The sequence below is a fragment of the Bacillus sp. JHAA genome (assembly GCF_036961585.1).
In the GTDB taxonomy this organism is placed as follows: domain Bacteria; phylum Bacillota; class Bacilli; order Bacillales; family Bacillaceae; genus Bacillus; species Bacillus velezensis.
Genome location: NZ_JBAMDE010000004.1, coordinates 1 through 57,671 on the forward strand (window position 1 = coordinate 1; position 57,671 = coordinate 57,671).

Genomic DNA, 57,671 nt, shown 5'->3' on the forward strand with positions numbered 1-57,671 from the left:
TATCTTAACCCAGTTCATGATGAACTGGGTTTTTTATATGAAAGATCACATAGATATATAAAGCTAATGCCTTTCAAAGGCATTAGCTTTTTTGTTTACATTGATTTTGCTTTGCTGTTGTGATGTTGAAGATTGTTTGACTTTATTGTCTCGAGCATTCTTAAACTGAACACAATCAGCAGCATAAGGAGCATCAGTGCAGTAAACAGCCAGAACGCAGTTTGTACGGGATATTCATCTAAGCTCCAGCCGACGGCGATCGGAAGGAGTGAACCTCCTAATCCGTTTGAAGCGAGCAGAATACTGGTAGTTGTTTCTGTCTTTCCGGGATAAAAATGATTCGTGATGATTAGGGCTATTGCAAACATGCCTGCCATGAATAGCCCTAAAAAGAAGCAAAGGGCAAAACCGAACCATACGTTTTTGCTTAATGCTAATACGGTAAGTGCAGCCAGACCGCCAATGCTTATGAGACGGAGATAACGGTGATATGTCAGCTTTTCTGATACCGGGCCTGTTAATAACCTACCGATAATCATCCCCGTCCAATACACTGTAACTGTTATCGTTGCCAAAGAGTTGGGGATATCCCATTTCTCAGCGAAGATGGAGGGGATAAAATGTACAATGGAAACTTCACTGCCGCCGTAAAAGAAGAAATAAGCACCCGCCAAGGCAATAAACAGCAATCCGTGTGACCGATAACCGGTGCTTTCTTTTTTAGTGTCATCGGAAGAGACCTCTTTGCGGATGAGAAGCTGATCAATACTGCCGAAACTCATCTGCTTCCATGCGATTAAGAGTGCAAAACTGGATAACCCTAATACTAAAAAAGCAATTGTCCACATGTGGTTGTTGATAAGAAAGCCTGAGAGCAGAGGCATGAACAGCGCACCTAATCCGTAGGCGACTTCCATCTTGCTCATGGCCACAGCCTGTCTTTCTTTAATAGCGGTGAGGATGATCGTGCCTACACAGGATTCCACCAATCCGGCGCCAAGCCCCGCGATGCTGACGAGAAGAAATAGCAGCGGCCAGGGCGGCAGGAAGGTGATGAACATTTCACAGCTGATGAGTGCCAGGCCAAAGATAACGACGTTTTTGCGCCCAAGCTTTTTCACCATGTATGGCATGCCAATAACTCCGATGAGAAAGCCCATGAACTGAGAGAATACTAATACACCGCCATTACTGTAGCTTTGTGAATAATGTGTGAGTAACTCAGGCAGTACGGCTCCCAGAATAACAAGTGTAAAAGCAATCGATCCATAAGAAAAACAGCTTATCCACAGCAGACGAGTTTTCATCATTTTATCTCCTTATTGGTAAAATCATATTTCTCTCTACTCGTATGACATGATGTTTTTACAAAAAATCCAAGTATTGTTACTATATCACATAACTTTTTCTCGTACATCCATTATGGTAACGTTAACAAATTGTTAACATTTTTTACAAGAAAGATCGTTGACATTATTTTCAATAATTTATACGATAAAAAGCGAAATTCTAATAATTTCATAGGGGTGGTATTTGTGGGAACGAAGGAAATCACGAATCCAGACAGCTTGTATTACAGTGTTGACGATGTAGTAATGGAGCGCGGAGAAGGGATTTACCTGTACGATCAAGAGGGAAATGAGTACATTGATTGCGCCTCTGCCACGTTTAACTTGAATTTAGGATACGGTAACAAAGAGGTCATTGATACGGTTAAAGAACAAGCCGATAAGCTCATCCATGTAACATCATCTTTTCAAACAGACGCCGTAAATAAACTGGCAGAAAAACTAGTAGAAATCGCCCCCGATAATCTCACAAAAGTACACCCTAAAGTCAGCAGCGGTTCCGGTGCAAATGAAGGAGCTATTAAAATGGCTCAGTATTACTCCGGAAAAACCGATGTCATCTCCTTATTTCGAAGCCACCTCGGACAAACGTATATGACTTCCGCTTTGTCCGGCAACTCATTCAGAAAAGAACCTTTCCCGCCGCAAATTTCTTTTGGCCTGCAAGTCCCCGATCCCTATTGCAGCCGCTGTTTTTATAATCAGAAACCTGATTCATGCGGTATGCTGTGCGTAGAAAGAATTAATGATTTTATTGAGTATGCGAGCAATGGAAAAATTGCCGCCATGATTATTGAACCGATATCCGGAAACGGTGGAAACGTCGTTCCGCCTAAAGAGTATTTTAAACAGTTGAGAAAGCTTTGTGATGAACATGATATCGCTCTGATTTTTGATGAAATTCAGACCGGGTTCGGACGGACGGGTAAAATGTTTGCCGCGGACCACTTCGATGTGAAACCTAATATGATGACGGTAGCAAAGGGGCTCGGGGGCACAGGCTTTCAAGTCGCCGCCACTCTGACGGAGGACAAGTATACCGGGCTTCCGGGGTATACGCACTCCTTCACATACGGCTCAAATGTGATGGCCGCCGCTGCCGCTTGTAAAACCATAGATATCATGCAGCGACCGGGATTTTTGGAAAATGTAACGACGGTCGGTCATTATATTATGGATCGCTTAGAAACGATGAAAGAGGATTTCGCTTTTATTTCTGAGGTAAGAGGCGTCGGTCTTATGATCGGTGTGGAGATTGTTAAAGAGAACAATGAACCGGATGTGGAGCTGACCAATTATATTGCTAAACGGGCAATGGATTACGGGCTGATTCTCCGGACATCCCGTTACGGATTCGGAAATGTATTTAAAATCCGTCCGCCTTTAACCATAACACTTAGTGAAGCCGAAGTGCTCTGCTACAGACTTCGCAAGCTATTGGAGGAAATCAAGTGAGAGACTATATCATTGAGCTTGGACAATTTGTTTATCAAAAGGTGAAAAATCAAAAAGGCACGCTGAAAAACCGGCTCGTAAACGGCTATTCTCCGGGAGGCGACGCCCAATTTAACATAGACGCCGCTGCTGAGGAGGCGGTGCTGGATTATATTCAAGAAAAGGGCCATCCGGTTGCTTTTTACACGGAGGATGGCGGCCTGAAGCTGATTGGAGAAGATCCGCAATATATTTTAATTGTAGATCCGATAGACGGAACGCGCCCGGCCGCCGCGGGACTTGAAATGTCGTGTATTTCGATTGCGCTTGCTTCGTATAAGCCAAACGCAAAGATTAAGGATATCGAGTTTGCTTTTTTACTTGAATTGAAATCAGGCGCTTATATGTACGGTGATGTATACAGCGATGCCATTCATTTTGAAGGGTATCATGGAGAATTGCCGAATTTGAGCGAAGTGCGGGATATTAAAAATATGTTTTGGAGCCTTGAATTTAACGGGCATCCGGCGCAGCTGATGACGGACGCATACGGCCATCTGATTGACCAGTCGGCCAATAATGGCGGGGTTTTTGTTTTCAACAGCGCTTCTTATTCGATTTCACGAATTATCACGGGGCAGATGGATGCTTATGTGGATATCGGCAATCGTCTGCTGAAAGATGATCCGAAGCTGCTTTCAGATTTTCAGCAGGTCGGGAACGGACAGGTGCTGCATTTGTTTCCTTATGATATTGCCGCAAGCGTCTTTTTGGCGAAGAAGGCGGGAGTGGTCATTACGGATGCGTACGGCCGGTCTTTGGACGAAACGCTTCTGACAGATTTAAGTTATCAGAATCAGCAATCATGTATTGCGGCATCAACGAAGGAGCTTCATCAAACATTGTTAGACCAAATCCGCTGGGGCAGAAAGGAAGAGAAATATGAAGGCGTTGGTCTGGACTCCTAATGATAAGCTTGAATACCAAGAGGTGGACGAGCCTCAAATTCGGAAATCCAATGATGTGAAAGTGAAAATTTTCGGCACCGGTATCTGCGGAACGGACTTAAATGTGCTGAAAGGAAAAATGAATGCAACCCATCATATGATTATGGGGCATGAATCGGTGGGAGCGGTCGTGGAAATCGGACCGGACGTGACAAATGTAAAAGTCGGAGACCGCGTCGTGATAGATCCTACGCAGTTTTGCGGGAAATGTCATTATTGCCGGAGAGGGCTGACGTGTTATTGCGAAACCTTCGAGGATTGGCAGCTCGGAATCGGGGCGCACGGAACGTTTGCGGAATATTACGTGGGGGAAGACAGGTTCATGTACAGAATTCCGGATTCAATGGAATGGGAGCGGGCCACATTGGTTGAGCCTCTCTCCTGTGTGCTGAATGTTGTGGACAAGGCTTCGATTCAGCCGGAGGACTCGGTCTTGGTTTTGGGATCCGGACCGATCGGACTGCTTGTGCAAATGATGGTGAAAAAAATGGCGCGATTGACGGTTGCGACTGAAATAGGCAGTTTCCGAAGCGAGGCGGCAAGCCGGATATCTGATTATGTCTACCACCCTGAAGCATTAACTGTGGATGAAGTGAAACGGATTAATCAAGGAAGAAAATTTGATGTGATTTTTGACGCGATCGGCAACCAGCTTGATTGGGCTTATCCTTTTATTGAAAAGGGAGGCAGAATCGTGCCGATGGGCTTTGATGATACGTATGAGATGACGGTCAGGCCGTACCAGCTGCTGTCAAACGGCGTAACGATTGTGGGCACAGGTGAAGCCCGCCAGATCATGGAAGCCGCGTTAGCATGCGCGTCCGACCTTCCGCAGCTCTATGATTTTATTACGGAAAAGACGGAACTGAAGAATTATGAAGAAGCCGTTGATCATCTCATGGGCATCGACCCGGTGACAAAAGAAAGAAAGGATATCAGCGCAATAAAAACGATTCTTGTGTCTGATCCGGAACTTTTATAAAAGCGGAAACGGCTCCAGTGAGAGCCGTTTTCTTTTCTTATTTATACGGCTTGCACATTTCTTTAAAGTTTAATATGATACTCTTTGTTAACAATTCCTTTCCTCAACGGCATTATACTCTGAGCGTGTCCTCTTTTTCCCCGTAAGCTTGCCTCATATTCCCCAGATGAAAATCAATGTTTCCAACTGATAGGGTGCGGATTTTTATAGTGAAAAGGAGTCGTTATCATTTGAAAGATTATACGTTACAGCAGCAATGGTTCGGGAATGTCCGTAAAGACATTCTGGCCGGTATTCTGGTTGCCCTCGCTCTGATCCCTGAGGCGATCGGATTTTCAATTATTGCAGGTGTCGATCCGATGGTCGGCCTTTATGCATCATTTTGTATCGCGATTATTATTTCTATCTTCGGCGGCAGACCGGGAATGATTTCAGCCGCTACGGGTTCAATGGCGGTTGTCATGGTGACATTGGTGGCTGATTACGGGCTGCAGTATTTGTTTGCGGCAACCATTTTGACAGGTATTATTCAATTTATTCTTGGTGTCAGTAAGATAGCGAAATTGATGAAATTTATTCCGCGTTCGGTCATGATCGGATTTGTGAATGCTTTGGCGATCTTGATTTTTTCTGCGCAGCTGCCCCAGTTCAAAGGAGCTTCATGGGTCATGTACGCCATGCTTGCCGGATCACTGGCTATCATATATCTATTGCCGAAGGTTACGACGGCTGTGCCGTCTCCGCTGGTGGCGATTTTTGTCATGACGATCATTGCGGTGGTCTTCCATGCGGATGTCCGCACGGTCGGTGATATGGGCGGGATCACAAGTTCACTTCCGCATTTCTTGATACCGGATGTTCCGTGGACGTTTGAGACATTGCGGATTATTTTCCCGTATTCTCTGGCGCTTGCATTCGTCGGATTGCTTGAGTCATTGCTGACAGCCCAGATCATTGATGAAATGACGGATACGGATAGTGATAAGAACAAAGAAAGCCGCGGACAAGGCATCGCCAATATTGTGAACGGATTTTTCGGAGGCATGGCCGGATGCGCCATGATCGGCCAGTCTGTCATTAATACGAAAGCCGGCGGACGCGGCCGATTATCGGCTTTTACGGCCGGCGCGTTTTTAATGTTTTTAATTGCCGTATTAAGCGGTATCGTCGTGAAAATTCCGATGGCTGCGCTGGTGGCCGTGATGGTTATGGTGTCCATCGGCACGTTCGACTGGTCATCGATTAAAGGTTTGCGGAAAGCGCCCCTTACTGATTCGATCGTTATGGTTATTACCGTCGTGACGGTCGTCCTGACAAATGATTTATCAAAGGGTGTCTTCGCGGGTGTGCTATTAAGCGCGATCTTCTTTACGGCTAAAATTTCTAAGCTGAAGATTGTGTCACATTCCGAACAGAAAGATGTCAGAACTTATAAGGTAACGGGACAGATCTTTTTTGCTTCCGTGTCTGAGCTCATGAATGCCATCGTTTATGATGAAGACGTGAAACGGATTGTCATTGATTTGACCGACGCCCACGTGTGGGATGATTCAGGAGCGGCGGCTCTTGAGAAAATTGTCGCCAAATGTAAAGAATACGGAATTGAGGCTGAATTAAAGGGATTAAATCAGAAAAGCCGAGATTTAATGAAACAAATGGCATAGAATTTGTGAAGTCCGGATGAATATATCCGGGCTTTTTTTCGGTTAAATTTGCCGGGGTGCATTGTTATAATGAATGAGACTTGAAAACCGTATATAGGAGACTTGCATATGATGTGGCTTCAGAAGTTGAACCAAGTGTTGGGGAGAATCATGCCGCTTTTGACTCCGTCAAGTGTGGCGGCGGGTGTGCTGTTATCTCAGCATATCAGCTGGATGGCCGGCGCTGTGCCGTGGATATTTGCATTTATTACATTTACGGGCAGTCTGAGTGCCAATTTTCAATCGCTGAAGCGCAGTATCGAGAAGCCGCTCCCGATGATCATGGCATTGTTTGTTCTGCATATTTTCATGCCTGTTTTTGCATGGGGAAGCGGCCATCTGATTTTCAGCGGTGACCCTTTAACTGTGACGGGGCTGATTATGGGTGTGGTGATTCCGACCGGAATTACGAGTTTGATTTGGGCTGCGATGTATAAGGGGAATGTCGGATTGACGCTGTCTATTATCCTGGTTGATACCGTGCTTTCTCCTTTTATCGTACCGTTAAGCCTGTCTGTCCTGGCGGGGGCGAATGTTCAGATGGATGTGTGGGGAATGATGAAAGGGCTGGCGGAGATGGTGGTGATTCCATCCATCGCAGGGATGATAGTCAACCAGTTTTCCCCGCCGGTAAGGACTCAGGCAATAAGCCGGTCGCTGTCTCCTTTTTCAAAAATCTGTCTGATGATTGTCATTGCCATTAACAGTTCGGAAATCGCGCCGTATGTCACGCACGTGGATATCAAATTTGCGGGCATCGCAGGCATGGTATTTTTTATTGCCATGACGGGTTATGCCGTGGCATGGCTGATCGGAAGGCTGATGAAGCGGAGCCAGGATGAAATTGTGTCTCTGATTTATACGGGGGGCATGCGCAATATCAGCGCTGGAGCCGTTCTCGCCGTGTCTTTTTTTCCGTCTCAAGTGGCGGTTCCGGTCGTCATCGGGATGCTTTTTCAGCAAATCCTTGCAGCTTTGTTCGGCTATTTGCTGAGACGCTTTGAACTTAAGCCGGTCGTGATGAAGTATGAAAAAAACCGCTCAGCTACGTGAGCGGTTTTTTCCGTACAGCCAGCTTAGTGCTGCATTGAATTGTCGTTTGAATGCTTCTTGATGGTGCACGGCGCCTTCTTCAACAGTGAAAGAGAGCTGAGATTGAGAAAAGCCTTTTTGCTTGAGGCTTTCGTACACGTCTTTATTTAGTCGGATCATGGTGTTTTGGATGTTGTTTTTATGCTCAGCTTCGCGGCTGCCGACAGACATATAGATACGCCGCCGTGCCGGACGCAAAGATGCGGAGCGGACATAATCTGCTGATTTTTCATACCAGAAGGAACCGGAAATACAACCGATTCTGCCGAATATTTCAGGCTTTTGGAGCATCGCGTATATCGAAAACAGTCCGCCTAATGACGCGCCGATCAGTCCTCTCGTTTCCGGATGTGCAGAAATGTGATGCATATCTTCTACAGTTGGAATGATGACATTTGTCAGCTCCTCGAGAAAGAGCCTCCCTTTGCCGCCGAAATCATGAAACGCAGGGCTCAGGGAAGGCGCGGGCCACGGCGTGTACTCATCGAGCCTGTCAGCCGGTTTGATGCCGATGAAAATCAATTCGGGAAGTGTTCCGTTCGCAAATTGGGATTCAAGCTTATCCATCTGTTCTAAAAACAAAGAACCCCCGTCCAGTACGTACACACAGGGTAAAGCCCCTGTTTGAACCGAATAGGAGGGAGGAAGATACACAGTGCATTCCTTTCCGTTTATCCGGTGTTCTGTAAGGGTGCCTCTCATGCATCCAGCCCCTTCTTTTGCTTAAACAGAAGAAAAAAGAAATAAGGAACGCCGAGAATCGCAAGAATAATTCCCGCCGGCACTTCTGAAGGCTGAAAGAACAATTTGCCCGCAAAGTCGGCGGATGTGACGAGGAGCATACCGACCAATCCGCTGACCGGTAATGAGTATCTGTGCTCAATCCCGGCGAGCCTGCGGGAAATATGGGGCGCGATCAGTCCGACAAATGCCATGCTGCCCGCTGCGGTTACACATGCGCTGATCAAAGCGATGCAGGCAATGAGTAAAATCGTTTTTTCTTTATTGGTTGAAACACCGAGGCTTTTCACCGTGTCCTCATCGAAACGAATGGTATCCAGCAATGACGTTTTCGCCATAAGCAGAGGAATGAACACGATCAGCCACGGAAGGATCGCCGTAATGGTCATCCAGTTTGCCGACCAGATGCTGCCGTTTTTCCAAACCATCGCCATCTCATAATCCTGCGGGTCCATTTTTAATGAAAGAAATAAAGACAGCGCGCTGAATCCGGAATTCATAGCGATCCCGACGAGAATAATTCTGCCCGATTCCAGATGCCCCCGGTGCCAGGCGAAAATATAGATCAGCACGGCCGCCATCAATCCTCCGATGAGGCCGAAGACAGGCATACCCATCGCAGAGGCAAGTGCCGTCGCTTCAGATTGTCCCTGAAACAGAAGCATAAACGTGACGATTCCGGCTCCGGCTCCTGCATTAATGCCCAAAATACCGGGATCGGCAAGACCGTTTTTGGTAATGGCCTGAATAACGGCTCCGGCTATCCCCAATCCGAGCCCGATGGCAGCAGCCATGACAATGCGCGGCAGCCTCAGCTGAAACAGCAAAATGTCATATTGCGGATTCGGATGGATGCGGAAAAGGGTACTGAGCAGTTCACCCGGCTTTGCGGAAAAAGAACCGCTTGTCATGCTGAAATAGCTTACGAGCAATATGAGAGCAATCAGAATGATATAAATTCCGGCCATTTTACGCACCACGCTGATCCCCTCCTTTTCTTTTAATCAAATAAAGAAAGAAAGGAACACCGATGATAGAAGTGACAACTTCAATAGGCGTCTCAAACGGATAATTGATGAATCGGCTGGCAAGATCGCAAAGGGTCAGGAAGACGCCGCCGATGATGCACGCGCATGGGATCAGCCTGCTGTAGTCCGATCCGACGAGAAAACGTGTGATGTGCGGAACGACCAAACCGACAAATGCAATTTTTCCGGCGAGTGCCACCGAGCTTCCGGTCAATATGACAACGGCCGCCATCGCCATGAGTTTGATGGTTCTTTTCTGCTGTCCCAGACTTTTTGAAATGTCGTCTCCTAATGATACGGCAGTGACCTTTTTGCTGAGAATCATGGCCGTGATGATTCCGATCGCAAAAAACGGGACGGCCAGTTTCAAAAAATCAGGGTTCATTTGATGCAGTCTCGCACTGTACCAAAAACTGAGATCCTGCGAAATTTGAAAATAAATCGAAAGCGCAGCCGACAGACTGCTGAGAAGCATACTGGTCACCGTTCCGATGATGGCAAGCTGCACCGGGGTAAAACCGCCGGGAAGAATGGAGGCCAGCCCGAAAACAAGAGCGGCGCCGAATGCGGAACCGATAAACGAATATATGATCATTTCAATGGATGTCGATTGAGGGAGCAATACCATGCAAAGGGTGATGATAAAAGCGGAGCCGTCCGACACACCCATGATCGAAGGCGAGGCCAGATAGTTCCGTGTGATTCCCTGCATGAGCGCTCCGGAAACAGCAAGGGCGGCGCCGATAAACATAGCGCCGGCAGCCCTCGGGATTCTTGAATGCCATATGATCTGATGGTCGGTATTCTCCGGATTAAAGTGCAGCAATGCGGAGAACACGGTATGGATGTCAAGCTGCTTTGCGCCGTATAAAACGGAAAGCAGCAGTGACAGAACAATGGCAATCGGTGAAGCAATGATAATCATGTGTGTCCGCCGTTTTGCATACATGTGAAAAACCTACTCTTTATTAGTCTTGAGTCAACTTGTCAGCCGCAACCTGTAAGAAGCTGATTTTACTCCACGCGGTTCCGCCTTGGGCTAATGGATCAATCGTATTGACGTATACATGGTCTTTTTTGACTGCCTTCAGGCTCTTCCAGATCGGATTTTTCTCTAAGTCTTTCAAAGCGCCCGGCTTATCTGCGTTTTCGTCATCAGAGAATTGTACGAAGATATGGTCAGGGTTCATTTCGCTTAATTTTTCAAGAGAAATCAGTTCCTGCGCTTTCGCCGCTTTGACTTCGTCCGGCGCCTTCAGGCCTAAATCACCGTAAAGCGTGGAGTTGAAATATACTTGTTCAGGATAAATATAAATATTGCCTTGTCTGATTCTGATGACCAGCGCGTTTGACTGTTTCGCTTTGCTGTTGATCTTTGTTTTTGTCTTTTTCAGGTCCTGTTCGTAATCTGCGATGATTTTTTTCGCTTTTTTCTCTTTATCTGTAAGCTGGGCGAGCAGCATCATGTTTTCTTTCCAGTTTGATGAGATATGAGAGACAGGGATCGTTTCAGCGGTGCCGCTCAATTTTTTCAACGTTTTTTCCGGGAATTTGGTTGATGCCAGAATGACGTCCGGCTGCAGCTCAAGAATTTTTTCCATATTCGGCTGCATTTTTTCTCCCGTAGATACGGATTTATCTGTAATATCTTTAAACAGTTCCGGGAATTTGCCGGAGAAAGAAATTGCTCCTGCCGGATGAACGTCAAGCAATTTGGCGTCTTCCATTGATTCTACGCTGCCTGTAATGGCGATTTTGTCAGTCGGCGCTTTGACTTCATATGTTTTTCCGAGATATTCGATTTTCTTTTTATCTGAAGAAGCGTCCTTTCCTTTACTTGCTGTATCAGATGTTTCTGAGCTTCCGCAAGCCGCGGCCGTGAAAGCCAAAAGCAAAATCATGAAAGCGAATGCCAATTTCTTCATCTATTGTTCCTCCTGTTCAATTGATAACTATTATCAATTGGAATTATAGAGAATGAACAGGGATAAGACCATGGATAATTTCCGGCATTACCATGGACGATCTTCGGATAAAATGGAAATGCTTTGCTCGATCATCCGCTGATGTCCGCTTGGAGAATATTCAATCCACGGGTCAGATGATATGGGAAACACGCGTTTATCGCTGACGGCTCTAAGGTTCTGCCATATCCCGGTCTGCTGAATCCGCTGAAAATAACGAAGCGTTTCCGGTTCTTTACAAGTGAAAAGCATGATGCAGTCAGCCTGGCAATCAGCCAGCATGTCCAAGGAAATCTTTTCGTCAGGAGCAAAAGATTCCGGTTTTGCGGAGGCAAAGCCTAAATCACCGAAGAAGACATCCTCAATACTGTTGTTATGGGCGATGTACATATTTTCTTTATATACACGGACAAATAAGAACCGCTGATGCCGCACGTGTTTCAGAGCATCTTTCGCTGAATGGGCGAGACTTTGATAAGCTTTAAGCCAGTGCCGCGCTTCCTGCTCTTCATTCAAATATGCGGCGGTGCGAAGAAACTGGTCTCTCCAATTCTCTTGAGCCGGAAGGTAAAAAACTTCAGTGATGTCATTCAGGCGCTGTTTTTCTTCTTCACTGACAGAATCAAGACTGAAAATGATGTCCGGGGCAGCTTGGGAAAGCGTGTGCAGGTTCTCTTCCCAATTTGCATTATAGCGGTAAGCACTCAGGTGAACCGGAATATCGGAAGAGAATTGTTTGTAATAATAGGCCGTCCATTTCGGGTGCAGCGCCGCAGCATAAGGCACGTGATGCAGAGGAATCAGATGCCCCATCGTTTCTTTTCCGTACGCGGCCATTTTTGTGCGCCTTTTTTTCATATAGCTTGTAGGTGAGCTGCCGGTATGTTTTTTAAAGATGCGGCTGAAATAAAATTCGTCTTGGTAGCCGATTTGATGAGCGATTTCCCGCAGTTTGCAGTTTGCCTTGGCCATCAGTTTTTTCGCATTGGTTATGCGGATGTCTGTGATATATTCAGTTACGCTCTGCCCGTATAGTTTTTTAAAGGTTTCACTGTAATGCTTGGGACTGATTCCCGCCATATGAGCGAGCTGGGTGAGCGTGATTTTTGTGTCGGACTGAGCATGTATGAATTGTTTTGTCTGTTCGATCGCCGCTTTCGTATTATTTTGATGGCATACTTTTGCAGCATAAAGGTCATACATCAGCTGCTGAAAGTCGGCTGTATATTTCATTTTCTGCAATGCATCCGCCGATCGCACGTTTTCAGAAAGTGACTGAAGCCGGCTTGTCAAATGATCAACCGTTTGTAAATTCATTTGCTGAAGTCCGTGGAAGATGTCTTCCCCGTTATCCGGAAGCATCGCTTCATCATCTGATGAATAGGAGAAAACACGGAGTCTGACGATATATAAATGGATGCCGCCTGACGGTATAGGGGCAATATTGAATGTCTCATCACAAGGACAGATGTAGAGCGTTTCCTTCTGCAGCGGAAAGCTGTCTGTTCCGATATCAATTTGTCCCTCGCCTTTCACATGAAAGATCAATACGGGGGAATCAGTGAGCTGATGCTCTGACAGAAGGTCGGCTGTTTTTTTTACGGAGATGATATCAATGGGCTGAAAGAATAATATGTTTTTCATGAGAAACCACCTTTTAGGAAACATTCATTTAAATGATAACTGTTATCATTTAAATTGTACCAAATAAATGAATGTTTTCCTATAAAAAGCGGAAATGTGAAATGCGTCAAAATGTTACACGTGTAACACGAATGTTGTCAGTATATGAGGTATTGTTTTCTTATAGTTTTGAATTGGTCCAGCCGGCGTTGATATGTGCCGGTGATGTCTTCAATGGAAGCGCCTTTTTCTATTTTTTTGCGTACCCAGCCGTTACCGATCAGCTTGTCAAATGAGCCTGTCGGCAAGAATAAAAAGTCATTCGGATATAAGTCATGCATGGTTTTCAGAATGGAGAGCCCTGTTTTTGCCGCTTCAAATGTGTTTCTGTTTGTTACGTAGACTTGTACGCCGTGGCACAGCTTGCTCTGGTGCTTGGAGAAGCTGGGGATAAATGATGCGGCTCTGAAGGTGACGCCCGGAAGCTTGAGACTGTTCAGGCGTTCTTCGAGCTCGGTGCTTTTCATATAAGGCGCGCCGATCAGTTCAAACGACTTTGTCGTGCCCCTTCCTTCGGATACGTTTGTGCCTTCGATTAGTCCTGTCGCCGAATATGCGAATATGCTGTCCGGGGTCGGGATATTAGGCGAAGGGAGGACGAACGGCAGACCGGTATCTTCAATCGTCATCGTCCGCTTCCAGCGCTTCATTTTTACGACGGTGAGGTCGGCGCCAATATGAAACTCTTTATTGAATAAAAGAGCAAGCTCACCGATCGTCATGCCGTGCTTCAGCGGGATCGGATACAGTCCGACAAATGAAGCGTAATCCGGTTCAAGAACCGGGCCGTCCGGATTTCGTCCGCCTTGCGGATTCGGCCGGTCCAATACATAAAAAGGTATGCCTTTTTCTTTTGCCGCTTCCATGGCATAGGCCATTGTATAAATGTAGGTGTAGTATCGCGTTCCGACATCCTGAATATCGAAAATCAGCACATCTGTATCTTTCAGCATGTCAGGCGTCGGTTTCCTCGTTTCCCCGTACAGGCTGTAGACGGGAAGCCCTGTTTTTTCGTCTATATAGGATGTGACTTTGTCTCCGGCCTGAGCATCGCCGCGGACACCGTGCTCCGGTCCGAATAATGCCGTCAAGTGGATGTCTGGTGCCTCATACAGCACGTCAACGCTGCTTTTTAATGAATTGTTCACACCGGTCGGGTTGGTGATCAGCCCGACCCTTTTTCCCTTCAGTTCCTGTTTATAATCTTTCAGCAGGCGGTCGATGCCTGTTTGGATGCTTGGTTTCTTGGCGGTATGAAGGTTTCTGTCAGAAGCCGCCGAGACTGCCGTCATAGCACTGATGACGACTAATCCGGCAATAAGCGCAGCCGTTTGTGTTTTCATGATCAGTCCTCCTGTTTAAAGCGGTTTTCCGGTCTTCAGATTGATACCGAAACCATAAGGATACAGTGTCGTTCCCGGATGCGTGACGGAAGGAATGTCAGCGGGCAGCCTGCCTTGCGGTTTTGTCTGTCCGAATATCGCTTCAATACCTGCCGGAATGTTTGGCTGGAGAAATTGTCCGTCTGTATATCCTTTAAAGCCGTAGACTGCGATAAGGGCTTCAGCTTCTTCAAAGTTCGCAGCGTCATATGGATTACGCAGGCTCATCAGCACAAAGGGTTTTTGGTTCGATTGTGCGGCTTTCATGACGGCCCGCGGAAATGCAGTCGTCCACTTGCCGGGATCTGTGACGGTATCGTCGATCACGCCGTCGTTTACGACAGGATCATTTTTCACAACATATGAGCCTGTAATCACGTAATCAGCGTCAGATATCTGCTTTTTGTGTTCATCATGAAATGTGCGCTCGGCGAAGTTCATTTTACTGATGGTTACCGGCCGGATTTTTTTCTTCTTGATGAGCTGCCGAATGGTTTGTTCCATTGACGCTGTTTGATCTTCATATGGAGCGGCAATGAGAACGCGGCTGTTCTTTTTCGGTTTGAATGGGAGCGTGCGGTTTTTGTTTTGTAAGACGGTGACGGACCTTTCCGCGATTTGTTTTTCCGCTTTCAGGTGATTTTTGCTGCCGACGGTTTTCTTTGCTTTTGCAATCTTCTTTTTCAGATTTTTCTCTTTCGGGGAGGGATATATCCCTCGTTTTATTTTCAGGGAAATGATGCGTTCCGCTGATTTGTTAATTTGCTGCAGCGGAATTTCCCCTTTTTGTACCGCCTTTTTTAAAGCGGAATGAACCCGGGCAAAGCGGTTTTCCGTTTGCAGCGATGTCACTTGGGCCGGCATCAGGGCAATATCGACTCCTGCTTTTACGGCCATGACGACCGCCTCTTCCTGGCCGAAATGATCGGCAATGGCTTTCATATTTAATGCATCCGTGACGATGACGCCGTTAAAGCCCATTTCCTCACGGAGAAGATGAGTCATCACTTTTTTCGAGAGTGTGGCGGGTACGAGGATGTCTGAACCGTCCAGCTTGCTTTTATAGGTTGTATCGTCAAACGCGGGAAATTGCACATGGGCTGTCATGATCATATCAGCTCCGGCCTGAATGGCCTTCCGGAACGGATAAAGTTCAATCTGACGCAGCCTTTCTTGATTGTGGGTGACAAGCGGAAGGCCGTAGTGGCTGTCGACATCCGTGTCGCCGTGTCCCGGGAAATGTTTGACGGCGGCAGCGACATCCTGCTTTTGCTGAGCCTTCATTGAGGCAAGGCCGAGTGAAGCTGTCAGATCTCGGTCTGAACTGAACGACCTGACGCCGATGACAGGGTTTCCGGGATTATTATTGATATCGAGAACGGGTGCGAAATTCGTATTAATGCCCAGTGCTTTCAGTTCTTTCCCGATAATGGCGCCGGTCTGGGACGCGTAGGCTGTTTTTCTAGCGGCTCCGAGCGCCATATTGCCTGGGAAATGAGTGCCCTCACCAAGTCTAGTTACGATGCCGCCCTCCTGATCAATGCTTAATAATAGCGGAATGTCAGGGCTCGCCTTTTGAAAGGCATCTGTCAGGCGTACCGTTTGTTCAGTGTTTTTTACATTTTCTGAAAATAAGATAACTCCGCCGAACCGGTACTTTTGAATAAGCCCTGCGACTTCGTCATTCATTTGGGTAAGAGCCTCAGGTGATGACTGCCCCTTTTTTTGCCAATTGCGAAAATCAGGCATGAGCATCTGCCCTAATTTTTCATCTAATGTCATACGGGATACCGCTTGTTCCGCCTGTGACGGAATGTCCGGTTTTGTCGATACATGATGCGTGCCGAAAACAATGAACAACAGTAATACAGCTGAGATGACAAGTTTCATGATGGTGCCCTCCTGCCTTCATAGTTTGGACAAAAGACATGGGTTGTCATTCAATGGCTTCATAAATCGTTTTTATGACGCTGCCGTAGCTTCCGGTCGGAAAAAGATCCCCTTCAAAAACATTCGGGTTTTCACCGGGACTGACGACGGGGGAATGCTTTTTATTGGTTAAAAGCGCGATCCCCAGCTTATAAGCGGGATCAATAATCGTGACGGTGCCGGTCCATCCCGTATGGCCATATGCCTGCCTGCTTGCATAAGGGCCGAACATCCACTCCATATCCGGGCTGCCGTTTTTCCGCCAGCCGAGAGCGAAAGTCGGATCAGAGGATGCCGCCGTTGTGAACAAATCGGCCGTTCTTTTATTGAAGAGAGAAACGTGTTTATAACTGCCTCCGTTCAGCATGACTTGAAGAAGGACGGCCATATCATCAGCTCTGGAAAACAGCCCGGCGTGACCGGACACCCCACCCATTGAGTAAAATGCTTTTTCATCGTGAACTTCCCCCTGCAGCGTATACGCCCTGATGTGAGGGAAATGGATGACTCCGTCACGTGTGTTGCCTAAACGTTCAGTAGCTGCGAATGCTTTTTCTTTAAAGCTTTTTTGCAGCGGGTTGAACAGTGTGTGCGTCAGTTTCAGCGGTTTGTACAGTTCTTGTTCCGCATAGGTATCAAGGGTTTTTCCGGTTATGTTTTCAATGATGCAGCCGAGAAGCATGTAACCGATATCGCTGTATACGTGTTTTGTTCCCGGTTTGTATGCAAGCGGGATTTGAGTGAGAAAACGGATCGTTTTATCCCGTTCTTGTGAATACAAAGGGCCTGCGGTGTCCGGCTGATAGAAATAAAAGCTTGCCGGCAGACCGGATTGATGCTGGAGCACATCGATGACGCGAATGCGGTCTTTTTCTTGAATCGGATCGCTTTTTCTGTCTTTGAAATCAGGAAGGTAAGCCGAGACTTTTTGATACACATCAAGCTTTCCCTGGCTGACGAGTCGCTGTAATGCAAAATTCGCCGCGTACATTTTTGTATTGGAAGCTAGATCAAACATGGTTGATGTTTTCATTTTTTTCGGACGGGATAAAAGGGTGTTCCCGTCATATTTTTTGCTGTAGCCGTATGCTTTCTTTTTGATCACCCGTCCGTCCTTTACGACGACGAGGACGGCTCCGGGGAATCCTGCTGCGATGTCTTTTTCAATCATTTGATCAACCTTTCTGAGCTTTGCTGCGTCGTATAATTTGGCTTGGGCTTCGGCTTTGTGCTGCGGCAGAAAAGAGAGGCTGATGACCATTGTGAGTATGGCGGCTGTCAGTGTTTTCATATTCTGATCCCTCCCGGTTTATTCAAATTCAGCAGCCATGTCATCCTTAAATCCGAACGCATAAGTGAAGACAAAGCCCGCCGCGTAAGAGATGAAGAGACCGATGATATACAAAACGATTTGAGCCGGCTGTACGAGAAACGAGAGCGGAAGGCCGGAGACACCGATTGAAAAAGTAGCCACCTGAAAATGGGCTTGAAAGGCGCCGCCGATTCCCGCCCCTAAACACGCCGTCAAAAACGGCCGGCCGAGCGGGAGCGTGACGCCGAAGATGAGCGGCTCTCCGATTCCGAGCAGACCGGATGGAAGTCCGCCGCCGATAGCTCTTTTCAATGAGGCTTTTTTTGTTTTCATAAAGATGGCGAAGGCCGCCCCTACCTGACCCGCGCCTCCCATCGCGAGAATCGGAAGAAGCGGGTCATCTCCGATTGATCGGATTAATTCCAAATGTACGGGAGTCAAGCCCTGATGCAGGCCGGTGACGACAAGCGGCAGGAAGGCGGCTCCCAGTACAAACCCTGAGAGCACTCCCCCGACATTCAGCAGCGACAATAAACCTGATGTAATGAGATCAGAAATAAAACCGCCTGCAGGGATAAAAACGACATATGTCACCAGCCCGGTGATAAGTAAAGACAATGTAGGCGTGACGATAATGTCGATGGATTGATGGACGTACTTTCTGATAAACCGTTCGGTATAAGCGATAAAAACCGCAGCGAAAAGAACGCCGATTAATCCTCCCCTGCCAGGGAGCAGATTCTCTCCGAACAAACTGATATTGGCGATCTCAGGGTTAAGGATCAATATACCCGCAAGGCCGCCCATCGCGGGAGTCCCGCCGAATTCCTTCGCCGCATTGATGCCGACAAGGACGCCGAGGTATGCGAATAAGCCTGAACCGATAACCGTTAAAATAAGTGCGATTTGGGATTCTTTCGGGAGCCAGCCGGCCTGAATGACGGCTTTCGTAATACCGGTGATTAAACCTGATGCAATGAGTGCGGGAATAAGGGGAATGAAGATGCTTGATATTTTTCTTAGAAACAGTGTGATGGGTGTGGTGTTTTTTCTGTTGAGATCGGCTTTTTTCCGTGAGGCGGCTTCTTTTAAATCAATGTTTTTTCCGGATGACATAAGTTTTGCGAAAGCGTCGGCGACATGATTGACGACACCCGTGCCGAGAATGATCTGCAGTGTTTCGGCTTCGACGACGCCTATTACCCCGTCCAGCCGTTTCAGCGCTTCAATATCCGTTTTGTCCTGATCTAAAGGTGTAATCCTCAGGCGTGTCATACAGTGGGTAAAGCCTGAAATATTCGATGAACCGCCGCAATTGTCCAGGATATCTTTGGCCAGTGACTGATAAAATGCCTCTTTGCTCATGGAGATCCTCCTTTGTCCGTACGATTTTTCCCAGGGAGCTGTGCCTGAAACGAGTCTAAAAGCGCCTGCGCCGATCATGAAAACGGCGCGGGCTCGTAAAAGCACATTATTTTTCACCAAAGAACGATCAGCGTTCTTTTTCTTTTGAAACGTGCTGTTCAATGGCTTTGTCAATGAAGCCTTCTGCTTCTTTGAGCAGTGCCTTCGCGTGTGTTTCATCCGAATTCGTCTTCAGCATGACGATTGCCGTTTTGACATGGCTGCCTGCGGCCTCAAGCGTTTCTTTTGCCTTGTCGTACGGAACGCCCGTGATGCTTTGGATAATGCCGATTGCGCGTTCTTTCAATTTTTCGTTGCTGACATGAACGTCCACCATTAAATTTTCGTACACTTTGCCGCTTTTGATCATCACGGCCGTGGAAATCATGTTCAGAATCATTTTATGTGCCGTCGCCGCTTTCATTCGTGTTGACCCTGTAATCACTTCGGGGCCGACGACGACTTCAATGCTGTGATCGGCATAAGTGCTGATCAATGAGTGTTTATTGCATGTGAGCGCGACAGTTTTGGCGCCGATTGTTTTTGCGTATTTCAGCGCACCGGCCGCATACGGCGTGCGCCCGCTTGCCGCGATGGCGATCACGGTGTCTTCTGCGGTAAGCCCGATCGTTTTGAGATCGAGAGCGCCGGTTTCCTCGCTGTCTTCTATACCTTCAGCCGCTTGCAAAAAGGCGTCTGCTCCTCCGGCCATCAGACCGATGACAGTGTCGGGACTTACGCTGTATGTAGGCGGGCATTCAACCGCATCCAGTACACCGAGTCTGCCGCTTGTGCCCGCTCCCGCATAAATCAGCCTGCCGTTTCGCCGTAAGGACTGATGGGCGAATTGAACGGCAATCTGAATATCGGGCAGCACCTGCTGAACGGCTTCAGCCACTTTGAAATCCTCTTGGTTAATGATGCGGAGAATTTCCATCGTGTCTGCTTGATGGATTGAAGCGGTCTGCGGATTTCTGGTTTCTGTGGTCAATCTGTGAATGTTAAGCCGGTCTGTCATGATTGTACCCTCCCAAGTCGTTAATACTTGAAGTATATGGGCTTCTGAATAGATGTTTCAAGAAAAATCGGCAGGGATGAGATGGATAATCAAGCGCTTTCACAAAAAATGATGCAGAATGTGCTGTTCGCCGATGGGGCCGATCCTGCGACGACCTTTATCAATAAAACCGGAAGACCGGTACAGGTTCTTTGCACGATGATTGCGATGGTTTACAGCAAGCACGATTTCATCACACCAAGGAAAGTAATTTGCGACAAAAGCGGGGAGCTGCAGCATCGCTTGTTTGGCATAACCTTTTCCCTGATGCGGCGCATGTAAGGACAGCGCACTCAGCAAAATGGCAGACACATTGTTCGAATATGGGGCAATGGTTTCTTTTGAGGTATGTAAAATAAAAAAACCGACGGGGCGGTCTTCTTTTAAAATGACTGTCGGGTAGCGATCCCGGATGACAAGAGCCTGCGGCAGTACATCCTTCGGGAGAGCTGTGAACTTTTTATCTTCTTCACTCAGCACAAACCCGTTCAGCCCGTCTGCATGCTCCGGTTTATAAAAGGACAGGGCTACATCCATGATATCTACTCTCCTTTTTTATAATTGATCCAATTCATCTTCTGATAGAACACGGCAGCCTGCCCGTTTTAAAAGAGCGGAAGTGATGCCGTCTCCGATTATTTTTTTTCCTGAGAAAGTGCCGTCATAGATAAAGCTGCTGCCGCAGGACGGACTGTTTTCTTTAAGGATGACCGTGGCGGCGCCTATTTCTTTTGCGTATGCTAATGTTTTTTCCGCGCCGTCCATATATAAAGCCGTAACGTCTTCGCCTGATGCCGTTACGATTCTTGCTGTTCCGTTCAGCACGTCTTCGCCCGTGCCGCCGATGATTTCCGCCGGTTCGCGGGGAGTGGTGAAGCCGCCCAAAAGTTCGGGGCAGACCATAACAGCTTTCTTTTCTTCTACGAGTCTGCGGATTTTTTCCGAAGCGGCGTGAGAGCCGTTATACCTGCATTCGATACCGCCGAGACAAGAGCTGACTAAGATCATCTGTGTCCATTCCCTTCAATATTTTGATACTTTCATCATAAATGAAATAAGAGAGGAGGGATGAGTTTTTCAGTTAAAAAACGGGTAAAAAAGTTTGAAAATAAAAAAAATAATTTTCCTCTTTACAAATGGGGTACAACCTGTATATAATAACTTTTGTCAGCTCGACGCGGACACAACGGCCCGTTGGTCAAGCGGTTAAGACACCGCCCTTTCACGGCGGTAACACGGGTTCGAATCCCGTACGGGTCATATGGAGGATTAGCTCAGCTGGGAGAGCATCTGCCTTACAAGCAGAGGGTCGGCGGTTCGAGCCCGTCATCCTCCACCATATTTGCCGGCCTAGCTCAATTGGTAGAGCAACTGACTTGTAATCAGTAGGTTGGGGGTTCAAGTCCTCTGGCCGGCACTGTTTTTCAAAAAAATACGGAGGGGTAGCGAAGTGGCTAAACGCGGCGGACTGTAAATCCGCTCCCTCAGGGTTCGGCAGTTCGAATCTGCCCCCCTCCACCATTTTTGGGCTATAGCCAAGCGGTAAGGCAACGGACTTTGACTCCGTCATGCGTTGGTTCGAATCCAGCTAGCCCAGTCTCAGACACCTTTTGCATAAAGGTGTCTTTTTTTTATCAGCATTTTGTTTCGATTTCTGATTGTTCATCAGATATACTATTTTTAAGCTGCTGTTAAGGCAGTATATTCTGTATTTTCCATCTACACCCTGCCTGAAATTTGGTAAAATAAATGTAATAAAAAAAATGAAACCTTTTAAAACAATCAACGTATAGATACAGACCGGTGAAGGGCAGAGGTAAGATAAAACATGGAAAACCTGATTAAAAAAAGAATCAAGCAAGTCAAAAAAGGCGATCAAAATGCGTTTGCAGAAATCGTTGACCTTTATAAAGATAAGATTTACCAGCTTTGCTACCGCATGCTCGGCAATGTTCACGAAGCGGAAGATATTGCGCAGGAAGCTTTTATCAGAGCGTATGTCAATATCGACAGTTTCGATATCAACAGAAAGTTTTCAACGTGGCTTTACAGAATTGCGACCAACCTGACCATTGACCGCATCCGCAAGAAAAAGCCTGATTACTATCTGGACGCAGAAGTAGCGGGAGCAGAAGGGCTGACGATGTATTCGCAGATCGCCGCGGACGGGGTTCTCCCTGAAGACGCCGTATTGTCATTGGAGCTGTCGGACACAATTCAGAAAAAGATTTTAAAGCTGCCTGACAAGTACAGAACGGTTATTGTATTAAAGTATATTGACGAACTCTCTTTAATTGAAATCGGGGAGATTCTGAATATCCCTGTCGGCACCGTCAAGACAAGGATACACAGAGGCAGAGAGGCTCTTAGAAAACAATTGAGGGATCTTTAAGTGGGGTGATGAAATGAGCTGTCCTGAACAGATCGTGCAGCTTATGCATAAGCATCTTGATGGAGATATCCTTCCTGAAGATGAAAACGTATTAAAACAACATTTGCAGTCATGCGGGAATTGCAAACGGCATTTTCATGAAATGGAGAAATCCGTAGCACTCGTCCGAAGCACATCGCATGTCACGGCCCCTGCTGATTTTACTGCCAAAGTTATGGCGAATCTTCCAAAAGAGAAAAAACGCGCTTCTGTAAAACGATGGATCAAAACGCATCCGATGATTGCAGCCGCAGCGGTTTTTGTGATTTTAATGGGCGGCGGTTTTTTCAACAGCTGGCATAATGACCACAATTTCAGTGTGTCCAAACAGCCGAACCTTGTCGTGCAGAATCACACGGTCACCGTCCCTGAAGGCGAGACCGTAAAGGGCGATGTCACAGTAAAAAACGGCAAGCTGTTCATTGAAGGAAAAGTCGACGGCAATGTGACCGTCGTCAACGGAGAAAAATACATGGCCTCAGCCGGACAAGTCACCGGGCAGATTGAAGAGATTAACCAATTGTTTGACTGGGTCTGGTACGAACTGAAATCGGCGGGCCAGGGCGTCGTGAGCGCTTTGGACCCGAGTGAAGATGAGTAAAGCGTATAATCGCTTTACTCTTTTTTTGTGCATCGCCGCTCTGGCTCATTTCACTTGAGAAATCAAAATGTGGTATAATGAGCACGCTATATGATGTACATATTGCTCATGCAGCACAATTCATAACAGAAAAACGAAATGACTGAATTCTTGGAGGACGAGGAAATGGCTTTTGAGGACATCCCATTTTTGCAATACCTCGGCAATGCCGTTGATATTCTCCTTGTTTGGTATGTGATATATAAATTAATCATGGTCATACGCGGGACGAAGGCGGTTCAGCTTTTAAAAGGAATCGTCGTCATCGTATTGGTCCGGATGGCCAGTTCATATTTGGGACTCAGCACGCTTCAGTGGCTGATGGACCAAGCGATAACATGGGGATTTTTAGCGATCATCATTATATTCCAGCCTGAGCTGAGACGGGCGCTTGAACAGCTCGGACGGGGCCGGTTCTTTTCCAGGAGCGGAACCCCCGTGGAGGAAGCGCAGCATAAGACAATTGAAGCGATTACAAAATCGATCAGCTACATGGCGAAACGCCGCATCGGCGCACTCATCGCGATTGAGCGCGATACGGGAATGGGCGATTATATTGAGACGGGCATCCCGCTTAATGCGCAGGTCAGCTCGGAGCTTTTGATTAATATCTTCATCCCGAATACACCGCTGCATGATGGAGCGGTCATTATGAAAAATAACGAGATTGCGGCGGCTGCCTGTTATCTGCCGCTTTCTGAAAGCCCGTTTATTTCAAAGGAGCTGGGGACGCGTCACAGAGCGGCTGTCGGCATCAGTGAAGTGACGGACAGCTTAACCATTATTGTATCTGAAGAGACGGGCGCCATCAGTGTGGCCAAAAACGGAGACCTTCACAGAGAATTGACGGAAGAAGCACTGAAAGAAATGCTTGAAGCCGAGTTTAAGAAAAACGCCAGAGATACTTCTTCTAACCGCTGGTACTGGAGGGGCAAGAAAAATGGATAAATTCTTAAACAACCGCTGGGCTGTAAAGATCATTGCATTGCTCTTTGCGCTGCTGCTTTACGTTGCGGTTAACAACAACCAGGCGCCGACTCCGAAAAAGCCGGGGGAATCCTTTTTTCCGACATCAACGACTGACGAGGCTACGCTTACTGATATTCCTGTAAAAGCATACTATGATGAAGCGAACTATGTCGTCACCGGCGTGCCCCAGACCGTAAATGTCACGATTAAAGGCTCGACAAGCGCGGTGAAAAAGGCGAGACAGACAAAGAATTTTGAGATATACGCCGATATGAATAAGCTGAAGACCGGGACTCATAAGGTCGAATTGAAGGCGAAAAACGTATCGGACGGACTGACGATCTCCATTAACCCGTCAGTCACGACGGTTACGATTCAGGAAAAAACGGCTGAGAGTTTTCCCGTGGAAGTTGAATACTACAATAAAAGCAAAATGAAAAAGGGATACACCCCTCAGCAGCCGATTATCAGCCCGAAAAACGTGCAGATTACAGGTTCGAAAAATGTGATTGATAACATTTCACTTGTCAAAGCATCCGTGAACCTAGAAAATGCAAATGAGACCATTGAAAAGGAAGTGAAGGTGACCGTCTATGACAAAGACGGCAACGCACTTCCTGTTGATGTTGAACCGTCAGTCATTAAAGTGACGGTTCCCGTAGCCAGTCCGAGCAAAAAGCTTCCTTTCAAAATCGAAAGGAAGGGAAGTCTTCCGGACGGGGTGAGCGTTGCGAGCATTGACTCGAATCCGAGTGAGGTGACGGTTTACGGTCCGCAGGATGTGCTGGATTCACTTGAATTTATTGACGGCGTATCTCTTGATTTAGGCAAAATTGATAAAGATACCGATATCAATGCCGATATCCCGCTTCCTAAGGGTGTCACCAAGGTATCACCGGAAAAAATCACGCTTCATATTAAAGTGGACAGTGAAGACAAAAAGGATTTTGACAATGTCGGAATCAAGACGGTCGGACTGGGAGGCTCACAGCAGATTGAGTTTCTCGATCCTGAATCGCAGGCGATAAATATTACGGCCAAAGGCTCTCCCGCCAACATTAAGGCGCTGAAAAAGTCGGACATTGAACTGTATGCCAATGTCTCGGACTTGGATGACGGAGAGCACTCTGTAAAGCTAGAAGTAAACGGCCCGCAAAACGTCACATGGTCCCTGTCTAAAGACACGGTTAAGATCAAGCTGACTTCTAAGAAAAACACAAGTTCAAATAAAAATGACGGCGGCTCCGCTGATTCCGGCAATAAGAACGGCACAAGCGGAGACGCAGACAAAGACAAAAACAAGAACCGGGAAGACGATACTGACAGCGATCAGAATAAAAGTCAAAACCAGGATCAAAATCAAGACCAGGATGAAGACGGATCAAGCGCTGATTCTTCTTCAACAGAATGAAAAAGGAGCGATACAAAATGGGCAAGTATTTTGGAACAGATGGTGTAAGAGGTGTTGCCAACAGCGAGCTTACGCCAGAGCTGGCCTTTAAAGTTGGGCGTTTTGGCGGTTATGTCCTGACCAAAGATAAGCAGCGCCCGAAAGTGCTGATCGGCCGTGATACACGTATCTCCGGACATATGCTGGAGGGAGCCCTTGTCGCCGGACTTTTATCGATCGGAGCTGAAGTGATGCGCCTCGGCGTTATTTCTACGCCGGGGGTATCCTATTTAACGAAAGCCATGGATGCTGAGGCGGGCGTCATGATCTCCGCTTCTCACAACCCCGTACAGGATAACGGAATTAAATTTTTCGGAGGGGACGGCTTTAAGCTTTCTGATGAGCAGGAGGCCGAGATTGAACGTCTCATGGATGAACCGGAAGATAAGCTGCCGAGACCGACAGGCGCGGACCTCGGGCTTGTAAACGATTATTTTGAAGGCGTTCAAAAGTATCTGCAATTTTTAAAGCAGACGGCGGACGAAGATTTCACAGGCATTCATGTAGCGCTTGACTGCGCCCATGGTGCGACATCATCCATTGCGACGCACCTTTTTGCCGATCTTGATGCTGACGTGTCTACAATGGGGACGTCTCCGAACGGATTAAACATTAATGATGGCGTCGGGTCTACACACCCGGAAGCGCTGAGTGCTTTCGTCAAAGAAAAAAACGCCGATATCGGCCTTGCGTTTGACGGAGACGGCGACCGCCTCATTGCTGTTGATGAAAAAGGAAACATCGTCGACGGTGATCAGATCATGTACATATGCGCGAAGTATTTGAAATCAGAGGGCCGTCTGAAGGATGATACCGTCGTATCGACTGTGATGAGCAACCTCGGTTTTTACAAAGCGCTTGAAAAAGAAGAAATCAAAAGCGTTCAAACGGCAGTCGGCGACCGCTATGTCGTAGAAGCGATGAAAAAAGACGGCTATAATGTCGGCGGCGAGCAGTCAGGGCACCTTATTTTCCTTGATTACAACACTACCGGCGACGGTCTTTTGTCCGCGATCATGCTTGTGAATACGCTGAAGGCGTCCGGCAAAACCCTTTCAGAACTTGCGGATGAAATGAAAAAATTCCCGCAGCTCTTAGTGAACGTGAAAGTGACGGATAAATATAAGGTAGAAGAAAACGCTAAGGTGAAGGCCGTTATTTCTGAAGTGGAAAAAGAAATGAACGGAGACGGCCGGATTTTAGTGCGCCCGTCAGGCACCGAACCGCTCGTCCGAGTGATGGCCGAAGCGAGAACAAAAGAGCTTTGTGACGAATATGTCACAAAAATCGTGGATGTCGTGCGGACAGAAATGGGAGCGGAGTAGCGAAGTTTATAAGCAGAGAGCGAACAAGACAAGTGCGATCAGCATAATATGATAGTAAACATGATGCCGGGGCGGCAAAAAATAATTGACCGTCCTTGGCACATGCTGTAAAATCAAGCTTGTTCAGCCTTTGTTTTTCACTTGCAGGAAAGGCGGGATTGTTTGCATCTTTTATAATTACAGCGCCCGAACTAAGCGCCCGAAAAACGGCTTAGTTGACGAGGATGGGGGTTATCGAATTTTCGGCGGATGCCTCCCGGCTGATTCATTTAGATCACAGCCGTAAGGATTTCTTCAAACCGGAGGGGCGACTCTCCGAACAAAGAGAAATCACATGATCTTCCAAAAAAACATGTGGGAGGGGACGATTGAAAGTCCCCTTGTAATTTGACTTTCTTCGTCTCCTTTTGCACCTTTAGGAGGAAGAAAAAATGTGTGGAATTGTAGGTTATATCGGTCAGCTTGATGCGAAAGAGATTTTGTTAAAAGGATTAGAGAAGCTTGAGTACCGCGGTTATGACTCTGCCGGTATCGCTGTGGCGAATGAGCAGGGCGTGCATGTGTACAAAGAAAAAGGCCGCATCGCCGACCTTCGTGAAGTGGTGGATCACACGGTTGAATCTCAAGCGGGAATCGGCCATACACGCTGGGCGACTCACGGCGAACCAAGCTTCCTGAACGCTCACCCGCATCAAAGCGCACTCGGCCGCTTTACACTTGTTCACAACGGTGTGATCGAGAACTATGTTCAGCTGAAGCGCGAATATCTTGAAAACGTTGAACTGAAAAGCGACACGGACACTGAAGTAGTCGTTCAAATGATCGAGCAATTTGTGGCGGGAGGACTTAGCACAGAAGAAGCGTTCCGCAAAACACTGACTCTGTTAAAAGGCTCTTACGCAATTGCATTATTTGACGGTGAAAACACAGACACCATTTACGTTGCAAAAAACAAAAGCCCTCTGTTAATCGGCCTTGGAGATACGTTTAACGTCGTGGCATCTGACGCGATGGCTATGCTTCAAGTAACGAATGAATACGTTGAGCTTTTGGACAAAGAAATGGTGATCGTGACAAAAGACGAAGCCGTGATTAAAAACCTTGACGGTGAAGTCATGACACGTGCGTCTTATATCGCTGAGCTTGACGCCAGTGATATCGAAAAAGGCACATACCCTCACTACATGTTAAAAGAAACGGATGAGCAGCCGCTTGTTATGCGCAAAATCATCCAAACGTATCAGGACGAAAACGGCAGACTGGCCGTGGCCGGCGATGTCGCTGACGCCGTGGCGGAAGCGGACCGCATTTATATCGTGGCTTGCGGAACGAGCTACCATGCCGGTCTTGTCGGGAAACAATATATTGAAATGTGGGCAAACGTACCGGTTGAAGTGCATGTAGCGAGTGAATTCTCTTACAACATGCCGCTTCTGTCTAAGAAGCCGCTCTTTATCTTCCTTTCTCAAAGCGGAGAAACAGCGGACAGCCGCGCCGTGCTTGTTCAAGTCAAAGCGCTGGGTCACAAAGCGCTGACGATCACAAACGTTCCGGGATCAACGCTTTCCCGTGAAGCGGATTACACATTGCTTCTGCACGCAGGCCCTGAGATCGCGGTTGCATCAACAAAAGCGTATACGGCTCAGATTGCCGTCCTCGCGATCCTTGCATCCGTTGCAGCAGAACGTAACGGCGTTGATATCGGTTTTGATTTAGTCAAAGAATTAGGTATCGCGGCAAACGCCATGGAAGCCCTCTGCGACCAGAAGGACGAAATGGAAATGATCGCGCGTGAGTACCTGACTGTTTCAAGAAACGCTTTCTTCATCGGCCGCGGCCTTGACTACTTCGTGTGTGTCGAAGGCGCCCTGAAGCTGAAAGAGATTTCTTACATCCAGGCGGAAGGCTTCGCCGGCGGCGAGCTGAAGCACGGAACAATCGCTCTGATTGAAGAAGGAACACCGGTCTTTGCACTGGCGACACAAGAACACGTCAACCTGAGCATCCGCGGAAACGTGAAGGAAGTCGCAGCCCGCGGCGCCAACACTTGCATCATCTCGCTGAAAGGCTTAGAAGACGCAGACGACAGATTCATCCTGCCGGAAGTCAACCCTGCGCTTGCTCCGCTGGTATCTGTTGTGCCATTGCAGCTGATCGCTTACTACGCTGCACTGCACCGCGGCTGTGACGTTGATAAACCGCGCAACCTTGCGAAGAGTGTGACTGTGGAGTAATATATTTAACCCCTTTGGTTATTAGCCAGAGGGGTTTTTTAATGCGGAAATGAGAAATACATACTCTTTGCGATTGTAAAGAAATCCCCTTTTATATATTGAAAAGGATTAACACCTGCTTTATAATACGAGATGCATTCCGGTTAAAATCCATAAATGTAATCATTAGTAAATCATTTTTGTGCATGCCTCATCAGAAAGTAATCACCTTCAGCAGTTTTCATCATGAATATCCCATTATATAAATGTAATCAATCGATTACACATCCACATTATGCTTAAGACTTTAAAATCCCTGTTGTATTTGCCGACTCCTGATCCATTATGAATACTCGACTAGATATAAAAATAACAACATTTTTGCAATAATCCAGTTCAATTCTCAAAAAAAGTCCTGACAACAATGATAGGAGTGGAATGATGTCAAACCTTTTAGAAATCAGAAACATCAGCAAATCTTTTGGCCATAAAGCTGTTTTAAGGAATGTTACATTCAATGTGCCTGCCGGATCAATTGTCGGTTTTATCGGTGATAACGGCGCAGGCAAGTCAACAACATTTAAAACGATATTAGGATTAATCTCTCAGGATAGAGGTAAAGTGAAAATCTTTGGTAAAGAGAATTTGGATAAACATATAAAATTCAAAGAAGATATTGGGGTCGTATTTGATGCGATGAATCTTCCTGCGCACCTTACGATAAAGCAGCTGAATCATGTATTTAAGTAACTATTCGACGCTTGGGACCAAGATCATTTTTACCGGTTGGTTCATTCTTTCTCTTTACCTATGGACAAAAAAGTGAATACATTCTCGCGCGGTATGTCAATGAAGTTATCCGTAGCTGTTGCTTTGTCGCATAATGCAAAATTATTACTTTTGGATGAAGCAACGGGAGGGCTTGATCCCTCTTCAAGAGATGACCTGTTAAATGAATTAAAAAGCTTTGTGAGTAAAAGCAACGGCGGTATTTTACTTTCATCGCACATTATGACTGATGTCGAGAAGATAGCCAGCCATATCATTATTATGAAAGATGGCGAAATTTTATTAAATGAAGAGAAAGATAAGGTTCTTGAAAGCTATACTGTTATAGACGTTGATGAAGGCCAATTGGCTGAGCTTGACGAAGATATCGTTCTAGCAAAAAGGAAACATGGATCTTATTGGAGTGTGCTTGTATCGGATCAACAGAAATTGCCGAATGGCGTAACGGCCAACACCATTTCCATAGAAGAAATCAGCGTCTTTTTAACGAGGAGTGAAAACATTGAGAGGTCTGTTACTGACTAACTATTACCTGGTTTATCGAAGTTTCTTTGCATACACGGGGTTGGCCATATTGGTATCAGCAGTCATTTTTTATTTTGGGGATGCTTCAATGCATCGTTTTGTTGCTATGCTGATTATTTTGTTTGTCGTCATGCCCGCACTTGAGGTTATAAAGTATGAGAGCAAGTCTGGCTATGACAGGTATGTCCTGACTTTACCGGTCAGCAGAACAAATATTGTTCAAAGTCACTATTTCTTTTATCTTTTGATTGTTGTGATCGGAGCCGTACTATCTTATGGTGTTTTCTTTGTATACAGCCTGGGATCTGATGAACCGATTGACAGCATATTTAATATTGTCTCTTTTGGAACGTTCATCGTTCTCTTTGCCGGTGCAATCGTTTATCCTCTTCTCTACATGATAGGCCCGGAAAAATCCGATGCTATCGTGATTGGAGGTGCAATGGGGGGACTTTTTGCTACCTTTGGATTGCAAAGTGTCGTTGGGTATGTAGCAGAACAATTATCGCCGTCATTTTTGCACATAAATCCTTCTTTATATGTTCCGGTTATATATCTCATGATCGGCGTTATCTTATATATCATTTCATTTTTCATTGCCGCAGCTATATATCATAAAAAAGAATTTTAGCAACTGATCAAGTTACAACAGGATAAGGTGTTGTCTTTGCATATAAAGAACTTTGTGACCTTGAGGGTTAATATTTAGCATATAAAAAAAAGGGCTTTAATGGAAGGCAACATGCTATATCATCAATATCTGAGAGCAAATTCCGAGTATTTCGGAAAACAAGAGATGGCAATGAATATGAAGGCGTTATTCCAATCGGTAAGCCTATAAGCAATTCAAGTGCTTATATAGTGGATCGATATGGAAACTTACTCCCGATAGGCATCTATGGTGAACTATATTTAGGCGGAGATGGCGTGGCAAGAGGCTATTTAAATCAGCCTGAATTAACCAAGGAGAAATTTATACAAAGCCCGTTCTTCGGGGGAAATTATATAAAAGCGGAGACATCGCCAGGTGGCGCAGAGACGGTAACATTGAATTTGCCGGCAGAGCGGATCATCAAGTCTAGATTCGGGGATTCAGAATAGAGACAGAAGAAATTGATCGAAAATTATTGAGCCATTCAAGCATTAAAGAGGCTTTGGTGTTAGCCAAAGAAAATAAACAGAGTCAGTCAACTTATTCAGACAATTTGTATAAAAATATAGTCGAAGGAGCAAAAAAGGAACCAATGTTCCAAGAGTATCTTGAAACTGAGTACTTTAGAGAAAAAGTAATTGATAAAATAAAAGCCTATACTCGATTTTTAAACAGCATTACACATAAACACAAAATTGCTGCAAATCTTCATCTTATTAAGGCAGCAGGAAATAAAGAGAAAAAAGATAATGATCAATTCCTTTTATATAATTGGGGAGACTTTACTGAGAGAGCAGTGCATTATTATAATGGATTCGGGGAACATGGTGAAATGCTTTCAAAGGATTATTTATCAGGAAATACGGCATTAATTACTGATATATTAAAAAAAACAGAAGAACATTCATTACCTTATAAAGGAATGTAACATTTAACACAGGAGGGAATTGATTTTTTCTTCCTTCCTGTTTTATTTTTAAATAATCCTTGAGAGAATGGTGAACTATTTTTATAAGAAGGTGAGAAAATGGATAATATATATAAATTGCTGATTATAGAAGACGATAAGGATATGGCTAAGGCGTTACAAAATTTACTTGTTAAATGGAATTTTGAGACCGTTATATGCGGAGATTTTGATAATATTTTGTCAATATATGAAAAAGAAGAACCTCACATCATATTATTGGACATCAATATTCCTTCATTTGATGGTTTTTATTGGTGTAAGAAAATAAGAGAAGTTTCAAGTGTCCCAATTATTTTTTGCTCTTCTAGAAACAGTAATATGGATATTGTCATGGCTATTAACAATGGCGGGGATGATTATATTCAAAAACCATTTGACAGCCATGTATTGGTGGCGAAATTACAAGCAATTATAAGAAGAACTTATGAGTACATAACAGCAGAATCTCATCTAATCGAATCTAATAATGTGATATTAAACCTTAACGATGCAAAAATATATTTCCAAGATCAGAGTTTAGAGCTTACAAAGAATGAATTTAAAATTCTAAAAACGTTAATGGAAAACAAGGGAAAAGTTGTTTCACGGGATAATTTAATGAGACAGCTTTGGAATGATGATATTTACGTAAATGAAAATACGTTGACAGTAAATATAAATAGATTAAGGAATAGATTAGAGGGGATTAATGTTGATGACTTCATTTTAACAAAAAAAGGAATGGGATATATAATTCAATGAAATTAATTGATTATGTGAAAAACCATATATTATGGATTTTATGCAGTGCACTTATTCTGGTTGTAATCAATGGGATTTTGTTTGCGAGTACCTCTATTCATCAAAGTTATATAGACATTTTTTATATGGATTTGTTGATTGTCTTTATTCTACTGATCAATATTTTCTATGGATTCGTCAAGGCAAAAAAGAAATACGAAGTTGTGTTTAATAGTTCTATCGAAACTTTAGAAAAAAACAAAGTTAGAAATGATTATTTTATAGATATGCTTATAAAAGTCTCCAAAAAGCAACAAAATAAATTTTTGAAAGCAGAAGAAGATTATAAAAACGGTATTAACGAAATTCAAGACTATACTACTCAATGGGTTCATGACATAAAAGTTAATATAGCTGTGTGTGAACTGCTACTGGATGAGATCAACTCAGAAAGCAGCAGAGAGCTGCGTAATCAAATTGAACAAATTAAATTTAGGATTAATCACATTTTACATGTGACAAGAGCTAATCACTACGATCAAGACATTTTAGCGGGAGTAGTAGATGTATGTCATATTTTAAGAAGTGCAATAAAAGAAAATGCTCTTTTTTTTATTAATAAAAACATTGAGATTGAGACTAATTTAAAACCATTTAGTGTTATCAGTGATGAACGTTGGATCTATTATATTTTTGGTCAAATTCTTAATAATAGCAGTAAATATACACCTGAGGGGGGAACGCTGACTATTACAACTAAAGAAGAGAAACAAGCCTATTATATAATGATTAAAGATAATGGAATTGGCATTTCAAAAGAGGATTTATCTAGGATATTCAATAAAGGCTTTACAGGTAAAAATGGTAAGGTAGGAACGAAATCTACAGGGATGGGTTTATATTATGCTAAAAAAATGGCTGATAAACTAAGTATAGGAATTGAGGTAGACAGCGTAGAGGGTGAATATACTGAATTTCACATTATATTTTATAAACTATCCGATTACTATAAAGTGGAAAATGAGGCAATAAATAATTAGTTAAAAACAGGGGGTAATCTAATGAGAAGAAAAGCTAAAATATTTTGTATTCCATTTGCAGTGGGTCATCGATAGTTTATTCTAAGTGGAAAAAATTCATGGATCCACTTGGAGGTAAATGAAGTAGAGTTGGCTGGCAGGGGAAGAAGATTGAATGGCCCTCAATAGACAATATGGAAGAAATGGTTGAGGATATATAATTATTAAGAATAATATAACTGAACCTTTTGCTATTTTCGAACATAGTATGGGTGGACTGCTTACATATGAGCTTTGTCACAAATTTCAAAATGAAGGAAATCCTGCCCTCGTGCATATTTGTCTCCGTAGAAAAGCTCCTCAATTGAAGGGAAGAAAACGACTAATACACATCTTCCCAAAACATGAATTTATTTCTGATATCTTAAAATTAGATGGTACAGGTAATTTATTTTAAGAACAAGGAGTTAGAAGATATTTTCTTGCCGATTTTGAGAACTGAGTTTAAGTCAATAGAAACCTATGAATTTAATCCTAAAAACAATTTACCGAATTCTTTTTTATGGAGTGGACGATAAGACTGTTGATTTTGAAGAATTATTTTTTTGGGAGAAAAGTAACCCGAAAGAGATATTAAATTTTCGTATTAATAAGATGATATTTCTTATAAATGAATATACCGAACAAGTAGTAAAAAAATGAATGAGACGTTAAATACATTAAAAAATAATGAATCAGAACGTAACAGTGTTTAGTTATTATGAGTTGATTAAGGAAGGTTTATGACCTGTGGGTTCCTCTAATTTATTTAACCTTGGAAACATAGTTCATGTTTACTTTGGAAATGATTAAAGTCGCAAATTCGTTGGGTAAAATTCTGTCTGCATTTTTATTAGTATATTTTGAAAAATAGGAACAAACAGACTAATCACTTAGTAAGTAAATCTAATTGGGGATATAAGGTAAAAATCAAACCGCCTTTTATAAGGAGCGGTGCCGCTCCTTATATCTGCTTAAAAACCTCACATGCTGAATATCCATGGTTTTGTACAAAAGTCCTCTAACCCATCACCCCACCCTAACATGAATGTCACATTCACTTTTAGAAATGTAACCTAAATCGATAGCAGCGTTTTTTGCTCTAAATTATAATACAACTATAAGAATCAATGTCCTACACATGATCAGATTTTATGGGGGTTTATAGATGAATAAGATCGTAGAGGTATCAAATGTAATAAAGGAGTATGGTGAAATTGGCAGTACCTTTCGAGCGCTTAAAGAGGTAAGCTTAAATATCAACAAAGGTGAATTTGTTGGGATAATGGGCCCTTCAGGCTCAGGTAAGACAACATTGTTAAATATTATGTCCACTATTGACAAAGCTACTTTAGGAGAAGTTTTAATCGATGGTAAAAGAATAGATGATTACAAGGATGAGGACCTTGCAAAATTCAGGAGAGACACAATCGGATTTGTCTTCCAAGCTTTTAATTTATTAGACAATATGACAATTAGAGATAACATTGCTCTGCCTCTTGCACTAAACAATGTAAAACACAAAATCATCCTAAAAAAAATTGATGAACTAACTGAGCTCTTAGGAATTTCAAATCAGTTAGATAAGTATCCATATGAATTGTCAGGCGGTCAAAAGCAAAGAGTAGCTATTTGTCGTGCGTTAATTACCTCTCCAAAGGTTATTTTTGCAGACGAACCAACAGGGGCCCTTGACTCTAAGTCATCCTCAGAGGTTCTAGAATGTTTTAAAAATATTAACAAAACCATAGGAACAACCATCATTATGGTAACCCATGATGCAAACGCAGCAAGTTATTGTAATAGGGTTATGTTCTTAAAGGACGGTAAATTACACGGAAGACTAGACAGCAGCGGAGATAAAAAGGAATTATTTAAGAAAGTGTTAAACATGCTTGCCGTAATGGGAGGATCGGAAAATGAACTCCTTTAAAATTGCGTTTAAGCTTTTGAAGAACAATTTAAAAATATATGGATTATATTTTGTGGTTTTAGTTGTAACTGTGGCAACTTACTACAATTTTACTGCTATACAGTACAATGAAGTGTTTGTCCAATTAACTGAAAGATTTCAATCAGCTGTAGTGGCAAGTGCAACATCTGGCTTTGTTCTAATTTGCACAGTGGTCTTTTTTATGTGGCATGCCAATGGATTCTTTTTAAAGCAACGTCAAAAAGAAACCGGGTTATACATGCTAATGGGAATAAGTACGTCTAAAATTGGAAGAGTATTCGCAATTGAAAGTATTCTAATAGGCAGTTTGTCTCTATTAATGGGTTTATTGATCGGGATATTATTCTCGAAATTGTTCTTAATGTTATTAAGTAAGTCCATGACACTGGGTGGTGAAATTCCTTTTAGTATATCTGCACAAGCCATCATTCAGCTTATTATTGTGTTCGGGATCATCTTTGTAATGCTGGGAATGAAAAACTATAGAGTTGTGAAAAAAACACAACTAATTAATATGTTGAATGCTTCGAAAGCAAAGCCCTCACCTCCAAAATATAATTATATAAAGGGTTTTACAGGTTTAGTATTAATTGCTGCAGGCTATATAGTTGCACTAAACTTTAAGCAATGGGATTTGGATTTATTGCTTTCTGCGATGGGAATCTTGATCTTGGTCAGCACGGGGACTTATCTGTTTTTTGGAAGTTCTCTGACTATAATTTTAGGGAAGTTAACAAATTCAAAAAAAATTATTTATAAAGATGTAAGGTTAGTCAGTATAAGCAATACATTCTTTAGACAAAAAGTTAATTATAGAAGTTTAGCGATGACGGCTATTTTAACAGCAGCTACCGTAACTGCATTCAATGTAAGCATTTCGTTCAAACAGTTTGAAGCAAATTATGACATCACAGCCTCCCCATACAGTTTAAGTTTTGAAAGCAATTCTGAAGATGTCAAAGATAAAGTCAAAGAAGTGATCCGAGAGTCAAAGCATGACTTAATCGGAATCAATAAGATTCACTTTTTTATTGGTAATGTCCAATACGACGATAATAAGCAAAATATTGATCCGAATAACAAAGGTATTATCACTAGTTACTCACAAATAAAGAAAACATTAATATTTTTGGATTATAGTAATAAAGCAAGTATTTTGAATCAAATTAAACCAGAAATTCATGAAATTTCTTTTATTCTAAATGCTGATTCGATAGCTTCACCTATTTATGTTGATGGTAATAAAGTGAGCATTAATAATAATAATTTCCTAGTTTCTAAACATACACAGCTCCCTTTTACAGGGAAAATTAAAAAATATGGTGACAAAAACATTTATGTTTTAAATGACAATGATTATAAAGAATTAAGAAAGAAAAACCAAGAGATTGTATTAAATGGTGTGCGAATTACAGATGAAAAAGAAAGTAGGGAAGTGGTTAATAGAATCAAGGAAGTTGTACCAGGTGGAGATTGGAATGTAAATGGAAAGAATCAAAGCTTTACATGGGAGTATTATGCTTTAGGTCAATTTTTCTTTTTAGGCCTGATTATGTCCCTAGTATTCATACTAGCGACCTTTAGTACAATTTACTTTAAAATTTTAAGTGATGCATTCACTGATAGGGAACAATATTCAATGTTGAAAAAAATTGGTATGAGTAAAAAGGAAGTGCAGAGGTCTGTCTATCTGCAAGTTGGAATTGCATTTTTACTGCCTGTGATTGTGGGAGCCCTTCATAGCATTGTAGCAATGAATATGCTGGAACAGATTATGAATGTAAAATTCACCATTCTAATTCTATGCGGCATCGGATTATTTGTTCTTATAATGGTTGCTTTTTATATAGGACTCTGTAAAAACTATACCAAATTGGTATACGAAGAGCAGTAAAAAAATGAGAAGAATTGTCCAGTAAATTTATAAAGAGAGAGAAGATCTCATATGTCATGGTTAACTAAATGGTCCTTTGCTAATAAAGCTGCTATTACGTTAACATCCATTATTATAATAGCCTGGGGAGTAGTCAGTTATCTTCGTATATTAGTGAAGAAATCAGAGTCGGTCAATCTTGTCTCACAAAGCTTAGCAGTTGTTGTTATTGGAGGTTTGGCAGTAGCAACCATGCTTACCTTAATAGTGATACCATGCGTATATGAAATATTTAATTTTAAAAAATCAAAAATGCAAAGGCGTGAAAAAACATTGAAAGATGATATAACAATTTAAATAAATTTATTGATGTTTTTGGGACAGGGAACAGAACACTTTTCGAAGTCAGCTGTCGGTATATGACCGGCGGCTGGTTATTTAGTTAGACGTCTATAAAGAAGCGCTGCAGCAAGATCCTTTGTTGAGACATACGGCGGCAGAAGCGGCCGCCCATTACGGACAGGGGCTCACGAAGCTTGCGAGAACGGGTTATGATGCAATTCCTGATTTGGTTCTGTCCATTGAGTATAAAAACGGATCTCTGCGTGATGTCGGCCAAAGCAGGCAATACGGATTTGGGGATACAGATTGGCTTTCTGAATGGAAACGGGAGCTGGGTGTGCGTATATAAAATGAGAAAAAAGCTGACAAATGATGCCGTCAGCTTTTCTTTATGCGTTTACTTAAAACTCCTCATACTCCGCCGGGTCTTGGCCGTTTATGCGTCCGTCGGGGCGGGTAAGCGAGTCGATAATGCTCATGTCGTTTTCATCAAGAGAGAAATCAAAAATGGAGATGTTTTCAAGCTGGCGCTCGGGCGATGTTGATTTTGGAATCGGGATGGCGCCCAGCTGGATATGCCAGCGTAAAATGACTTGAGAAATGGTTTTGCCGTATTTGTCCGCAATCCGTCCGAGTTTTTGATCGTTCAATACTTCGCCGGCGCGGGATAACGGACTCCATGATTCTGTCACGATGCTCTGTTCTTCGTGCCATTGGCGCTGCTGCTGCTGATTAAAAGCGGGATGCAGTTCAATTTGGTTGATGCCTGGCTTTACGCCGGTTTCACGTTCGAGCCGTTCGATATGCTCAGGCAGGAAATTGCAGACGCCGATGGATCGGATCAGGCCCCATTCTTTTGCATCAATCAGTGCCTGCCATGCTTCCGTGTAGCGGTCTTGTTTCGGATTCGGCCAATGGACGAGATACAGGTCATAGTAGTCCAGACCGGCGCGGTATAAAGATTCTTGGATGGTTTGTACAGCTTTGTCATAGTCATGGTAGCGCCCGGGCAGCTTGGACGTCACGTATAGCTGTTCTCTCGGAACAGAGCTTCTCTTGATGGCTTCTCCGACCGATCCTTCATTTTCATAGTTATAAGCGGTGTCAATCAGACGGTAGCCGATATCAATGGCGCTGGTAATGGCATGAACGCCGTTGTTTCCATTAAGAGCGTATGTACCGAAGCCGATCGCGGGAATGCTTGTCCCATCCAGCAGTTTCTTTTGCGGAATTGCTCCAGTCATCATTAAATCCCTCCTTGTTTTCTACTTTACCATTATTTTTACAAATGAAACATAATAATGGAAGGAAATGAGATGAGCCGCACATGAAAAAAGCTGACGGAGAACCGTCAGCTTTAAATTTGAAACATCCATGCTACGACGGGGCCGAAGACCGACCCTAACACGGCGCAGAGCGTCATGGAAACAGAGCTCATGGAGACCGTTAATTCTCCGTACTCCATTGCTTTTGAGGTGCCGAGCGCATGGGAAGCGCTCCCGAATGCAATTCCTTTCCCGAGTGAGCTGCGAATGCGGATCCACTTGAGAAGCAGCGGTCCTAAGATAACGCCGGAAAACCCTGCGATCATGACGAACACGACTGTCATGGAAGGGACACCGCCGATACCGGACGCAATCTGTATGGCGACAGGCGTCGTAATTGATTTTGGGATAATTGACAAAATCAAACTCCGGCTGATGCCGAACAGCTCTGCAAATAGCAGGCCGCTGACCATTCCGGAGAATAAACCGGCCAACACGCCGCCGATGATCGGAAACATATACTTGATTAACACCCGGCGCTGCTTATAAAGCGGGTATGCCAAAGCCACCACGGCGGGGCCGAGCAGTGAATTGATCCATTGTCCGCCGATCATATAGTCTTTATACGAAATATGAAAAACAAGCAGCACGGCGATAATGAAAATCGTAGTCGTCAAAACCGGTATGAGAAAGGGATATGGAAAGCGTACATATAATTTCACCATAGCCAGATAGGCGGCGGCCGTGAACAAAATTATAAGGATTGCGATACATGCTTGCTGCACTTCTTTTTCTCCTTTCTCTGATTGGCTTTGTGCTCTAACAGCTGGCTGGCGTACCCTGCGGCGATCATTGTGACGATGGTGCTCAGCACGATGATCAGAAACAGAGCAGCCCCGCTGGCGGAAAACAGTGACGGGTAATTGATGACGCCCGTCATGGCCGGAATGAATAACAGCGGAAGAAAAGACAGCAAAAATCCGGCTCCGTCTTCAATCATTTTGACGGGAATGATCTTAACCGATAAACATATGATCAGCAGGATCAAACCGATGATACTTCCGGGAATGGGCAGGTGAAAGAACTGCTGAACGGCTCCCCCGATAAAGGAAAATGCGAATAAAATAATGATTTGCAAGATGATGCGTATGACTTTCACGACAATGCTGTTCTTTGGAGAAGAGCAGCTTCCCCCTTTCTTGATGCTTCGATATGTTTCTTTACTTTTTGCGCATATATTTGTACTATACAAATATATGTATGCAAAATCTTTCTATATGTTTTCTTAGTAAATGTGCATATGTTTGTATTATACAACTAATATTGCTGTTGTCAATTGTAAGGAGTGAGGCTGTTTGTCAAAACAAGATCCGATTGAATTAATTGAATATGAGCTCACCACTTTTATCAGGAGAGCTGTTTATCTTGATAACTCCGACCGTAAAATCGGACATCTGGAAAGGGCTGCGTATTTGTTATTACGGCAGCTGGATGAATTCGGACCGGCGCGTGTAAAGGAATTAGCCGAATCTTTTAAGCTGGATATTTCCACATTGTCACGCCAGGCCGCGGCCTTGGAGTCGAAAGAGCTGATCCAGCGTTTTTCCGATCCTTCTGACGGGCGGGTCAGTCTGTTTGCGATTACGAAGCTTGGCAAACAGAGGTTAAAAACTGATAAAAAGATGCGTCTTGATCGATACCGACATATGCTTGACGATTGGTCAGGCGATGAAAAAGAAAAGTTCGGCCGGCTTTTGCTGCGGCTGAATGAGGCATTTATCGATTAATGCATGATTTTGCCGGTTAAGCAGGATTATGGCGTATACAAGGGAGAATGGAAGAGAGTAAGACTTTACGCCATTCTGCTTAGCAAAAATAATATTGAATAGGGGGGCGGAACATGTTTCTCCAGGGACATCCTGTTTCTCGGAGGCTGCGGCATTTATTATCTCAATATTCATAATTCAATAATAATGAAAGCGCTTTATTTTTAGTTTGTCGGTTTAGGGTGCAGGGTGTTTACCTGAAAAAAACAATTGTATTTTCCACGGAAATTTATTATGATGAAATAAGGAAATTGGAGATTATACAACAATAGAAAAATAGAATATTTCTAATATTGCGGGAAATGAAGAGTGAGTTAGGTTCAACAGGTGCACCTTCTGCTTCATTATTTCACATATATCAGAGCTGTTAAGAGGAGGAAGCGAAGTGGCAAACAAAGAATTAAAGAGAGGCTTAGGCGCGCGTCATATACAGATGATTGCGCTGGGCGGCACGATCGGTGTCGGTTTATTCATGGGATCATCCAGCACGATCGGATGGACTGGGCCGTCTGTCCTGCTGGCTTATGCGATCTCGGGTATCTTTATCTTTTTTATCATGCGTGCGATGGGCGAAATGCTCTATGTAGAGCCGAGTACAGGGTCGTTTGCGACATTCGGCCATAAGTATATACATCCGTTAGCCGGCTATATGACGGCGTGGAGCAACTGGTTTCAATGGGTGATCGTCGGGATGTCTGAAATTATCGCCGTCGGTTCGTATATGAAATATTGGTTTCCTGATCTGCCGGCATGGATTCCCGGCATTATCGCCATGGCCATTCTCGGTGCGGCGAATTTAATTTCGGTAAAATCTTTCGGTGAGTTTGAATTTTGGTTTGCCATGATCAAAATCGTCACCATTATTCTGATGATTGTGGCCGGAATCGGAATTATTTTCTTCGGTTTCGGTAACGGAGGGCATGCGATCGGATTATCTAATTTATGGTCGCACGGCGGTTTCTTTACGAATGGTTTTTCAGGATTTTTCTTTGCCTTGTCTTTGGTCGTTGCGGCCTATCAAGGGGTCGAACTGATCGGGATTACGGCAGGGGAAGCGAAGGACCCGCAAAAAACGCTGCGAAGCGCGATTCAGAGTATTATTTGGCGGATTTTAATTTTCTACATCGGTGCGATTTTCGTAATCGTTACCGTATATCCGTGGAATGAGCTTCACTCACTCGGCAGTCCGTTTGTTTCGACATTTGCGAAAGTCGGGATTACGGCGGCGGCCGGTTTGATTAACTTTGTTGTGATTACCGCTGCGATGTCCGGATGCAACAGCGGGATATTCAGTGCGGGACGCATGCTTTACACATTGGGCGTGAACGGACAGGCCCCGAAATTCTTTAAGAAAGTTTCTTCGAGCGGTGTGCCGATATTCGGTACGTTTGCCGTATTAATCGGACTTGTGATCGGTGTCGTGCTGAACTACATCGCGCCTCCGAAAATCTTTGTCTATGTGTACAGCGCGAGTGTGCTGCCGGGAATGATTCCGTGGTTCGTCATTTTAATCAGCCATCTCGGTTTCAGAAGAGCGAAGGGCGCTGAGCTTGATAAGCATCCGTTTAAAATGCCTTTTGCGCCGTTTACAAACTATTTGACGATCGCTTTCTTACTCATGGTATTGATCGGCATGTGGTTTAACAAAGATACGCGGATTTCTCTGGTTGTCGGGGTGATTTTCCTGGCGATTGTGACGGTCAGCTATTATGCGTTCGGTATCGGCAAGCGCATGCCTGGTGAAAAATCGAAAATAGAAGACGCTGTATAATTCAAAAAGACACCTCTCTTACAGGGGTGTCTTTTTCGGCTTGTCCGCGAGTGGTATACTGGTTAAAAAAAGCAGAACCGGGGGAAACATCGATGAGTCATTACCGTACGTTATTATTTGATATAGACAATACGCTGCTGGATTTTACCGCTTCAGAAACCGATGCTCTTCAAAAATTGTTTCAAGGTTCAAAGCTGGAGCTGACGGCAGAGGTGGAAGCCCGTTATAAAGCGTTAAATCAAGGGCTGTGGAAGGCGTTTGAAGAGGGGGAAATGACCCGCGATGAAGTGGTGAATACACGGTTTGCCCTTTTGTTTAAAGAATACGGCTTCGAAGCCGACGGCGTGCTGATGAATCAGGCGTACCGCCAATACTTAGAAGAAGGGCACCAGGTGATAGACGGAGCTTATGAGCTGATTGAACGGCTGAGTCCTTTATTTGATTTATACATCGTGACGAACGGCGTCTCAAGATCACAATATAAGCGGCTGGGCGACTCCGGTCTGTATCCGTTCTTTAAAGATGTGTTTGTATCTGAGGACACGGGTTTTCAAAAGCCGATGAAGGAATACTTTGATTACGTGTTTGCGAGAATTCCCGGTTTTTCTGCCGAGGGCGGACTTATTATCGGCGATTCACTGAGCGCGGACATAAAAGGCGGCCAGATGGCGGGAATGGATACGTGCTGGTTTAATCCCGGAAAGAAAGCAAATGAGTCCGGAATCATCCCGACGTATGAAATTCATTCGCTTGATGAGCTGTATGATGTGCTGAACGTGGAGCGGAAAGCCGCTGCTCATTTGTAAGGAGAATTCGATGAAGATTGCACATACGAAGTTACTGATCAGGGGTTTTGCATTACTATCAATCTTTCATGCGATTCTTCAGCTTCCTCCCGGCCGGGGGGAGCTGAAGGTTTTTTTGTCTGTGCTCGTGATTATGCTGACGGCTAATGACTGCCTGCGGCCGCTATATATGAAGAGAAGGCCGGCTGTATATCAAGTCTCTTTTTTCCTGAGCAGCGTTATCGCGGGAGTTCTTTTGTACAATGTCTATAGTGTGGGGACACAGGCCGTAATGGTGCTTTTATTGGCGGAGGTGCTTATTACTGATAAGCAGATTTCGGCTGTTTTGTTAACGATGAATGCCGCCGCATTTGCCGCAGCTTTATACGCCGGCGGAGCGGGTGTCAGTGATATCGTGCCGCCATACTTCATCATGTTTGCGGTGATTTATTTATATCGGAGAAACCTGCAGGAGAAGTCGAAGGTTGAATTGCTGAACCGAGAGCTGAAGATCGCTAATGACACACTGAAGGAATATTCAGACCGGATTGAGGAACTGGCCGTTACGAAAGAAAGAACAAGAATTGCGCAGGAGCTGCATGATTCTCTCGGTCATTATCTGGCTGCTCTGAAAATGAATTTAGAATTTGCCGGGAAGACAGCCGGGCATCAGCCGGACAAAGTGAAGCAGATCATTCATAAGGCGCATGATCTTACGAAAGAATCCATTTTAAAGCTTCGCCAGGCCGTTATGCTGCTGCAGGGCTCTTTGCCGGGGCGGGGATTTGAGCAAGAGCTCCGTGACATTTTCAGCCATTTTCAAGAGGCGGGAGGCATACGCTTCGAGCTGGAGACGGACGCGGCCATAGAAGCGGAACAGCCGGATGTGAAGCATTGTCTTTATCAATCCGTTCAGGAAACGATTACGAATGCGATAAAGCATGGACATGCTTCATATGTTTCTGTCCGGATTCAAAAAAACCGAAACATGATATTGGCGCATATTCATAATAACGGCTCAGCCTGCGGAACGATCATAAAATCAAATGGTCTGAAAGGAATTGAGAAAAGAGCAGCCGCACTTGGCGGAGAGGCTGTTTTCTCGTCTGGGAAGGAAACGGGTTTTGACGTGAAAATAAGGATTCCATGCAAGGAGGAATAATCAAGTGAATGTCATGATTGCAGACGACCAGTCCATTGTGAGAGAGGGGCTGAAAATGATTCTGAGTCTTCATGAAGGAATTCAAATATCGGGAGAGGCTTCTAGCGGCGAAGAGGTTCTCCGGCTGCTTTCTCAAACCGAAACCGATGTGATTTTGATGGATATCAGAATGCCCGGTATGGACGGAATCGAAACGACAAAAGCGGTAAAAGCGCGATATCCGTCCGTAAAAGTCATCATTCTGACAACGTTTGAAGATGATCACTATATTTTTGCCGGGCTGAAAAGCGGAGCCGACGGCTATCTCTTGAAGGATGCTGATTCGGATGAAATGATCGACTCCCTTCAAGCCGTTTATGAAGGGAAGATGATGCTGAATCCCAAAATCACGGTTTCCGTCGTAAAAGCGCTGAACAATATGGAGATCCCTGCGGTGCAGAAAGAGCCGCGGACAAAGCTGAAGGAGATTCTGACGCCGAGAGAGCTTGATGTGGCAAAACACATTATGGAAGGCAAAAGCAATAAACGCATTGCCGCAGACTTATTTCTGACTGAAGGCACTGTGAAAAACTATGTATCCAGAATCCTCGATAAACTTGAAGTGTCAAACAGAACCGAGCTTACCTTATATTTGCAAAAATTGCTATAACCCCGCTTCACCCTCCTCTCTCCCTTTTTATCACTAAACATATGACGAAAGTAATACCCATATCGAGTACGAAAGTGAATAGAAAACAAGGATTGCCAAGAGTAGAATAAGTGCAGACATGACACAAGGAGTGCTGCACGAATGCTCGAATTAACGGATTTGACAAAGAAGTACGGCGATTTTACCGCTGTCAATCATATATCACTGCGCGTCGAAAAAGGAGAGATATTCGGTCTCCTGGGACCAAACGGCGCCGGTAAATCAACTACGGTGTCGATGATCAGCACCGTGCTCCCGCCGACGGGCGGAACAATCTGCATTGACGGAACCTCATTACAGGAGCAGCCTGCGGCCATAAAAAAAGTGATGGGAGTCGTCCCGCAGGAAATCGCTTTATATCAAGCATTAAGCGCAAAGGATAATTTGGCTTTTTTCGGGAGTCTGTACGGACTTTCCGGTAAGGAACTTTGTAAACGGGTTGATGAAGTGCTGGACATCATCGAATTACAGGAACAGCGACATCAAAGGATATCTGAGTTTTCAGGCGGCATGAAAAGACGGGTGAATATCGGGGCCGCGCTAATGAATGAACCGAAACTATTCATTTTAGATGAACCGACCGTCGGAATTGATCCGCAATCCAGACACCATATTCTTGAAACCGTGAAGACGTTAAATCAAGAAAAAGGGATGACCGTCATCTACACGAGTCATTACATGGAAGAGGTCGAATACCTCTGTGAAAAAGCGGCGATCATGGATCACGGCTCAATCATTGCCTGCGGGACGAAAGATGAATTGAAGCAGTCAGCCAAAGCCTCTGATACCCTGATCGTGAATGCAGAGGGGCTGAATGATGACGCCGTTAAAAAAATCCGCCGCATTCCCGGTGTTGCCGAGGCTGCTGTCAGCCAACAGACCATTACGATGCTCGTCTCTGCGGCAGATCGCAATATCCTTGATATTGCGGATGATATCAGGAAAACCGGTATCACCATTAAAGGCATTCATTTCGAGGAAGCCAATCTGGAAACCATTTTCCTCCGGCTCACCGGCAAAACGCTGCGGGATTCATAGGGGGCGTCATGAAAATATTATTCAGGCTGATCTTATTAGATTTTCGGTTATTGGCCGGAGCAAAGTCTTTCTATATAAAACTGATTCTGTTTCCGGCACTGATGATTTTTATTTTAGGAACGGTTTTTCACGGCGATTCGAAAGTGAAGCCATTTCAGACCGCCTTTTATAATGCGGATCACGCGGAGAGTTCTTTGGGCGACGTATTAAAGAATGACGTGCTGAAACAAACTGATCTCATCCGTGTAAAAGACATAGGCAGTTACCATGAAGGGAAACAGCTTGTCAAAAGCGGCAAAGTCTCCGTTTTTGTATACGTGCCGAAAGGCTTTGCAAAAGCGGCAGAACACAATGAAAAAACAAGTATCAAAGTCATCTCGGACCAACAAGGCTCTGTAAACGGAGACATTGTGGAAATGATGGCCGATTCGTTTGTCACCAGAGTAAAAGCGGAGATCAGTGAAGAAAAAGCGGTGCTGAAGCAGTCGGGACATCTGTCAAAGGGAGATGCCCGCAAAATCATCAGCGGCCTTTCGGGTGAACGTGAACTGGCTGTCACCATTCCGAAACAGTCGGCCGGCAATCACGCGGCTCCGATTGATGCGATGCAGTATTATTCAATCGCAATGGTCGTCATGTTCTCCATTATGACCGCGTTTGCGCTCATTCACGGGATAGTGGAAGAGAGACAGCAGCACACGTTATTCAGAATCAAATCAATGCCTGTTTTACGTATCCAGTACGTGGCGGGTAAGCTTTTGGGAATCATGCTTGCCATCCTTATGCAAATGGCTGCCGTCATCATCGCAAGCAGCATCTTGTATCAGGTAAAATGGGGCAATTTGTTTGAAATATTGCTGGTTACGATCGTTTATTCATTTGCGATCGGCAGTATCGTGCTTCTTTGGGGGTTTACTGCAAAAAACCACGAGACCGTCTCAAGCATGGCGGCTCCCATTTTATACGGATTCAGTTTTTTAGGCGGAAGCTTTATCGCAAAAGACGGCTTGCCTGACAGTTTGAAAATTGTCCAGGAACTGATACCGAACGGCAAAGCGATCAACAGCTATGTCAGTGTCACGCAGCATGCCGGTCTGAGCGGTATTGCGGCGGATTTGGCAGAGCTTGCCGCCATCGGCGCCGTGTTTTTATGTTTGACCATCTGGGTGTTTAAACGGAAGGAGGCTGTTTCATGACGCAGCTGTTATTCATGATCAGACATCAGCTGAAACTGATGCTGCAAAATCGGGCTGCCATCTTTGCGACGATTTCCGCCCCGCTCCTTCTCACATATTTCTTTTCCTTTTCTGCGGATGGCAGTCAGCAGAAGAAAGTATATGTAGCTGATGAGGATCAGAGCGCCTATTCAGCGCAATTTATGAAAATGATTCAGAAAGCCGGCCATATAAAATTCACGAAGGTCACGGAGGACGTATTAAAAACAAAGGTTCATCATCAGGATATATCCTTTGGATTGCTGATCGGCTCTCATTTTGAAGAGACGTTATTTTCCGGAGATGAATTGAACGTTTCATTTATTCAGAATGAAGAAAAGGGTGATGCTGTTTTGACAGAGCAGCTGATTGCGCAGCAGGCGGGCGCGCTGAAAAAAATAGTCCGCGATGCAAAAGTGATATCCCGCACGCTGCACACCGACGGGAAGCAGGCGGCAGCTGATCTCTTGAAGGATATTCAGGGTCATTCCGCCGTCAATGTTGACCGCCATCACGTTTATGAAGGCGGACAAGCAGCCGACAGACTTATCGGGTTTTTAGTGATGTTTATCTGGTTCGTTGCAGTCCAAAGCCTGCGATCATTTATAGATGAACAAGAAAATCATACATATGACAGATTGCTGAGCACGCCCGTTTCCTATACAGCATATGCAATCTCTAAGTTTGCGGCGGCGTATCTTTTCGGACTTCTCCATATTATCGTAATCCTCGCTGCCGGAACATTCATGCTGCATATCCGTTTTGCTGATCATGTTTTTGCTGCGGGAGCGGTGCTTGCGGCCTGCTCGTTTGCGCTGACTGCTGTAACGATGGCCGTGATACCGTTCATGAAGAGCCAAAAGCAATTCACGTCGCTTGCTTCGGTTTTTATAGCTGTCACGGGTTTATTGGGAGGGGCTTTCTTCACATTAGACGCGGCTCCGGAGTACATGCGCATGCTGTCGTTGTTTACTCCTGAAAAATGGGCGATCGGCGCGTTTCAAAACAATGGCGGAGGCAGCATGCAGATAGTGCCGCTGAGCCTGTTTCTTGCCGCCGGTGCAGCGTCATTGGTCTTATCACTTTATATGATAAGCCGTCATATGAAAAAAAACGGTTAGAAGGGTGGCTGCTTTGTATATGGCAGAAATGATCGGAATCATAGAATTGCTCGCGGGAGTTGCAATGAACGTATGGATCGGGCGGCTCGGAAAAACCTTTTTCGGTAAAGATGACAGAAGTTCGAGAGTCGTGTTAAGAATCTGCGGCATCTTTCTCATGATCAACGGCGTTTCAAGAGCGTTTCATATCTAGTTCACAAAGTGTTCCGGACTCTTTTATAAAATGTAATCTTTTTCCTTGTAAATCGTGTAAAATAGTATAGGATTCTACGAAAAGAATAAGAGGGGGAAGAAACATGAAAAAGAGACTCGTTATGCTATTCGCGGCGGCCGCCGCTGTTTTGTTGCTTGTGAGCGGGTTGTGGGCTCCATCAGCGTCTGCGGCGCCGGCTCCTGCTTTAACACAAATCCGTATTATCGGTGTGACGTCTGACGGTCAGAGTTACCAATGGGAAAATATCGGGCCGAACCAAATCAGCGCATCAAAACCGATGAAGGGTACAACGGGTTATTTAGCCGTATATTTCCAAGGGTATCCGAACAATAACACGATCCAGGCATTTAACAACGGAACGAATATTACAAATCTTACGTCAAAAGCGCTGGAAGATGAATATACGAAAAACGGCAATATCGTTACAGGCTACATTAAATATTACAGTGTTCCTCTTTCTTATGTCAGTTCAGGAACGTTCTCTTTCTCCGCAACGGGGCTGAACGGGCCGTACACGCCGTTAAGCAGCGGATTTTTCTCCATTCAGGTACAGAGTTAAAACAGCCGCCCGGTGCTTTCATGTATAGTTTTTCTCTCTTTCCGGGAAGCTATTCCTATAGAAAAGGGAGGGCTTACATGATGGACAGGACACTCGGATATTTGCGCGAGTCGCTTTCGAACCACTTGGAGCATGATGTGTGCCGAGGGATTTATAAAAAGCTTCAGGTGAAGCATTATGCAAATGAGGGCGAGTTTGTGAAAGATCTAAATGATTTGGAAATGGATGCGCTGAATCAGCTGCTTGAAAAGGAAATCAAATATGCTGAGAACGAGCAGGATGAGAAGCGCACGATGGAATTGAATGAAGTATATGAGCTCCTGTTTTAAAAAGCCTCCCGGCGGTCGGGAGGCTTTTTATTGTTTCGGAAACAGTTTACAGAATCATCCAACCCTTTGTATAATGGATAGTTGTGAAAAACACAGACGGAGGAGAAACATGAACGAAATAAAAAAACAGACGGTTCTTGAGTTGTCATCGGTTGAAAAAACTTTGGTTTTTCTGGTGCCGCCATTATTGGGGCTGGTCATCGGATGGTTTCTGCCGGTCATTGCGAAGTGGGCCGTAACATTGGATTGGCTGCCTTTTCACGGGCCGCTGGACATTATCGCTTCTTTTCACGGATGGAAGGCTGCGGCTGCAACCGCCGTTATCGGCTTAATCGGGGGAGTGTGGCTGACGCGGGCAGCTTTTAAAGAAACTCTTGTGGCAGTCGTGACGGACAGCGAGGTGTCCTTAACCATATATAATGAAGAAAGCGTGTTTTCGAAAGACAGCATTTCCGGTGTGTTTACGGATGAAAAGCATCTTGTCTTATTGGGGACTAAAGGGCAGGAGCTTTTTCGGGAGAAGCTTGAGCCCGCGGTTGAAAAAGCGGCTGATGCGTTTCGCGCGCATGGGTATATCTGGCTGGGGACGGAAGATCCTTTTAAAGAAGAATACAAACGGTGGGTGCCGGACACGCCGGATTTGGAGCCTGGGGCAAATGCTCTTTTAAAAGCGAGAGAAAAGGCGCTGAAAGAGGAGGAAAAGGCTGATGCGAAAGAGCTGAAAGCGGAAATATCCAAACTGGGCATTACCGTGCGGGAGAAAGGATCGCGCCAATATTGGCGGATCTATCAAACGCCGTCTGCATAAAAAAAGCTGCCGCCGTTTGATACGGCCGGGCAGCCCGGGAACAGATTATTTCTTCTTGTCATCATAATATTGAACCGGGTACATGGAGCCTTCGGATACCATTTTGTTATCTTCAATATCTTCGGGATGCGGGTTGCCTGCTTTGTTGACGGGGAATGATTCAATATCCTGCTTCCCGGAGAGCGATGTTTTCATATTGCGGATAAAGTTCATCACCTTTTGGCGGTTTGATTTATCTTTGAGCAGGTAGGAAGTCACTCCGACAGTCGACACGGCAAGTCCTGAAATGAGCAGTTTTTGTTTCACGATAAAAACTCCTTTCTATTTCTGGCTTGCAGTAGTTATTCCCGCTTAACGGCTGTTTAAACATCGGAAGGGTAATTTTGGCTTTCTGCTTTAATGCGATAAAGATTGACAAAACTATTTTCAGAATAATATTATAAATATATGATAGCGCTGGAGTCATATTTTAATTGAAAGGTGTTAACTTTATGAATCAATTACATCGCAGAATGGGAACGTTTGCACTCATGATGGTCGGACTTGGGTCGATGATTGGCTCCGGTTGGTTATTCGGGGCGTGGCGGGCGGCTCAGATTGCGGGACCTGCCGCAATTATTTCCTGGATTATCGGTATGATCGTTATTTTGTTTATCGCACTTTCTTACAGTGAATTGGGTTCAATGTTCCCGGAAGCCGGGGGAATGGTAAAATATACTCAATATTCTCATGGATCATTTATTGGATTTATCGCAGGATGGGCAAACTGGATTGCGATTGTTTCCGTTATTCCGGTGGAAGCGGTTGCGTCTGTTCAATACATGAGCTCATGGCCGTGGGAATGGGCAAAATGGACAAGCAATCTCGTTCACAACGGCACTCTTACGGGAGAGGGGCTCGGCTTCGCATCCGTATTACTGATTATTTACTTTTTACTGAATTATTGGACAGTTAACTTATTTTCAAAAGCGAATTCATTGATTACCATCTTTAAAATCATTATTCCGGGGCTGACAATCGGAGCGTTGCTGTTTACCGGTTTTCACGGCGGAAACTTCACATCCGGTTCAAGCATTGCGCCGAACGGCTGGGCAAGCGTGCTGACGGCGGTGGCCACATCAGGTATCGTATTTGCGTTTAACGGGTTTCAAAGCCCGATTAATATGGCCGGAGAAGCAAAAAATCCCGGCAAATCGATTCCGATTGCGGTTGTCGGTTCGTTGCTGGTCGCAACCGTCATTTACGTCCTATTGCAAATCGCATTTATCGGTGCGGTTGAACCTTCCATGATCGTTCACGGCTGGAGTCACCTGAACTTCAACTCTCCATTTGCCGATTTGGCGATCGCATTGAATATCAACTGGCTTGTCATTATTCTTTATGCGGATGCGTTCGTATCTCCGTCAGGAACGGGTATTACTTATACCGCTACGACGTCCCGCATGATTTACGGCATGGAAAAAAATAAATATATGCCGAGCATTTTCGGAAAGCTTCATCCGCTGTACGGCGTGCCGCGCCAAGCGATGATTTTCAACCTGGTCGTATCGTTTATCTTTCTGTTTTTATTCAGAGGATGGGGCGTGCTTGCTGAAATCATTTCCGTTGCGACGCTGATTTCTTATATCACGGGTCCCGTGACGGTGATGACGCTGCGGCGGACGGCGGCGGATTTGTACCGGCCTCTCCGTCTGAAAGGCCTCAGCGTGGTTGCACCGCTCGGCTTCGTGTTCGCGTCTCTCGTGCTGTATTGGGCGCGCTGGCCGTTAACAGGGCAGGTGCTGTTTATCATTTTGATCGGCCTTCCGATTTATTTCTACTACCAAGCGAAAGCGAAGTGGAAAGGATTCCGCAGAAACTTTAAAGGCGGGGTCTGGATGGTTGTCTATCTGCTCAGCATGATGGTCATTTCATGGCTCGGAAGTGAAAAATTCGGCGGTCTGAACATCATTCCGTACGGCTGGGATATGGGGCTGATCGCAATCGTTGCCCTTGCCTTCTATGCGTGGGCGCTGAAGAGCGGATTCAAGACTGAGTATTTGAAAGACGCCAAAGCAATCAATGATCAATTAAAAGGCGGACAGGCCGAAGCCGCTGCCGGAAAAGAGTAATGATTAATAAAAACCTTGCGGGAACGTTCCCGCAAGGTTTTTTGATCGGGCAAAAAAACATGGGTTCGATACAGACGTGACGATGAATGAGAAAGCCTAACGACAGGCAACCAGGGACAGTATTCTTTTTTTCTCATGATTTCTCCGCCTTATCAATAACTGTCTTCCATACTAAAGAATGAATCTAAAAGATATGTTGGGCAACTATTAATCTTTTATGTTTCTTCTTCTCCATGCTTCATCTTTTTCCTGTACTCCAAAGTCAAAGTTTTAGAGACAAAACAAATAATTAACCATAGAATAAATACAGTACGTAAGTTGAGATTACAATAATTGTATAATAAATTAAAATATAGGAAAGTAAATAGTTAGGGATAATAAGTATGAAAACGCGAAAATTAGGACTGGGCGTCTACCCAAGAGACATCAGAGATTCCGATTATACAAAAACTATCAAAACATTTAGATGAATTATTTTCACTCCCTAAGTTTATTTAGGGAGTCATATTATTTTAAGGAGAGAGATTATATTTGAACAAGATTAAGTGGCTTATTATAATTGCGGTCATAGTATTAATAGGTATATTTATATGTATTGGAACTTTTAAATATACTAATTCAGTTTCTAATGTTAAACAAACTGAAAAAGAAAAGGAAAAGTATTTCTTGAATGATAAAATTGCAGCTATATATTATTCAGCTACAATAGATTATCCTAAAGATGGGAGTTATACTGTATACATTGATGAAAAAGGAGCAGCAACAGCTGTAAAAGGAGATGCTATTGAGGTTGGAACCATTGCACAAGATGAAAAAAACATAGTTAGACAGGACAAAAAAGAAGTTTATATGATAGGCGATAACTTTAAAAAATTCCCGATGCAACATCAAGTACATACAAGTTATGGGCAATCATCAGGCCATTTAATAAAAGAAAATATCTTTTATTTTTTGAATAATCAAGGAGTCGGTGAAAACCATTATAATAGTTTAATTAGATGGGGTAACGGCAGTGGATTTCATGAAAAGATTATTCCGGGTTTCTATACAAGTACTGGTAATGACGGTGAATATATTTACGTGATAAATGAAGATTCTTCAATTAAAACACCGACTTTTCAGGGTATTAAAATAGATAAAGATAAAGTTACAGTAGGGAAAGGAACAACAATTCCTGTATTAAATGAAGAAAATTGGAGTGTTTATTCACAAATAATAGTTAAAAAAGGCTCAGCCTTTTTTATACTATATAACCAAACGGATAAATCAAACAAAGTACAATTCAAAGTAGCAGAAATTGATTTAAAGCATAAAAAGTTTAAAGGGGCATATCCTTTAGGCAGTTATCATATCCCTGATGAAATTTCTCAACTGGCAATTCCTCTTTCCACTAATAACTTTTTTGTGAAAAATGACACTTTATATCATTTGGCAGCTAATTCAATACTTTATACTTTCGATCTGAAAAGTATGAAGCCGGGAAAAAAAATCCCGTTAAATAGGTCGACAAAATTTGAAAACCAAGCAAAATTCACTTATTTTGACGAGTCTAAAATTTTCTTGTTAGAAATAAGCAAGGGTGGGAAATATGTGATTAATTCTTACTCTTATAAAAACGGAAAAAAATTAAAATCTACTCCTGTCAGAGGACTTGAAAAAATTATTAACAATACCCATGTTTCTGAATATGACTTTTTTATGATTAAGAAAAACAAAGAAGTTTGGAGTGATTAGATACATTTTTTAAATCGCTAGACAGCTGAGTGAGTATATTTAAAGGGAAATTAAATTCACAAAGGAGAATAATAATGGATGAGCTAGATCTTGCTTTTGGTATTTTACCACTTTCTATTATCGTCTTATCGATTATATTCACTTATATTTTCAAAAAAGTCTATATAATGCCGCTTGTCAGTATAGTTGTTTCAGTCATATTAATGTTCACTGTTTTTAATCTATCCTTCTGGGGATGGGTGGTTGTCTATGGTTTAGTATCACTTGTATTATCGTCTATTACAAATAGTATAAGAAAGAAACTAGATAATAGAAATAAATAATTATATTCCTTTGTTTAAAAAGGTATCACAAGTAATTCATCATTACAGTGATACCTTTTTACAATTAAGGTGAGTCTCAGCCTTTTAATAATATGCTCCGCCCGCTACATAACCCATGATGGCGTTTGCATGATCGGGCAAAAACATGGGTTCGGCATCATCTCCGAACCCATGCTGGCTTTATGATTTGTATTCTTTTTTAACCTTTTGGAATATATCCGCATAGTTGGTAAACACACCGGTTACGCCCCAATTCAGCAGACGGCGCATGTCCGCCTCGCTGTTTACGGTGTAAGGATGAAGCAGAAGGCCGTGGCTGCGAATGTTTCGGACATTTTGAGCGTTCAGCGCTTTGTAATCCGGTCCGATTCCGACGGCATATGTTTTAATGTCCGTTAAATCTGCGTCAGTCATTGACGTCATCTGTTCCGCTTCAAGTAATTGGACGGCGGGAAGTTTCGGATCGAGCTGTTTGATTTTCAGAAGGCTGTCCCTGCTGAAAGACTGAATGATAACTTGTCCAAGTTTCGCATGCTTACCTGCCAATTTGTATTTTTTCAGTGAAGCGATCAGTTTTTCTTCCATACCCGGATATGTTTCGGGCGCCTTTGTTTCAATATAATAGTTTGCATGTCTGCCGAACCGTTTTAACACGTCATCAAGTGTGGGAACGCGAAGTCCGGCGTATTGCGGTTTTGCTTTTTCCGGATAGGCCTTATTGAACCAAGAGCCGGCGTCGAGCTTTTGAATCTCGGCTAATGTATGATCCTTCACCCAGCCTTGTCCGTTTGTGGTGCGGTCCAGTTTTTCATCATGCATGACGATCAGCTTGCCGTCTTTTGTCATTTGTAAATCCAGCTCAATATAGTCAGCCTTCATTTTTTGCGCAGTTTCATAAGAAAGGATCGTGTGCTCCGGGACATACCCCGAAGCACCGCGATGGGCAATGGTCAAAATTCTGTCAGGAGACAAGAGGTTTCCTTTTCCCGCTGCCGATACAGGCGTGACGATGAATGACAATAAACCGAATGAAAGCAATACCAAAGCAAACAATTTATGTTTCCGCATGTTTTCTTCCCCCTTAAAAATCAATATCTGTCTCTAGTGTAGAAAATCGTTGTAAATGCTGTACTGCAAAAATATTAATCTTTTATGTTGTTTTCTTACACATGCTCCGCCCGCTTGCCCGTATTCCACGTCATAGCCAAGAAGACGATGGACAGCACGCATGAGGAGATAAGCATGATAAAGCCGCCGTTCCAGTCAAAGCGGTCTACGACATAACCCATGATGGCGTTGGCGAAAGCAGAGCCTCCGATGTAGCCGAAAAACCCGGTTAAGCCGGCTGCCGTTCCCGCCGCTTTTTTAGGCGCAAGGTCAATGGCCTGAAGCCCGATCAGCATGACAGGTCCATAGATTAAGAAGCCGATGCTGATCAGCGCGATATTATCGATGAGCGGATGACCGGCAGGGTTAAGCCAGTAGACCAATACAGCGATAAATACGCCGGCCATGAACAGTACGCCTGCCGGCGCGCGGCGGCTTTTGAAAAACCGGTCGCTGATCCAGCCGCACAAAATCGTTCCCGGAATTCCCGCATATTCATAAAGGAAATAAGACCATCTGGAATCTTCAGGAGAGAACCCTTTCGCTTCCGTCAAATAAGTCGGCGCCCAGTCAACGACACCGTACCGTACGAAGTAAACAAAGACATTGGCAAATGCGATATACCACAGAAACTTATTATTCAGCACGTATTTGAAAAGAATTTCTTTGGTCGTCATCTCTTTTTCCTGGTCTTTGAACGCATGTTTCGGATAGTCATTCCGGTATTCTTCAATCGGCGGAAGCCCGCAGGATTGCGGCGTGTCCCGTACGAGAAGAACAATCACAAATGAAATGACGATGGCGATAATCGCCGGAAAGAAAAACACGCTTTTCCAAGTAACAAACATGGCGATGCCGAGAGTCACGAGCGGGGCGAGAATACCTCCGCCTATGTTATGGGCGACATTCCATATCGACATTTTCGTGCCGCGTTCACTGATGGAAAACCAATGAGCCATCGTCCGTCCGCAAGGCGGCCAGCCCATTCCTTGAAACCATCCGTTAATAAACATAAAAATAAACATAATCGTCACGCTTGACGTGACCCACGGCATGGAAACAAATAAAATGTTTACCACACCTGACAAAAACAGACCCGTCGCAAGGAAATACCTCGGGTTGCAGCGGTCAGACACCATCCCCATAATAAATTTACTGAAGCCGTAAGCGATTGATACGGCCGCAAGCACCAAGCCAAGTTCCCCTTTTGAAAACCCTTGTTCCTGAAAATAAGGAATAGCGAAGGCAAAGTTTTTGCGAAGCAAATAATACCCGGCATACCCGATGAAAATCCCCAAAAATACTTGCAGCCTGAGCCGCTTATAGGCCGCATCCGTCTTTGAATCATCCAATCTCTCAATATGCGGAGCCGGCTTAAACAATTGAAACATCATATCCTCCCCTTTGCTGAACGTCTATCATGATGTATGTATGACTCCTTTCCTTGAAAATGACAAAAAGAACCAGAAATCACCCTTGTGAAAGGGCGGGGTTTCCTGGTTCTCCTCATCTCCATCCAAAAATCATTAACTTGTGTATGATAGCGCTTTCTTAAATTATCATAGTCTGACGTGAATGTAAACGCTTTAAGGAAAGTTTTCATTTTTTTGAATAAATAACCGGAGGGAAAATCAGCCG

At 44.3% G+C, this 57,671-nt stretch carries 54 protein-coding genes, 5 tRNA genes and 2 pseudogenes; 42 read left to right on the forward strand and 19 right to left on the reverse strand.

What is annotated here, in order from left to right:
- Nucleotides 1–95: 95 nt before the first annotated feature.
- Nucleotides 96–1,307, reverse strand: a complete 1,212-nt coding sequence (locus V7728_RS10205; protein ID WP_170919562.1) for an MFS transporter — start codon at nt 1,305–1,307, stop codon at nt 96–98.
- Nucleotides 1,308–1,535: 228 nt separating this feature from the next.
- Between V7728_RS10205 and V7728_RS10210 the strand changes: the two genes are divergently transcribed.
- From V7728_RS10210 to V7728_RS10230, 5 genes are all read left to right on the forward strand, one after another.
- A complete protein-coding gene (locus tag V7728_RS10210) occupies nt 1,536–2,804 on the forward strand; it encodes an aspartate aminotransferase family protein (RefSeq protein WP_007408029.1) in 1,269 nt (422 codons plus the stop codon).
- A complete protein-coding gene (locus V7728_RS10215) occupies nt 2,801–3,751 on the forward strand; it encodes an inositol monophosphatase family protein (RefSeq protein ID WP_043021534.1) in 951 nt (316 codons plus the stop codon). Before V7728_RS10210 ends, V7728_RS10215 begins: the two co-directional genes overlap by 4 nt.
- Nucleotides 3,726–4,772, forward strand: a complete 1,047-nt coding sequence (locus V7728_RS10220; RefSeq protein WP_099566359.1) for a zinc-dependent alcohol dehydrogenase — start codon at nt 3,726–3,728, stop codon at nt 4,770–4,772. Before V7728_RS10215 ends, V7728_RS10220 begins: the two co-directional genes overlap by 26 nt.
- A gap of 230 nt (nt 4,773–5,002) precedes the next feature.
- Complete coding sequence (locus tag V7728_RS10225; protein ID WP_043021532.1) at nt 5,003–6,436, forward strand: SulP family inorganic anion transporter; 1,434 nt, start codon at nt 5,003–5,005, stop codon at nt 6,434–6,436.
- A 150-nt stretch (nt 6,437–6,586) separates the two neighbouring features.
- Nucleotides 6,587–7,528 carry a bile acid:sodium symporter family protein gene (locus tag V7728_RS10230; RefSeq protein ID WP_099567254.1) on the forward strand — a complete coding sequence of 314 codons (942 nt, stop codon included), beginning with the start codon at nt 6,587–6,589 and terminating at the stop codon, nt 7,526–7,528.
- Here the strand turns inward: V7728_RS10230 and V7728_RS10235 are convergent.
- From V7728_RS10235 to V7728_RS10290, 12 genes are all read right to left on the reverse strand, one after another.
- Nucleotides 7,517–8,269: an alpha/beta hydrolase gene (locus V7728_RS10235; protein WP_015239050.1), complete on the reverse strand. Its 753-nt coding sequence runs from the start codon at nt 8,267–8,269 to the stop codon at nt 7,517–7,519. The two genes, V7728_RS10230 and V7728_RS10235, sit on opposite strands and share 12 nt — an antisense overlap.
- A complete protein-coding gene (gene feuC, locus V7728_RS10240; protein ID WP_099567255.1) occupies nt 8,266–9,276 on the reverse strand; it encodes an iron ABC transporter permease FeuC in 1,011 nt (336 codons plus the stop codon). Before feuC ends, V7728_RS10235 begins: the two co-directional genes overlap by 4 nt.
- 1 nt (nt 9,277) lies before the next feature.
- A complete protein-coding gene (locus tag V7728_RS10245) occupies nt 9,278–10,285 on the reverse strand; it encodes a FecCD family ABC transporter permease (RefSeq protein WP_007408022.1) in 1,008 nt (335 codons plus the stop codon).
- 19 nt (nt 10,286–10,304) lie between these two features.
- Complete coding sequence (locus V7728_RS10250) at nt 10,305–11,261, reverse strand: ABC transporter substrate-binding protein (protein WP_015239052.1); 957 nt, start codon at nt 11,259–11,261, stop codon at nt 10,305–10,307.
- An 87-nt stretch (nt 11,262–11,348) separates the two neighbouring features.
- Nucleotides 11,349–12,944, reverse strand: a complete 1,596-nt coding sequence (gene btr / locus V7728_RS10255; RefSeq protein ID WP_060562972.1) for a bacillibactin transport transcriptional regulator Btr — start codon at nt 12,942–12,944, stop codon at nt 11,349–11,351.
- Between the two features lie 137 nt (nt 12,945–13,081).
- Complete coding sequence (locus V7728_RS10260; RefSeq protein ID WP_099566361.1) at nt 13,082–14,326, reverse strand: exo-beta-N-acetylmuramidase NamZ family protein; 1,245 nt, start codon at nt 14,324–14,326, stop codon at nt 13,082–13,084.
- A gap of 15 nt (nt 14,327–14,341) precedes the next feature.
- On the reverse strand, nt 14,342–16,255 hold the full coding sequence (locus V7728_RS10265; RefSeq protein WP_099566362.1) for a glycoside hydrolase family 3 protein: 1,914 nt from the start codon (nt 16,253–16,255) through the stop codon (nt 14,342–14,344).
- A gap of 46 nt (nt 16,256–16,301) precedes the next feature.
- Nucleotides 16,302–17,585, reverse strand: a complete 1,284-nt coding sequence (gene pbp4b / locus V7728_RS10270) for a penicillin binding protein PBP4B (protein WP_099566363.1) — start codon at nt 17,583–17,585, stop codon at nt 16,302–16,304.
- An 18-nt stretch (nt 17,586–17,603) separates the two neighbouring features.
- On the reverse strand, nt 17,604–18,971 hold the full coding sequence (locus tag V7728_RS10275) for a PTS transporter subunit EIIC (RefSeq protein WP_015239055.1): 1,368 nt from the start codon (nt 18,969–18,971) through the stop codon (nt 17,604–17,606).
- Between the two features lie 127 nt (nt 18,972–19,098).
- Nucleotides 19,099–20,028 carry an N-acetylmuramic acid 6-phosphate etherase gene (murQ, locus tag V7728_RS10280; protein WP_011996218.1) on the reverse strand — a complete coding sequence of 310 codons (930 nt, stop codon included), beginning with the start codon at nt 20,026–20,028 and terminating at the stop codon, nt 19,099–19,101.
- Nucleotides 20,029–20,127: 99 nt separating this feature from the next.
- Nucleotides 20,128–20,604, reverse strand: coding sequence for a GNAT family N-acetyltransferase (locus tag V7728_RS10285; protein WP_015239057.1), 477 nt, complete (start codon nt 20,602–20,604; stop codon nt 20,128–20,130).
- Between the two features lie 18 nt (nt 20,605–20,622).
- The gene (locus tag V7728_RS10290) at nt 20,623–21,075 is read right to left on the reverse strand and encodes a DUF523 domain-containing protein (protein ID WP_007408014.1); all 453 of its coding nucleotides are present in this window, start codon (nt 21,073–21,075) and stop codon (nt 20,623–20,625) included.
- A gap of 180 nt (nt 21,076–21,255) precedes the next feature.
- Here V7728_RS10290 and V7728_RS10295 point away from each other — a divergent pair.
- The 22 genes and pseudogenes from V7728_RS10295 to V7728_RS10395 all read left to right on the forward strand — a co-directional run.
- Nucleotides 21,256–21,327 (forward strand) — tRNA-Glu (locus V7728_RS10295).
- Nucleotides 21,328–21,330: 3 nt separating this feature from the next.
- Nucleotides 21,331–21,406 (forward strand) — tRNA-Val (locus tag V7728_RS10300).
- A gap of 5 nt (nt 21,407–21,411) precedes the next feature.
- Nucleotides 21,412–21,484: transfer RNA gene (locus V7728_RS10305), tRNA-Thr, on the forward strand.
- A gap of 19 nt (nt 21,485–21,503) precedes the next feature.
- Nucleotides 21,504–21,588 (forward strand) — tRNA-Tyr (locus tag V7728_RS10310).
- Nucleotides 21,589–21,592: 4 nt separating this feature from the next.
- Nucleotides 21,593–21,664, forward strand: a tRNA-Gln gene (locus tag V7728_RS10315).
- Between the two features lie 231 nt (nt 21,665–21,895).
- A complete protein-coding gene (gene sigW / locus V7728_RS10320; protein WP_003156766.1) occupies nt 21,896–22,459 on the forward strand; it encodes an RNA polymerase sigma factor SigW in 564 nt (187 codons plus the stop codon).
- Nucleotides 22,460–22,472: 13 nt separating this feature from the next.
- On the forward strand, nt 22,473–23,099 hold the full coding sequence (gene rsiW, locus V7728_RS10325) for an anti-sigma-W factor RsiW (protein WP_011996220.1): 627 nt from the start codon (nt 22,473–22,475) through the stop codon (nt 23,097–23,099).
- A 165-nt stretch (nt 23,100–23,264) separates the two neighbouring features.
- Nucleotides 23,265–24,086, forward strand: a complete 822-nt coding sequence (gene cdaA / locus V7728_RS10330; RefSeq protein WP_003156763.1) for a diadenylate cyclase CdaA — start codon at nt 23,265–23,267, stop codon at nt 24,084–24,086.
- A complete protein-coding gene (locus V7728_RS10335) occupies nt 24,079–25,518 on the forward strand; it encodes a CdaR family protein (protein ID WP_025284146.1) in 1,440 nt (479 codons plus the stop codon). Before cdaA ends, V7728_RS10335 begins: the two co-directional genes overlap by 8 nt.
- A 17-nt stretch (nt 25,519–25,535) precedes the next feature.
- Entirely contained in the window at nt 25,536–26,882 is a 1,347-nt protein-coding gene (glmM, locus tag V7728_RS10340) for a phosphoglucosamine mutase (RefSeq protein WP_007408011.1), read from the forward strand.
- Nucleotides 26,883–27,313: 431 nt separating this feature from the next.
- Nucleotides 27,314–29,116: a glutamine--fructose-6-phosphate transaminase (isomerizing) gene (gene glmS, locus V7728_RS10345; RefSeq protein WP_003156758.1), complete on the forward strand. Its 1,803-nt coding sequence runs from the start codon at nt 27,314–27,316 to the stop codon at nt 29,114–29,116.
- 420 nt (nt 29,117–29,536) lie between these two features.
- Nucleotides 29,537–30,409 (forward strand): annotated as a pseudogene (locus tag V7728_RS10350) (ABC transporter ATP-binding protein).
- Nucleotides 30,387–31,040 (forward strand): ABC-2 transporter permease, encoded by a 654-nt coding sequence (locus tag V7728_RS10355; RefSeq protein WP_099566364.1) that lies wholly within the window; start codon nt 30,387–30,389, stop codon nt 31,038–31,040. The pseudogene V7728_RS10350 and the gene V7728_RS10355 overlap by 23 nt, the downstream one beginning before the upstream one ends.
- Before the next feature lie 230 nt (nt 31,041–31,270).
- On the forward strand, nt 31,271–31,510 hold the full coding sequence (locus tag V7728_RS10360) for an AMP-binding protein (RefSeq protein ID WP_076983995.1): 240 nt from the start codon (nt 31,271–31,273) through the stop codon (nt 31,508–31,510).
- A gap of 56 nt (nt 31,511–31,566) precedes the next feature.
- Nucleotides 31,567–31,989 (forward strand): hypothetical protein, encoded by a 423-nt coding sequence (locus V7728_RS10365; RefSeq protein WP_063096045.1) that lies wholly within the window; start codon nt 31,567–31,569, stop codon nt 31,987–31,989.
- A 99-nt stretch (nt 31,990–32,088) separates the two neighbouring features.
- Complete coding sequence (locus V7728_RS10370) at nt 32,089–32,772, forward strand: response regulator transcription factor (RefSeq protein ID WP_007609089.1); 684 nt, start codon at nt 32,089–32,091, stop codon at nt 32,770–32,772.
- Nucleotides 32,769–33,791: an ATP-binding protein gene (locus V7728_RS10375; RefSeq protein ID WP_059366476.1), complete on the forward strand. Its 1,023-nt coding sequence runs from the start codon at nt 32,769–32,771 to the stop codon at nt 33,789–33,791. Before V7728_RS10370 ends, V7728_RS10375 begins: the two co-directional genes overlap by 4 nt.
- Before the next feature lie 214 nt (nt 33,792–34,005).
- Nucleotides 34,006–34,227 carry a thioesterase domain-containing protein gene (locus V7728_RS20500; RefSeq protein ID WP_223252793.1) on the forward strand — a complete coding sequence of 74 codons (222 nt, stop codon included), beginning with the start codon at nt 34,006–34,008 and terminating at the stop codon, nt 34,225–34,227.
- 750 nt (nt 34,228–34,977) lie between these two features.
- Nucleotides 34,978–35,742 carry an ABC transporter ATP-binding protein gene (locus V7728_RS10380; protein WP_011996231.1) on the forward strand — a complete coding sequence of 255 codons (765 nt, stop codon included), beginning with the start codon at nt 34,978–34,980 and terminating at the stop codon, nt 35,740–35,742.
- Complete coding sequence (locus V7728_RS10385; protein ID WP_099566365.1) at nt 35,729–37,657, forward strand: FtsX-like permease family protein; 1,929 nt, start codon at nt 35,729–35,731, stop codon at nt 37,655–37,657. Before V7728_RS10380 ends, V7728_RS10385 begins: the two co-directional genes overlap by 14 nt.
- 51 nt (nt 37,658–37,708) lie before the next feature.
- Nucleotides 37,709–37,993, forward strand: a complete 285-nt coding sequence (locus tag V7728_RS10390) for a hypothetical protein (protein WP_032872656.1) — start codon at nt 37,709–37,711, stop codon at nt 37,991–37,993.
- An 85-nt stretch (nt 37,994–38,078) separates the two neighbouring features.
- Nucleotides 38,079–38,327, forward strand: a pseudogene (locus tag V7728_RS10395) (DUF4885 family protein); the annotation flags it as partial.
- A gap of 52 nt (nt 38,328–38,379) precedes the next feature.
- Here V7728_RS10395 and V7728_RS10400 read toward each other — a convergent pair.
- The 3 genes from V7728_RS10400 to V7728_RS10410 form a co-directional block, all read right to left on the reverse strand.
- Nucleotides 38,380–39,225: an aldo/keto reductase gene (locus tag V7728_RS10400; protein WP_099566366.1), complete on the reverse strand. Its 846-nt coding sequence runs from the start codon at nt 39,223–39,225 to the stop codon at nt 38,380–38,382.
- 110 nt (nt 39,226–39,335) lie between these two features.
- Nucleotides 39,336–40,028 (reverse strand): LrgB family protein, encoded by a 693-nt coding sequence (locus V7728_RS10405; RefSeq protein WP_007408978.1) that lies wholly within the window; start codon nt 40,026–40,028, stop codon nt 39,336–39,338.
- Nucleotides 39,998–40,402, reverse strand: coding sequence for a CidA/LrgA family holin-like protein (locus V7728_RS10410; protein WP_003156751.1), 405 nt, complete (start codon nt 40,400–40,402; stop codon nt 39,998–40,000). Before V7728_RS10410 ends, V7728_RS10405 begins: the two co-directional genes overlap by 31 nt.
- Before the next feature lie 196 nt (nt 40,403–40,598).
- On the opposite strand from V7728_RS10410, the gene V7728_RS10415 reads away from it, so the two are divergent.
- The 12 genes from V7728_RS10415 (at nt 40,599) to V7728_RS10470 (ending at nt 50,758) form a co-directional block, all read left to right on the forward strand.
- Nucleotides 40,599–41,030 (forward strand): MarR family winged helix-turn-helix transcriptional regulator, encoded by a 432-nt coding sequence (locus V7728_RS10415; RefSeq protein WP_071181501.1) that lies wholly within the window; start codon nt 40,599–40,601, stop codon nt 41,028–41,030.
- Between the two features lie 424 nt (nt 41,031–41,454).
- Nucleotides 41,455–42,840: an amino acid permease gene (locus V7728_RS10420; protein WP_015416703.1), complete on the forward strand. Its 1,386-nt coding sequence runs from the start codon at nt 41,455–41,457 to the stop codon at nt 42,838–42,840.
- 92 nt (nt 42,841–42,932) lie between these two features.
- Nucleotides 42,933–43,646, forward strand: a complete 714-nt coding sequence (locus tag V7728_RS10425) for a YjjG family noncanonical pyrimidine nucleotidase (RefSeq protein WP_082998915.1) — start codon at nt 42,933–42,935, stop codon at nt 43,644–43,646.
- Between the two features lie 10 nt (nt 43,647–43,656).
- Nucleotides 43,657–44,787, forward strand: a complete 1,131-nt coding sequence (locus V7728_RS10430) for a sensor histidine kinase (RefSeq protein ID WP_082998916.1) — start codon at nt 43,657–43,659, stop codon at nt 44,785–44,787.
- A gap of 4 nt (nt 44,788–44,791) precedes the next feature.
- Complete coding sequence (locus tag V7728_RS10435) at nt 44,792–45,436, forward strand: response regulator transcription factor (RefSeq protein ID WP_082998917.1); 645 nt, start codon at nt 44,792–44,794, stop codon at nt 45,434–45,436.
- A 141-nt stretch (nt 45,437–45,577) separates the two neighbouring features.
- The gene (locus V7728_RS10440) at nt 45,578–46,513 is read left to right on the forward strand and encodes an ABC transporter ATP-binding protein (protein WP_082998918.1); all 936 of its coding nucleotides are present in this window, start codon (nt 45,578–45,580) and stop codon (nt 46,511–46,513) included.
- Between the two features lie 8 nt (nt 46,514–46,521).
- Complete coding sequence (locus tag V7728_RS10445) at nt 46,522–47,709, forward strand: ABC transporter permease (protein WP_082998919.1); 1,188 nt, start codon at nt 46,522–46,524, stop codon at nt 47,707–47,709.
- The gene (locus tag V7728_RS10450; protein ID WP_082998920.1) at nt 47,706–48,848 is read left to right on the forward strand and encodes an ABC transporter permease; all 1,143 of its coding nucleotides are present in this window, start codon (nt 47,706–47,708) and stop codon (nt 48,846–48,848) included. Before V7728_RS10445 ends, V7728_RS10450 begins: the two co-directional genes overlap by 4 nt.
- A gap of 13 nt (nt 48,849–48,861) precedes the next feature.
- Nucleotides 48,862–49,041 (forward strand): hypothetical protein, encoded by a 180-nt coding sequence (locus V7728_RS10455; protein WP_032865246.1) that lies wholly within the window; start codon nt 48,862–48,864, stop codon nt 49,039–49,041.
- Nucleotides 49,042–49,144: 103 nt separating this feature from the next.
- Nucleotides 49,145–49,621, forward strand: coding sequence for a DUF4879 domain-containing protein (locus tag V7728_RS10460; RefSeq protein ID WP_007408988.1), 477 nt, complete (start codon nt 49,145–49,147; stop codon nt 49,619–49,621).
- A gap of 80 nt (nt 49,622–49,701) precedes the next feature.
- Nucleotides 49,702–49,950 (forward strand): sigma-G-dependent sporulation-specific acid-soluble spore protein CsgA, encoded by a 249-nt coding sequence (locus V7728_RS10465; protein WP_031378862.1) that lies wholly within the window; start codon nt 49,702–49,704, stop codon nt 49,948–49,950.
- 109 nt (nt 49,951–50,059) lie between these two features.
- A complete protein-coding gene (locus V7728_RS10470) occupies nt 50,060–50,758 on the forward strand; it encodes a YqeB family protein (protein ID WP_043021522.1) in 699 nt (232 codons plus the stop codon).
- A 45-nt stretch (nt 50,759–50,803) separates the two neighbouring features.
- On the opposite strand, the gene V7728_RS10475 is transcribed toward V7728_RS10470, so the two are convergent.
- On the reverse strand, nt 50,804–51,064 hold the full coding sequence (locus V7728_RS10475) for a hypothetical protein (protein WP_003156732.1): 261 nt from the start codon (nt 51,062–51,064) through the stop codon (nt 50,804–50,806).
- A 185-nt stretch (nt 51,065–51,249) separates the two neighbouring features.
- Here V7728_RS10475 and V7728_RS10480 point away from each other — a divergent pair, with 185 nt between their 5' ends.
- The 3 genes from V7728_RS10480 to V7728_RS10490 all read left to right on the forward strand — a co-directional run bounded on the left by V7728_RS10480 (nt 51,250) and on the right by V7728_RS10490 (nt 54,926).
- Nucleotides 51,250–52,869: an APC family permease gene (locus tag V7728_RS10480; protein ID WP_007408992.1), complete on the forward strand. Its 1,620-nt coding sequence runs from the start codon at nt 51,250–51,252 to the stop codon at nt 52,867–52,869.
- 531 nt (nt 52,870–53,400) lie between these two features.
- Nucleotides 53,401–54,603 (forward strand): hypothetical protein, encoded by a 1,203-nt coding sequence (locus V7728_RS10485; protein ID WP_082998921.1) that lies wholly within the window; start codon nt 53,401–53,403, stop codon nt 54,601–54,603.
- Between the two features lie 74 nt (nt 54,604–54,677).
- Entirely contained in the window at nt 54,678–54,926 is a 249-nt protein-coding gene (locus V7728_RS10490) for a DUF2651 family protein (RefSeq protein ID WP_041482172.1), read from the forward strand.
- 180 nt (nt 54,927–55,106) lie between these two features.
- Here the strand turns inward: V7728_RS10490 and V7728_RS10495 are convergent, their stop codons facing one another.
- Nucleotides 55,107–55,994, reverse strand: a complete 888-nt coding sequence (locus tag V7728_RS10495) for a glycerophosphodiester phosphodiesterase (RefSeq protein WP_007408993.1) — start codon at nt 55,992–55,994, stop codon at nt 55,107–55,109.
- A 95-nt stretch (nt 55,995–56,089) separates the two neighbouring features.
- Nucleotides 56,090–57,424, reverse strand: coding sequence for a glycerol-3-phosphate transporter (gene glpT / locus V7728_RS10500; protein WP_003156725.1), 1,335 nt, complete (start codon nt 57,422–57,424; stop codon nt 56,090–56,092).
- Nucleotides 57,425–57,671 lie beyond the last annotated feature (247 nt).

Excerpts from the sequence above, each read along its gene's own strand:
- V7728_RS10445 (WP_082998919.1), top strand. The coding sequence starts at position 46,522 with ATGAAAATATTATTCAGGCTGATCTTATTAGATTTTCGGTTATTGGCC.
- cdaA (WP_003156763.1), top strand. The coding sequence starts at position 23,265 with ATGGCTTTTGAGGACATCCCATTTTTGCAATACCTCGGCAATGCCGTT.
- V7728_RS10390 (WP_032872656.1), top strand. The coding sequence starts at position 37,709 with ATGTCATGGTTAACTAAATGGTCCTTTGCTAATAAAGCTGCTATTACG.
- V7728_RS10260 (WP_099566361.1), bottom strand. The coding sequence starts at position 14,326 with ATGAAAACACAAACGGCTGCGCTTATTGCCGGATTAGTCGTCATCAGT.
- glmS (WP_003156758.1), top strand. The coding sequence starts at position 27,314 with ATGTGTGGAATTGTAGGTTATATCGGTCAGCTTGATGCGAAAGAGATT.
- V7728_RS10335 (WP_025284146.1), top strand. The coding sequence starts at position 24,079 with ATGGATAAATTCTTAAACAACCGCTGGGCTGTAAAGATCATTGCATTG.
- V7728_RS10450 (WP_082998920.1), top strand. The coding sequence starts at position 47,706 with ATGACGCAGCTGTTATTCATGATCAGACATCAGCTGAAACTGATGCTG.
- V7728_RS10275 (WP_015239055.1), bottom strand. The coding sequence starts at position 18,971 with ATGAGCAAAGAGGCATTTTATCAGTCACTGGCCAAAGATATCCTGGAC.
- glmM (WP_007408011.1), top strand. The coding sequence starts at position 25,536 with ATGGGCAAGTATTTTGGAACAGATGGTGTAAGAGGTGTTGCCAACAGC.
- V7728_RS10385 (WP_099566365.1), top strand. The coding sequence starts at position 35,729 with ATGAACTCCTTTAAAATTGCGTTTAAGCTTTTGAAGAACAATTTAAAA.
- V7728_RS10285 (WP_015239057.1), bottom strand. The coding sequence starts at position 20,604 with ATGGATGTAGCCCTGTCCTTTTATAAACCGGAGCATGCAGACGGGCTG.
- V7728_RS10380 (WP_011996231.1), top strand. The coding sequence starts at position 34,978 with ATGAATAAGATCGTAGAGGTATCAAATGTAATAAAGGAGTATGGTGAA.
- V7728_RS10220 (WP_099566359.1), top strand. The coding sequence starts at position 3,726 with ATGAAGGCGTTGGTCTGGACTCCTAATGATAAGCTTGAATACCAAGAG.
- V7728_RS10375 (WP_059366476.1), top strand. The coding sequence starts at position 32,769 with ATGAAATTAATTGATTATGTGAAAAACCATATATTATGGATTTTATGC.
- V7728_RS10490 (WP_041482172.1), top strand. The coding sequence starts at position 54,678 with ATGGATGAGCTAGATCTTGCTTTTGGTATTTTACCACTTTCTATTATC.
- V7728_RS10235 (WP_015239050.1), bottom strand. The coding sequence starts at position 8,269 with ATGAGAGGCACCCTTACAGAACACCGGATAAACGGAAAGGAATGCACT.
- sigW (WP_003156766.1), top strand. The coding sequence starts at position 21,896 with ATGGAAAACCTGATTAAAAAAAGAATCAAGCAAGTCAAAAAAGGCGAT.
- V7728_RS10245 (WP_007408022.1), bottom strand. The coding sequence starts at position 10,285 with ATGTATGCAAAACGGCGGACACACATGATTATCATTGCTTCACCGATT.
- V7728_RS10460 (WP_007408988.1), top strand. The coding sequence starts at position 49,145 with ATGAAAAAGAGACTCGTTATGCTATTCGCGGCGGCCGCCGCTGTTTTG.
- btr (WP_060562972.1), bottom strand. The coding sequence starts at position 12,944 with ATGAAAAACATATTATTCTTTCAGCCCATTGATATCATCTCCGTAAAA.
- V7728_RS10205 (WP_170919562.1), bottom strand. The coding sequence starts at position 1,307 with ATGAAAACTCGTCTGCTGTGGATAAGCTGTTTTTCTTATGGATCGATT.
- V7728_RS10265 (WP_099566362.1), bottom strand. The coding sequence starts at position 16,255 with ATGAAACTTGTCATCTCAGCTGTATTACTGTTGTTCATTGTTTTCGGC.
- V7728_RS10440 (WP_082998918.1), top strand. The coding sequence starts at position 45,578 with ATGCTCGAATTAACGGATTTGACAAAGAAGTACGGCGATTTTACCGCT.
- V7728_RS10465 (WP_031378862.1), top strand. The coding sequence starts at position 49,702 with ATGGACAGGACACTCGGATATTTGCGCGAGTCGCTTTCGAACCACTTG.
- V7728_RS10495 (WP_007408993.1), bottom strand. The coding sequence starts at position 55,994 with ATGCGGAAACATAAATTGTTTGCTTTGGTATTGCTTTCATTCGGTTTA.
- pbp4b (WP_099566363.1), bottom strand. The coding sequence starts at position 17,585 with ATGAAAACACTGACAGCCGCCATACTCACAATGGTCATCAGCCTCTCT.
- rsiW (WP_011996220.1), top strand. The coding sequence starts at position 22,473 with ATGAGCTGTCCTGAACAGATCGTGCAGCTTATGCATAAGCATCTTGAT.
- V7728_RS10250 (WP_015239052.1), bottom strand. The coding sequence starts at position 11,261 with ATGAAGAAATTGGCATTCGCTTTCATGATTTTGCTTTTGGCTTTCACG.
- glpT (WP_003156725.1), bottom strand. The coding sequence starts at position 57,424 with ATGTTTCAATTGTTTAAGCCGGCTCCGCATATTGAGAGATTGGATGAT.
- V7728_RS10230 (WP_099567254.1), top strand. The coding sequence starts at position 6,587 with ATGCCGCTTTTGACTCCGTCAAGTGTGGCGGCGGGTGTGCTGTTATCT.
- V7728_RS10290 (WP_007408014.1), bottom strand. The coding sequence starts at position 21,075 with ATGATCTTAGTCAGCTCTTGTCTCGGCGGTATCGAATGCAGGTATAAC.
- V7728_RS10430 (WP_082998916.1), top strand. The coding sequence starts at position 43,657 with ATGAAGATTGCACATACGAAGTTACTGATCAGGGGTTTTGCATTACTA.
- V7728_RS10425 (WP_082998915.1), top strand. The coding sequence starts at position 42,933 with ATGAGTCATTACCGTACGTTATTATTTGATATAGACAATACGCTGCTG.
- V7728_RS10480 (WP_007408992.1), top strand. The coding sequence starts at position 51,250 with ATGAATCAATTACATCGCAGAATGGGAACGTTTGCACTCATGATGGTC.
- murQ (WP_011996218.1), bottom strand. The coding sequence starts at position 20,028 with ATGACAGACCGGCTTAACATTCACAGATTGACCACAGAAACCAGAAAT.
- V7728_RS10400 (WP_099566366.1), bottom strand. The coding sequence starts at position 39,225 with ATGATGACTGGAGCAATTCCGCAAAAGAAACTGCTGGATGGGACAAGC.
- V7728_RS10370 (WP_007609089.1), top strand. The coding sequence starts at position 32,089 with ATGGATAATATATATAAATTGCTGATTATAGAAGACGATAAGGATATG.
- feuC (WP_099567255.1), bottom strand. The coding sequence starts at position 9,276 with ATGGCCGGAATTTATATCATTCTGATTGCTCTCATATTGCTCGTAAGC.
- V7728_RS10470 (WP_043021522.1), top strand. The coding sequence starts at position 50,060 with ATGAACGAAATAAAAAAACAGACGGTTCTTGAGTTGTCATCGGTTGAA.